The sequence below is a fragment of the Telluria sp. LT1R51-2 genome (genome assembly GCF_059685775.1).
The window spans coordinates 57,258-113,183 of record NZ_JCASIM010000001.1; the positions used below are offsets into that span (position 1 = coordinate 57,258).

The following is a 55,926-nucleotide window of genomic DNA, read 5'->3' on the forward strand; positions in this document are numbered from 1 at the left end:
CACACGCCACCACGATCCCGCCCGCATCGGCCTGCAGCACCTGGCCCGGTGCGCCGCTGCCTTCCACTGCATCGGCGTGCCAGATCTTGACCGCCACGCCATCGACCACGCCATTCGCACCGGGGAACGGATTGAACGCACGGACCTTGCGCGCCAGGACGTCCGCTGGCAGTGCGAAATCGAGCTTGGCTTCTTCTTTCGTGATCTTGGCCGCGTAGGTCACGCCGGCCTCTGGCTGCGGTGTGGCCACCAGTTCGCCAGCGGCCATCTTGTGCAGCGCCTCGACGATCATGCGCGCGCCCAGCGCCGCCACCTTGTCGTGCAGCGTGCCGGTGGTGTCGGCGGCCTCGATCGGCAAGCCTTCCATCAGCAGCATCGGGCCGGTGTCGAGGCCTTCTTCCATTTCCATGATGGTCACGCCGGCGTCCACGTCACCCGCTTCGATCGCGCGGTGGATCGGCGCGGCGCCGCGCCAGCGTGGCAGCAGTGAGCCGTGAATATTAATGCAGGGGCGAATGTCGAGCGTGCTGCGCGGCAGGATCAGGCCATAGGCCGCCACCACCATCACGTCGTAGTCCAGTGCCAGCAGCTGCGCGTGGGCGACGCGTGCCTGTTCGGCGCGTTCGGGATCCTTGCTGTCAGTGCGCAGCGACAGCGGCTGCGCGACCGGCATGCCATGCGCCAGCGCGTATTGCTTGACGCTGGAAGCCTGCAACTGCATCCCGCGCCCGGCCGGGCGGTCAGGCTGAGTGAGCACCAGCGGCACGGTAAAACCGGCTTCGTGGATCGCACGCAGGGCGACGGCGGCAAACTCCGGCGTGCCGGCAAAAACGACCTTCATCAACGACGCGCGCCGCGCTGGGCTGCTTCACGCGCCAGGCCGCGCTCTTCCTTCTGCAGCTTGGCCTTGATGCGGTTGCGTTTCAGTGGCGACAGGTATTCGACAAACACCTTGCCCTTGAGGTGATCCATCTCGTGCTGAATACAGACGGCCAGCAGGCCATCGGCGTCGACCGTGAATTCCTTGCCCTCGAGATCGAAGGCGCGCACCTTCACGCGCGACGGCCGCTCGACGCCATCGTACACGCCCGGCACCGACAGGCAGCCTTCGTCGTACACGGCGCGCTCGTCGCTCGACCAGGTGATTTCAGGATTGATGAACACCATCAGATCGTCCTGCGCTTCGGTGACGTCGATCGTGACGACCTGCTCGTGCACGTCCACCTGGCTCGCGGCCAGGCCGACGCCAGGCGCGTCATACATGGTGTCGGCCATGTCGGCGACCAGGGTGCGCAGGCGCTCGGTGCCGAATTCGGTCACGGGCGTGGCAATCTTGTGCAGACGTGGGTCGGGATAGCGAAGGATGTCGAGTAGGGCCATGATCAGTTCGGATTTCGAGAGGTGGGTGCGGTTGACGGGGGGCTAGAGCGCGGGCAATTTCAGACAGCAAATGCGCCACACGCCCCGCAGGACAAACGCCGGTTTGTCTTGCTAGTTCAGGCAATTGTGTGCAGAATTTGATTCTATACAGCAACCCTTCCGTGGGCGGGGAGCGGTACGTCGTGATGCTTCTGGCGCCGCGGCCGGGCGCAATAGCCGCGCGGCCTGCAATCGTATTCGGATTTACGCTGTCTTAACGCCGGACTTAACGGACGTCTTCAATGAAAAATTTTAGCACAGTCATGGCCCATGCTGCAGCGGTGGCCTTGCTGGCCTGCGCCGCGAGCGTCCCCGCCGTGGCCCAGACGAATACCGCCGCCCCATCGGCGGCCTGCGCGTTCCGCCCCGACGCTCCTGACAAGCACGTCGTCGTCAAGCGCGACACCCTCTGGGACATTTCTGGCAAGTTCCTGCGCAACCCATGGTGCTGGCCGCAGGTCTGGGGCATGAACCGTGATGAAATTCGCAACCCGCACTGGATCTATCCGGGCCAGGTGATCTGGTTCGACCGCGCGCGCGGCCGCCTGTCGTTCAACCGGCCTGGCGAAGATGGCGATGGCCGCGGCCAGCCGCCGCTGACGCGCCTGTCGCCGCAGGTGCGCAGCGAAGGCACGGGCCAGGGCGCGGTGCCGTCGATCCCCGCCGGCGCCATCGAGCCGTACCTGACCCAGCCGCTGGTGGTCGAAGCCGACGAGCTGGCCGGCGCGCCGCGCATCGTCGCCTCGCAGGAAGGCCGTTTCTACCTGGGCATGGGCGACCGCGTGTACGTGCATGGCGCGCTCACGAGCGACACGGTGTACCAGGTGTTCCGCCCCGGCACCGTGCTGCGCGATCCGCAGACCGGCAAGGTGATGGCGCATGAAGCGGCCTTCCTGGGCAGCGTCAAGCTCGTTACCCCGGCCGGCCCGGGCGTCGATGCGCACACGTTCCAGGTCGTCGACACCGTGCGCGAAATGGGCGTGGGCGACCTGCTGGTGCCGCAGCCGCCCACGCCGGTGCGCAATTACGTGCCGCATGCGCCGCTGCAACCGATCGATGCGCGCGTGATGTCCATATACGCCGGCGTGACCTACGCCGGCCAGAGCCAGGTCGTCACTGTCAACCGGGGCGCGGTTGACGGACTCGATGTCGGCGCCGTGCTGCAGCTCTATCATGTCGGGAAGACTGTGGCCGACCCGGCGAGCCGGGGTTTCCTCGGCATGGGGCGTGCCCAGTTGAAAATGCCTGACGAACAAAACGGCAGCCTGTTCATCTTCCGCGTGTTCAAGAACGTCTCGTACGGCTTGATCATGACGGTGACAGCGCCCGTGCAAGTCGGCGACGTGGTCAAATCACCGGAGTAACCCCGCCGTGCAGGCCACGGACCCCCGCCCAATGCCCCATGAGCATGCCACCCCGATCGCCGACTGGCTGCGCCTGGAACAGGCCGACGGGGTAGGGCGCCGCAGCGTGCACGCGCTGCTGGCCGTGTTCGGCACCCCCGGTGCCATCCTGCGCGCTGGCCCCACAGCGCTGGGCGCCCATGTCACCCCTGCACAGGCACGCGCCATCTGCGCCCCCGTCACGCCCGCGCTGGCGGCCCTCATCGACGCCACGCTGGCCTGGCTGGCCGCGCCTGACCACCATCTCGTCACGTGCCACGATCCACACTATCCGCCGGCGCTGGCCGAGATTCCCGATCCGCCGCTGCTGTTATATGTCAGTGGCCGCGTGGAATTGCTGGCGCAGCCGCTCATTGCGGTCGTGGGCAGCCGCAATGCCAGCGTGCAGGGCAGGGTGGATGCCGAATCGTTCGCTGCGGCGCTGTCCGGCGCCGGGCTGTGCGTGGTGTCAGGGCTGGCGCTGGGGATCGATACAGCGGCGCACGAAGGCGCGCTGCGCGGCATTGGTTCGACAATCGCCGTCGTCGGCACGGGCCTGGACCGCGTCTATCCGGCGCGCAACCGCGCGCTGGCGCACCGGATCGCCGCGCAGGGCTGCATCGTCAGCGAATATCCGCTGGGCATGCCGCCGCTGGCCGCCAACTTCCCACGCCGCAACCGCATCATCAGCGGCCTGGCAGCGGGCGTGCTGGTGATCGAGGCGGCGGCGCAGTCCGGCTCGCTGATCACGGCGCAACTGGCAGCCGAGCAGGGCCGCGAGGTGTTCGCGCTGCCCGGTTCCATTCATTCGGCGCTGACCAAGGGCTGCCATCGCCTGATTCGCGAAGGCGCGCAACTGGTCGAGACGGTGGACGATGTGTTGATGGCCATGCGGCTGTCGCCGCTGGCAGGGTTGCCGCAGGTCGATGCCGCGGCGCCTGCGTCGGAGGACGACGCCATCCTGCTTGACGCTCTGGGCCACGAACCGGTCGCGCTCGACGAGCTGCTGGCCCGCCTCGTCATCGACCCCGGGGCCCTTGGCGCGCGCCTGCTCGAGCTGGAACTGGCCGGCCTCGTGACCCGGTTGCCGGGCGGCCGGATGCAGCGCATCTGGCGCTGAAAGGGCGTGTTTATGACCGACCATGACAACGGAGTCATGCTTCCCGATCTGTATTATGCGAATGGTATGTGCTTGTTTTTAATCATTATTAATAAGCTGGCTTATTGAACAAGGCTTGGATACAACGGTTTTTCCGTGGTGCGGCGTGGCTGGCGTGCTCCACTTGTGCCTCACGAAGTTTAGCTGCTACAGTAGCGTCACTATGTTCGACATCCTGGTCTATCTCTACGAGACGTACTACCGTCCCGACGCCTGCCCCGAGCCGGCAGCCCTGGCGCGCAAGCTCTCCGCCGTTGGTTTCGATGACATCGAAATCACGGAGGCGCTCGACTGGCTGGGCGGGTTGACCGACGCGCCGCTGCCCGAAACGATCGATGCGTCCACGGGCACCCGTTACTATGTCGACGAAGAATATATCGAGCTCGGCAGCGCAGCGATCGGCTTCATCGCCTTCCTCGAAAGCGCCAAGGTCCTGGGCCCGATCCAGCGCGAAATCGTCATCGAGCGTGCGCTCGCCTGCGACGAATCGCCCATTGCATTGAGCAAACTCAAGATCATCGTGCTGATGGTGCTGTGGAGTCAGGGCAAGGAGCCGGACGCGCTGATGTTCGACGATCTGTTCAGCGACGACGACGAGCAGGAGCCGCGTTTATTGCACTGAATTTGGTGCAATAATGGCAATAAACGAACGGGGCTGCGCGCCCCGTTTTGTATTTCCGGCCTGTCTGTCTGAATGCACCAGCGTGGGGCGGCCCCTTGCCGGAAGCGCGAAAACCCGCTTATCATTGGCCGCTTCATTCAGGACGTTACCAAACTGGCATGATGGCCAGAATTTCACCGGCGCCGGCCCGAGCATGTATGATGCGCAAGCCCCACACTATATAGACAGTACGACGAGAAACACTATGACCAAATCCCTCATCATCGCCGAGAAGCCGTCGGTCGCGAACGACATCGCCAAGACGCTGGGCGGCTTCACCAAGCACGATGAGTACTTCGAATCGGACGAATTCGTGCTCTCGTCGGCTGTTGGCCACCTGCTTGAAATCGCCGTGCCCGAAGAGCACGACGTCAAGCGCGGCAAGTGGAGCTTCACGCACCTGCCCATGATCCCGCCGTACTTCGCGCTCAATCCGATCGCCAAGACCGAATCGCGCCTGAAGGTGCTGAATCGATTGATCAAGCGCAAGGATGTCACGACGCTGATCAACGCATGCGATGCCGGGCGCGAGGGTGAACTGATTTTCCGCCTGATTGCGCAGAACGCGAAGGCCAAGCAACCGGTCAAGCGCCTGTGGCTGCAGTCGATGACGGCCGGCGCGATCCGCGACGGCTTCGCCAATCTGCGCAGCGACGAAGAAATGCTGCCGCTGGCCGATGCCGCGCGCTGCCGCTCCGAAGCCGATTGGTTGATCGGCATCAATGGCACGCGCGCCATGACGGCGTTCAACTCGAAAGAGGGCGGCTTCTACCTGACCACCGTCGGCCGCGTGCAGACGCCGACGCTGTCGATCGTCGTCGAGCGTGAAGAAAAGATCAAGAAATTCGTTGCCCGCGACTACTGGGAAGTGCGCGCCGAGTTCGTGTGCGCCGCCGGTATCTACGAAGGCCGCTGGCTCGACCAGAAGTTCAAGAAGGACGAGAACGACCCTGAAAAGCGCGCCGAACGCCTGTGGAGCAAGACCGCAGCCGACTCGATCGCCGCCGCCTGCCGCGGCAAGCAGGGCGCCGTCACCGAAGAATCCAAGCCGACCACGTCGATGGCGCCGGCGCTGTTCGACCTGACCAGCCTGCAGCGCGAAGCCAACGGCCGTTTCGGTTTTTCGGCCAAGAACACGCTGGGCCTGGCCCAGGCGCTGTACGAAAAGCACAAGGTGCTGACTTACCCGCGTACCGATTCGCGTCACTTGCCTGAAGACTATATTGCCACGGTCAAGGAAACGCTCGTCGCGCTGGCCGAGACCAACAACTACAATCAGTTCGCCAAGCAGGTGACCAAGGGCGGCTGGGTCAAACCGAACAAGCGCATTTTCGACAACACCAAGATTTCGGATCACTTCGCGATTATCCCGACCGGCATCGTGCCAAAAAATCTGTCCGAGCCGGAACAGAAACTGTACGACCTGGTCACGCGCCGTTTCCTGGCCGTGTTCTTCCCGGCCGCTGAATTTTTGGTCACCACGCGCTTCACCGAAGTCTCGGGCCACCAGTTCAAGACCGAAGGCAAGGTCATGACCAACCCCGGCTGGCTGGCCGTGTACGGCAAGGACCTGGGCGACGACAAGGATGGCGCCAACCTGGTGCCGGTGGCCAAGGGCGAGAAAGTCCTGACCGAGAAGATCACGGCCAACGCCCTGGTCACCAAACCGCCGGCGCGCTACAACGAAGCGACGCTGCTGTCGGCCATGGAAGGCGCTGGCAAGCTGATCGACTCGGACGAGCTGCGCGACGCGATGGCCGGCAAGGGCCTGGGCACGCCGGCAACGCGCGCCGCCATCATCGAGGGCCTGCTGACCGAGAAATACCTGCTACGCGAAGGCCGCGAGCTGATGCCGACCGCAAAAGCATCGCAGCTGATGACCTTGCTGCGCGGCCTGGGCGTGAATGAACTGACCGCGCCCGAGCTGACCGGCGAATGGGAATTCAAGCTCTCGCAAATGGAAAAGGGCAAGATCTCGCGTGAAGAATTCATGCGCGAAATTGCCCAGATGACCCAGATCATCGTCAAGCGTGCCAAGGAATACAGCAACGACACGATCCCGGGCGACTACGCGACGCTGACCACCCCGTGCCCGAACTGCGCGAGCGTGGTCAAGGAAAACTACCGCCGCTTTGCCTGCACCAAGTGCGATTTCTCGATGAGCAAGACGCCGGGCAGCCGCCAGTTCGAGATCAGCGAAGTCGAAGAGCTGCTTGAAAAACGCACGATCGGCCCGCTGCAAGGCTTCCGCTCTAAAATGGGCCGCCCGTTTGCCGCCATCCTGCGCATCGTGCGCGACGAAGAGATCAAGAACTTCAAGCTCGAGTTCGACTTTGGCCAGGACGATGAAGGCGCCGATGGCGAAGGCGTGGACTTTACCGGCCAGACGCCGGTCGGTCCGTGCCCGAAGTGCACCGGCGGCGTGTTCGAAATGCCATTGGCCTATGTGTGCGAACACAGCGTGGCCAAGCCAAAAACGTGCGACTTCCGCAGCGGCCGCATCATCCTGCAGCAGGAGATCCTGCCTGAACAGATGAGCAAACTGCTCAATGAAGGCAAAACCGACCTGCTGCCGGGCTTTGTCTCACAGCGCACACGGCGCGCGTTCAAGGCGTTTCTGGTACGTGGCAAGGACAACAAGATCAGCTTCGAATTCGAAGAGCGCAAGGCCAAGCCGGGCGCCAAGGTCAAGGCCGGCGCTGCCGATGGCGCCGTCGATGCCGATGCAGCGGTGGACGGTGCAGCCGCCCCAGTGAAGGCGGCGCGCAAGGCAGCCGCCAAGCCAGCGGCCAAGAAAGCACCTGCGGCCAAGAAGGCAGTGGCCAAGAAGCCGGCGGCCAAGAAAGCGCCTGCCAAGAAGGCAGCGGCGAAATAAACCAGCGCCTACCGGCGTAAAAAAACCGCGGCATGCCGCGGTTTTTTCTTTGTCGGACTAACCGAACGCTGTCAGTCCTGCCATTCCTTCAATGCGCGAATGGCTGCTTCGCCGTTGTGAATGGCTTGCACGCGCCGCACGACTTCGTTGCGCCACGCTTCATCGGCGTCCTGATCGGGCCCGTCGATGTCCTGCAGCAGCATGTGTAGTACTTGCTGCTTCTCTGTTGCGTTCAGCATCTGGATTTTTTCGGTAATCTCCGTGACCAGGTTTGACATGACGCTTCCTCCCCCATATTTTGATTTGATCATAGCGCGAGAACTACTGCTTGTCGACTGCCAACATATTGTCTCGCGGTTTTCGATCGATCAACTTGTTATCGGGATCGATGCCGGCACGCGCCGGGACGCCATCGACCACCAGCGTAATCTGCTGTTCGTCCTTGCTGACGAGGCGCCGTTCGCGCACTAACGGATTGCCATCGCTGTCGTCCACGCCGAATTCGATGAAGTCGTGCAGCAGCATCGGCTGCTCTTCGCCCTGGTCGGTAGCGCGCATCTTGCCGGCGCTGGCGCGGATCGTTACTTCGTACTTGCCATCCGCGCGCCGGCGCGCCGTGGCGCTGTCGGCCCGGTTCTCGTACAGCACGATCGATTCGAACAGGTCGTCGACCAGATAGGCCTTCGAAGGCGGCGTGACGGCGCGCAGGCCGTCGATCAGACTTGATGCGGTCGGGTAGGGCGGGCCCTGATAGCCGTGCCGCTCCAACAGGCCACGCAGCACGCCGTTGACCACATCCTCGCCCAGCATGTCCTGCATCAGGTACAGCGCCAGCGCACCTTTCTGGTACTGGATGTAAGGCTGCTGTTCGTTGAGCGCCAGCGGCGCTTCCTTGCGCTGCTCGTTTGCGCGGCCCCTCAGATAGCGGTCCAGGTCATAGCGCAGGAAGCGCCGCATCTTGCCCGCACCGTAGGCGCGCTGCATGACCATCAGCGCCATGTACTCGGACACGCCTTCGCTGAGCACTGTGCTGCCGCGCGTGTTGGCGCCGATGAGCTGGTGCCCCCACCACTGGTGCGCCGTCTCGTGCGCGGTGATGTAGAACGGGTAGTCGAGGTCTTTCGGCGAGCCGGGATCGATGCGCGCAATGAAGCCGGCGCTTTCCGAGAACGGGATCACGCCCGGGTAGGCGTGGGCCATATTGCTGTAACGGGGGAATTCGACGATGCGCAGTTCGCGCAGCGGGTAGCGTCCGAAGTTGCGCGCGCCGTAATCGAGACCGGCCTGGGCGCCGCGCACCATGCGCTCGACGTTCGCGTCGTGACCCGGGTGGTAATACACGTCGATCGTCACGTCCTGCCAGCGCTCGTGGCGCACTTCGTAGCGCGCCGACTGGAAGGCATAATTGTTCAGCATCGGGCGATCCATCTTGTAGCGGAAGTAGCGCCGGCCGTCCTGGCTCCATTCGCGCACCAGCGTACCTGGCGCCACCGCGATCTGGTCGGCACTTGTGCTGACGGTGGTCTCGAAGTCGATCCAGTCGGCGTCCATGCCCAGCAGGTGATTGGCGCGCGCCGCCGGATCGTCACGCGCGGCCATGCGCGCGCGCGGGGCCAGGCCGTGGCGGCGGCGATCGCGTTCGTCACGCAGTTCCACCGCCGGCTGGTAGCCGATGCGCGGCATGACGTCATCCGTGAAGAACGTGCCGTTGGCCACCACCGGCGTTTCGCTGCCCAGGCCGAGCAGGCCGCGCGGCGCGTAGTCGACGGTGAAGTCCAGCCCCATGCGCGCGCCCGGCGCCATCGGCGTGGTCAGACGGTAGCGATAGAAACCGCGCTCCGGGTCGCTCTCGGCCAGCGTTGCCGGCTGCGTGAACGTCACGTTCAGGCGTGCGCCGCGCTGCTGGTACAGCACCACGTCCGACAACGGCCGGCTGTTGCGGTTTTCGAGCTGATAGCTGCCTTTGACCAGCAGCGAACGCGCGGCGGGATGGATGGCCGTATCGAGCTTGATGGCCGAGATGCGCGGCTGCGGCAGGAACGCGGTGCGGTGGTAGCGTTGTTCGTAGTCGGCGCGCAGCTGTTCGGCCTGATGGGCGCTCAGGTAGCCGCCCTGCGCCATTTCCCAGGCCAGGAAAGCGCCGCTGCCCGCGAACACGACGGCGCCGGCGCCGATCGTGGCCAGCACCGGGAGGGTCAAGCTGCGCCGCGCCAACTGCAGGCGCTGGCGCCAGCCACTGTCGACGCCCCTTTGCCACAGCGCGCGCGCCGCGCCCAGCAGCATCAGGGCCGCGCCGCTCCAGTACAGCAGGTAGAAGCGCTCGCGCAGCAGGTAGTGGCCAAAGCCGTTCATCGCCGAATAGGTCAGGTCGGGCCAGACCGCGTACAGCACCAGCGGATGATCGAGACCTGCGCCATTGAAGGCGAGCGCCGCCAGCACCCAGCCGATCATGACGAAGTTGGCCAGGTATTTGTGGTTGACGATGACCTGCACTGCAATCGCCAGCACTGCGAGCAGCGCGAAGTGGGGCAGCATGATGGCAAACAGCGCCTGCAGATACAGGCCCGGTTCGAGCTGGAAGTACCCCTTGAACAGCTGGATCAGCATGGCCGTGACCATGGCAACGAGCAGCAGGCAGGCTTGCAGCCCGACCAGTGCCAGCGTCTTGCTGGCCAGCGGCAGCCAGCTTGGCACCGGCAGCGCATCGAGGATCTGGCTGGTGCGCATCTCACGCTCGCGCCAGACCAGTTCACCGGCATAGAAGATGGTCGTGATGATCACGAACAGGCCGGTCACATCGCGGATCAGCTCCAGCATCATGTAGGTGACGGGATACGTCGGCGTGCCATACATCGCGCCAAGGTCAAGCGCGCTGGCGATCAGTGCGAGCACGCCGGCCGTGGCCAGCGCCACGAAGTACGCGTTGCGGGTCGATTCGCGCAGCTCGCCCCAGCTTGATTTGACGAGCAGCACGGCCAGGCTGCGGGCCGCGAAATCCGGCGGCGTGCTGGTATCGCGCGCCGCCCGTGACAACGGCGGCGTCGGGCCGGACGGCGGCTCGGGCGCCAGCTTGCGGCGTGCACGTGTCTGGCTCTCCGTTTCGCCGACCGCCTGAAAACGCCAGTAGCCAAGCAGCAGCACCAGCAGCGAGAAGCCGGCCCAGATCACGCGGTTGACCAGATACACGTCGGTCAATGCAATCAGGCGCACGTTGCGCTCGGCCAGCGGCCAGTATTCGGTCAGGCGAATCAGGGCCGTGGTGCCGAACGGGTCGATCAGCGCGGCCAGCGTCTTGAAATCGAGGTCGCGCGCCAGCGACGGTGCAACCGTGTACCCGAGCGTCATGATCACGCTGGCCACGTACACCGGCAGCATGCGCCGGGTGAGGGCGGCCAGCACGAAGAAGATCGCGCCAAAGATGAACAGGTTGGGCAGGAGCGTGAACAGATAGGGCGTCAGCCAGGCCGCCAGCGGCGCGCCGCCGAGGCGATCGGGCGCGATCCCGGGCAGCATCGTGCCGAACCACAGGCCCAGCACGATGCCGGCGAAGATCACGGCCAGCGTGGCATACGCGCCCAGGAAGCGGCCGAACACGTAGTCGGCCTTGCGCAGCGGCGCGCTGAAAAAGAAGTGGTGCATCTCGTGCTCGAAATCCTGCTGCACCGCGCGGCCCATGACGGCTGCCGCGACGATGACCCCGAGGCTGCCGAGCATCGCCGTGGCCAGTGCGATCTGGCGCGGTCCGTCGATCGCGATGCGGGTGCCGAACGTGATCGACAGCTCACGAAACGCGCCGCCCGACGCCACCATCCACAGCATCCCGAGCGCCAGGAAGCCGGCGAAATACACCCAGGTCGAGAGCAACCGCAGGCGCTGCCTGGTCTCGAAACGGGCAATGACGAGCAGTGCGCGCACGGTCAGCAGTCCCCGGCGGCGGGATTATGACGGCCGGCGATGGTGGCAAAGTACACGTCGTCCAGGCTCGCGCGGGCCGGCTCGAAGCCGTCGCCCGGATCGTCTTCGGCATACACGTGGATCAGGGTGCGGCCACTGAGCAGGCGGCTCGAGATCACGCTGTGGCGCGCCTGGAACGCCGGCAGTTCGGCCTTGGTGACGAAGCGCGCCCAGATGAAGTCTTCGATGCCGTAGATGAGCTCCTGCGGCTCGCCGCACAGCAGCACCTGGCCCTTGTTGATGATCGCCATATTCGCGCACAGGTCGGCCACGTCGGACACGATGTGGGTCGAGAGCAGCACGGTGCGTTCTTCGCTAATGTCCGACAGCAGGTTATGAAAGCGCACGCGCTCCTGCGGATCCAGGCCCGCGGTGGGTTCGTCGACGATGATCAGACGCGGGTCGCCCAGCAAGGCCTGAGCGATGCCGAAGCGCTGGCGCATGCCGCCCGAGAAGGTACCAAGGCGCTGCGCGCGCACGTCCCACAGATTGGTCTGCTGCAGCAGGCCGTCGACGACTTCGCGCCGGCGTGCCCGGTGCGACAGGCCCTTGAGCTGCGCGAAATGGTCGAGCAGGTCATAGGCCGTGACCTTGGGATAAACGCCGAAATCCTGCGGCAGATAGCCGAGCATGCGGCGCACCGCGTCTTTTTCGTCCAGTACATCGATATCGTCAAGGAACACCGAGCCGGCGTCGCATTCCTGCAGCGTGGCCAGGATCCGCATCAGTGTCGATTTGCCCGCGCCGTTCGGGCCGAGCAGCCCGAACATCCCGGCCGGGATAGTCAGCGTGACACGGTCGAGCGCGACCACGCCGTTGGCGTAGGTCTTGGACAAATTGCGGATCTTTAATTGCATGACAACTCCTGGCTGCAGTGATGTATTTACATCGCAGCTACTCTTTTTTCACACTGGCATTGTATTCAATCGTCACGGCCAGGACCGGCACGGTGCGATGCACGGACCAAAGCGGGCCCCAGGCTGCATTATCCGGTGACAGGGTGCATGCTGGGTTTCTTTCTATAAATTTGTTGTCCCGCGCAACGGGTGCGGCCCGCGCCCGTCCAAATTATGGATAATGGGAATATGGATGCCGCCACCCAAGAAAAACTGCTGGTCCTGATGCGCGAAGGGCGCAGCCGGGCCGAATCGACCGACTGGTTCCGCGTCGGCCTGGGCCTCGTGTATCTGGCCGGCTTGATGACGAAAAACGAAATCGACTTCAAGACGGTCGACCGCGAATTCAACCGCTTCGTCTATCACACGCTGGGCAAGGGTCACACGATCACCAGCGTGCTGCAGTTCATGAGCGGGGAGAAGGTCATGCCCACCGTGGAGTCGGCGCGTTTTCTGGACGCGTTTTCCCGCCACTGCCCCGGCGTGCCGCTGGTGTCGGTGCCGTACCTGCTCGAACTGAACCTGGGCGTGGCCAAGAACATCTCGGGCATCGAGCCGGAAGGCCCGCTGGTCGGGTGGATCGCGCAAAGGAAGGCATATAATGAAGGCCTCAGCGACTAGATTACCGAGCCAGCCATGACCGCGAATCGTTTCATCAGCCCCCTGGACCACCTGATCGTCGGCGTCGACAAGGCCTTGCGCGTCGTCGGCGGCGTGACCGCCATGTCGCGCCCGAACCCGGCCACACACGCCATGGACAGCGAGCTGTCCGACACCGAGCGCCGTCACAGCGCAGGCCTGATGCGCGTGAACCATGTGGGCGAAGTGTGCGCCCAGGCCCTGTACGATGCGCAGGCCAGCTTTGCCCACACGCCGCAACTGCGCGCGCAGTTCGAAGAAGCCGGGCAAGAAGAGGAAGACCACCTGGCCTGGTGCGCGCAGCGGCTGGACGAACTGGGTTCGCAGCCGAGCGTGCTCAATCCGCTGTGGTATGCCGGCGCCTATGTGATGGGCGCCGTGGCGGCGCGGATCGGCGATCCGGTCAGCCTGGGCTTCGTGGTGGAGACCGAACGCCAGGTCGAGGCACACCTGAACAGCCACCTCGAACTGCTGCCGCAGCAGGACGCCAAGTCACGCGCGATCGTCGACCAGATGCGCGTCGATGAAATCGCACATGCCGACGCCGCCCAGGCGATGGGTGCAGCCCCGTTGCCGATGCCGGTCAAGATGGCGATGCGGGCGATGGCCAAGGTCATGACCACCGCCGCCTACCGCATCTGAGGCCCCGTTTAACTTTCTACAAACTAGCCTTCGACGATCTCGATCGAATGCGTCATCTCGGCGGTCTTGGCCAGCATGGCCGACGCCGAGCAGTACTTGTCATGCGATAGCTGCACCGCGCGTTCGACGGCCGCCGGTTTCAGGTTGCGGCCCGTGACCACGAAGTGGAAGTTGATCTTCGTGAAGACCTTCGGATCGGTTTCGGCGCGCTCGGCCTGCAGCGTCACGTCGCACCCGCGCACGTCTTCGCGCCCGCGTTTGAGGATCAGCACCACGTCATACGCGGCGCAGCCGCCGGTGCCGATCAACACCATCTCCATCGGGCGCGGCGCCAGGTTGTGGCCACCGCCTTCCGGTGCACCATCCATCGCCACCATGTGGCCGCTGCCCGTCTGGGCCCGGAAGCTCATGCCCGACGGGCCATTCCAGCTGACTTTTACATCCATGTTCTGCTCCGCTCTGCTGTGTTCTTGAAAAGGGGCTTCGATTGTACGGCGGGATTACACACCCAGCACGTATTTCTCGCTCTTCATGCGCCAGCTCGCGAACGCCACCACCAGCAGCGCCGGGAGCAGCGCGCATGAAAACGTCAGCACGAACGGCAGCGGGCCGATGTCGCCCGTCTTGGCCAGTTCCTTGACCAGGGTCTGGTTCGACAGCATCGGCACCAGGTACATCCAGGTCGCGGTCTTGAGTTCCATGAACGACACCAGAAAGCCCGGAATCACGGGCAGGATCGTCACGAAGCTGACCGTGGTCTGGGCTTCCTTGAAGGTCTTCGCGTTCATCGCCAGGCCGATGTACAGGGCGCTCGAGAGCAGCGACAGCGGCACCGTGACCAGGCACACGAGCATCAGCTCACCCCAGCCCAGGTTCCACGACATGCCGATTTCTTCGAGCGGCAGCCAGCGCAGGATCGCGTGGGCGACGCACAGGATCAGCGTTACGCCCAACAGCGATGGCACGCTCGCAGCCAGCCATTTGCCGACCACCAGTTCCCAGCTGCGGGCCGGCTGCGCCATCAGCACTTCGAGCGAGCGCCGTTCGCGTTCGCCCGCCGTGCTGTCGACGGCCGCCGACAGGTTCAGGAAGAACGCCGGCAAAAACAGGATGCCGATGATGCCCCCGATGACCATCGCCGAGCGCGAGGCATTGGTGCCGGTGTCATGGCGCTGCAGTTCAATGGGCGAGAGCGTGGCGGGCGAGACGCCGTGCGCGAGCAGGCGCGCGCTGGCGATATTGATGCTGTAGGCCTGCAGGATGTCCTCGACGTCGCGCCGCTGCGGGCCGCTTTCGGTGGATGAATCGAACCACAGCTCCAGGCGCGCCGGGCGCATGGCCTGGTAGTTGGCGACGTAGTCGTCCGTCACGCGCAGCACGGCGACGGTCTTTTTGGCGCGCAGCAGCTCGCCAATGGCGTCTTCACTCATCGGCGCGGCCTCGGTGACGGTCACGCTGCGCTCGCGCAGCTGGGCCATCAGGGTCGGCGCTTTCGCACCGCCGATGACGACCATCTCGATGCCTTCCCGCTCGGTGCGCGTGTTCCGTTCGATCATCTGGTTCAGCAGCAGGCCGATGATGGCCGGGTACATCAGCGAGGCGGCCAGCAAAAACATCAGCGTGCGGCGCTCGCGCAGCATCTCGCGCAGCTCTTTCAAAAACACGATCCGGATCTTGGACTTCATGCGATACCTTCTTCGGTGCCGACCAGGCTGACGAAGGCGTCCTCCAGGTTGGTGATGCCGGTGCGCCGGCACAATTCGTCGGGCGAGCCCTGGGCCACGGTATGGCCCTTGGCGATGACGATGACGTCGTCGCACAGGTGCGTCACTTCCTGCATCACGTGGGTGGCCATGATCACGCAGCTGCCGTCCTCGCGCAGCGCGTTCAGCGCCGTGCGCAGTGCACGCGTGCTCATCACGTCCAGGCCGCGGCTCGGTTCATCGAGCAGCAGGTGGCGCGGGCGGTGCAGCAGCGTGCGCGCCAGCGCGACCTTGATGCGCTGGCCCTGCGAAAAGCCCTTGGCGCGGCGATCCAGGATGTCTTCCATGCCCAGCAGCTCGGCCACTTCGCCGATGCGCGTGCGCAGTGCCGGGGCCTGCATGTCATTGAGTTCGCCGAAATAATGCAGGTATTCGCGGGTGGTCAGGCGCTCGTACAGCCCGAACTGGTCGGTAAGAAAACCGATATTGCGGCGCACCGCCATCGGGTCCTGTTCGGGGTCGACGCCGCCGATCAGGATGCTGCCATGGTCGCGCTTAAGCAGGCCGACGAGCGTGCGCAGCAGGGTGGTCTTGCCGGCGCCGTTGGGGCCGAGCAGCGCGGTGATCTGGCCATCGCGCGCAGTAAAGGAAACGCCGCCCAGCGCCTGGACGGCGCCGAAGGCCTTGCGTACATCGTGAACTTCGATCATGGCGTGTCCGGATCTCAGGGTTGCGGCCCGGCGCTGCCGAGCTGGAAGGTGGGCGCCGGGATCTCGGCCATGCAGGCTGCGTCGAGCCTGGCCTGCGGATGGTCAAGAAAAGCGCGCAGCAGGCGCGGTGCGCAGCCAAGCTGCGAGACGCCATGGCCGGCATTGGCCACCACGATCTGCTGGGCATGCGCCATCGACCTGGCGGCGCTCGCGGCGCGGTGCGGCGGCGTGACCGGATCGAGCGCGCCCGAGAGCAGCAGGGCCGGTGCGTCGATCCGGGTGGGTGTGACATACGGCACGACCGGCACCTTGATGTCGTCCTTGCACAGCTTGGGCATCATCTCGGCCAGCGGCCGCGCCAGCACGGCGGCGTCAGCCTTCATCAGCTCGGGCGTAAAGCGCGGCACGTCTTCGGCGCACACCACCGCGAAGTGCAGCAGCATCGACACGCTGGCGTCGCTGCCGAAGTCGCCGGCCAGGTTCTGGCGCGCGATGAACGGCTGCCAGCGCCCGTGACTCGCGTTATGGATCAAAAACGGCAGGCGCCGCGCATCGGCCGGCGCATACAGGATGTTGTGCACGGTGCCCAGGAAGCGGTCGGACGACATCGTGAAACTGGTCTGCTCGGCCGTGCGCGGATTGGGCAGCGACAGGCGCAGGTCACCCGCTTCGAGCCGCTTGACCAGTCCATCGAATTCGGCGCGCAGGTTCGGGTACGCCTTGTGGCAGGCAGCGTCTTTGGCGCAGGCGGCAAACACGCCGTCGAGCGCGGTCTGCGAGTCGCGACCCCCGGCCGGGATCACCTGGTCGGGCGCGGCCACGCCGTCGAGCACGAGCGCGCGCACGCTCGATGGATAAGCGCGGGCATAGGTTTGCGCCAGGCGCGTGCCGTACGAGCCGCCCCACAGGTTGACCGCGCCGTAGCCCAGCGCAACGCGCACGCGTTCGAGGTCGCGCGCAGCGGCCAGCGTGGTGTACGCGCGCAGCGGCGACGTGTTGGCCGCGATGCAGGCGCGCAGTTCGGCCATCAGTTCGGCGTCGCCCATGGTGTCGTGCTCGGGCTTGCTGGCGCAGCCGAGCTTGCCCGACAGGCCAGTGCCGCGCTGGTCGATAAAGACGATGTCGCGTGTGGCGCGCACACGGTCGAAGGCGGCCTTGAGCAGCGCCAGCACGTCACTGCCCGCCTGGCCCGGGCCACCGGCCAGCACGAACAGCGGATCGGTGCGGCTGCCCTGGCGGAATGCCGGCGCCACCGTCACGTGGAGGGCCAGCGTCGGCCCCTGTGGCTGCGCATGGTCGAGCGGCACCGTCACACTCACGCAGCGCAGCGCCTCGACCACGCCCGGCAGATGGCAGCTGCGCTCCGTCATGGCCGGTGCGGCGGCGCTGGCGCTACCCGCAGCCAGCAGCAGCGGCAGCGCCAGCAGGGCGGGCAAAATCTTGAATATCGTCACGACATCTCCTCAGGTTGCAACGATGATAAGTTCGCGCTGTTTCTATGGTCAACCGATTGTTTCAACTATGCATCAAGGCATGCGGACCGGGTCGGGATTGTGGCCGCGCTGGCCCTGGAAATCACCAGATGGCGATTGACGGCAGTGCCCGTGCAGGTTATGATCGTCGGCTTTCCGTTTGCTCAGGAAAAGATAACAAGGCCGAGTCCGCTGAAGTACAGGGCGGAACCACCATTTGAGCAATTTTTTATTTTGGAATAAACATGAAAACTTTTTCCGCTAAGGGCCATGAAGTCCAGCGCGACTGGTTTGTCATTGACGCGACGGACCTGGTCCTCGGACGTGTTGCCAGCGAAGTGGCACTCCGACTGCGCGGCAAGCACAAGCCGGAATTCACCCCGCACGTCGACACCGGTGACTTCATCGTTGTGATCAATGCAGGCAAACTGCGTGTGACCGGTACCAAGGCCACCGAAAAAACGTACTACCGTCACTCGGGCTACCCGGGCGGTATCTACGAAACGAACTTCCTGAAAATGCAACAGCGTTTCCCAGGTCGCGCACTCGAGAAAGCGGTCAAGGGCATGCTGCCTAAAGGCCCACTCGGCTACGCAATGATCAAGAAGCTGAAAGTGTACGCGGAAGGTTCGCACCCACACGCTGCTCAGCAACCACAAGCACTGACCCTCTAAGGAACTGACATGATCGGTAACTACAACTACGGCACCGGCCGTCGCAAGAGTGCAGTCGCTCGCGTGTTCATCAAAACTGGCACCGGCCTGATCATCGTGAACGGCAAGCCTGCTTCGGAATACTTCTCGCGCGAAACCGGCCTGATGGTCATTCGCCAGCCGCTGGAACTGACCGGCAACGTCGAGCGTTTTGACATCAAAGTCAACGTGCACGGCGGTGGCGAGTCGGGCCAGGCTGGCGCCGTCCGTCACGGCATCACCCGCGCTCTGATCGACTACGACGCAGCACTGAAGCCAGATCTGGCCCGTGCTGGCTTCGTCACCCGCGATGCGCGTGAAGTCGAGCGTAAAAAAGTTGGTCTGCGCAAAGCACGTCGCGCAAAGCAATTCTCGAAGCGTTAATTCGCTGTTGCCGGCGCCTCCGGGCGCTGTGCCGAAAAAGCCGTCCACCGCAAGGTTGGGCGGCTTTTTTGCTTTACAGAGCGGTACGCCCCGCATTTCCCAGGCTGTTAAAATGCACCCTTCGTCCTGCAAGCAGGGCCTTTCTACCATTCTCGAGGAACAGAACATGATCAAAGTTGGCATCGTTGGCGGCACCGGATACACGGGCGTGGAATTGCTGCGGCTGTTGGCCGTGCATCCGGATGTGCAACTGACGGCAATCACGTCGCGCAAGGAAGACGGCCTGCCGGTGGCCGACATGTTCCCGTCGCTGCGCGGCCGCGTCGACCTGGCGTTCTCGAGCCCCGATAAAGCCGACCTGAAAAGCTGCGACGTCGTGTTCTTCGCCACCCCGCACGGCGTGGCGATGGCGCAGGCGCCCGAGCTGCTGGCAGCCGGCGTGAAAGTGATCGACCTGGCGGCCGACTTCCGCCTGAAGGATCAGGCCACGTTCGAGAAGTGGTACAAGATCGACCACACGGCGCCCGAGCTGCTCGAAGAAGCCGTGTACGGCCTGGCAGAGTTGAACCGTGACGCCATCAAGGGCGCGCGCCTGATCGCCAACCCGGGCTGCTACCCGACCACGATGCAGCTTGGCTACTACCCATTGCTCAAGGCCGGCATCATCGACGCGGGCAACCTGATTGCCGACTGCAAGTCGGGCGTGTCCGGTGCTGGCCGCAAGGCCGAGATCGCTACGCTGTTCTCCGAGTCGAGCGACAACTTCAAGGCCTATGGTGTGAGCGGTCACCGCCACACGCCAGAAACGACGGCCCAGCTGGCGCGCTTTACCGACCAGAAGGTTGGCCTGATCTTCACGCCGCACCTGGTGCCGATGATCCGCGGCATGCACGCGACGCTGTACGCACGCCTGACGAAAGACATCGACGATGCGGCGCTGCAGGCCCTGTTCGAAGACGAATACAAGGACAGCGAGTTCGTCGATGTCATGCCGTTCGGCTCGCATCCTGAAACGCGCTCGACCCGCGGCTCGAATGTGCTGCGCCTGGCACTGCATCGCCCGGATGGCGGCGACACGGTCGTGATCCTGGTGGTGCAGGACAATCTGGTCAAGGGCGCCTCGGGCCAGGCCGTGCAGTGCATGAACCTGATGTTCGGGCTGGATGAAGCGACTGGCCTCAAGCAGATTGCGCTGCTGCCGTAACAGGTGTTGCTGGTGCCTGTCAGACTTGAATTGCGGCCACTTGGCCGCATATTTGAGGCTACTGCACCAGCGCTTGCAGAAGGATCATGTCCTCTTGATATCATCAAGGGACGGTACCCTGTCTGAGTGACAACTGGTGTCTCATCTGGCCGACTTTCCCTGAGGGTCGGCAGCATGAGTTCCCCCAACCGTCTATAATGGGCGGAGTTTGATTATCCAGGAGCATTCCATGACCGCAGTCGCCGAAGTAGTAGATTTCGACACGATTCCCGTACCAATCAACTTCACCGACAGTGCGGCACAGAAAGTGGCCCAGCTGATCGAAGAAGAAGGCAACCCCGACCTCAAGCTGCGCGTTTTCGTGCAGGGCGGCGGCTGCTCGGGCTTCCAGTATGGCTTCACCTTCGACGAGATCATCAACGACGATGACACGACGATGGAAAAAGCAGGCGTCCAGCTGTTGATCGACTCGATGAGCTACCAGTATCTGGTCGGCGCCGAGATCGATTACAAGGATGACCTCGAAGGCGCGCAGTTCGTGATCAAGAATCCGAACGCCACCTCGACCTGCGGTTGCGGTTCGTCGTTCTCGGCGTAAGCAGCGTAGCAGGACCCGGCAAGTGCCGGGGATCAAAAAAAGCCCGCGTCAAGCGGGCTTTTTTGCGTTCATGCCGGGTACAGCGCGCCCAGGACGCGCAGGCCGCGTGCGCCCGTGACAGCCGGCAGATTGCCCGGCTCGCGCTGCGTGAAGCGCCAGCCCAGCCAGGCGAACGCCAGCGCCTCGACCCGGTTCGGTGCCACGCCCAGTTCGGCCGTTGACGCCACCGTCACGCCATCGAGTTCGGCGCTGATGGCGCGCAGCAGCGCGCCGTTGTAGGCGCCGCCACCGCATATATATACCGCATCCGGCGCGATGCCTTCATCACGGATGGCGCGTGCGATCGTCACAGCCGTCAGGCGCGTGAGCGTGGCCTGGACATCGGCCGGTGCGACTGCGTGAAAGGCAGCCAGCCGGGCATCGAGCCAGTCTGCATGGAACAGGTCGCGTCCCGTGCTCTTGGGCGCCGGCAGCGCAAAGTACGGCTCATCGAGCAACGCTGCCAGCAGTGGTGGGTGCACGGTCCCGCTCGCGGCCCAGGCGCCATCCTCGTCGTAGGCACGGCCCTGGTGGCGCGCGATCCACAGATCCATCAATACATTGCCCGGACCGGTATCGAAGCCGGTGACGCGGCCATCGCCATGCAGCACGCTGATATTGCCGATGCCACCGATATTCACGACCACGCGCGCGGTGCCCGGCGCGCCGAACGCGGCCGCATGGAACGCCGGCACCAGTGGCGCACCCTGGCCACCGGCAGCGACATCGCGGCTGCGAAAGTCCGCGATCACGTCCAGGCCGGTCAGTTCAGCCAGCAGCGCCGGATTGTTGGTCTGGCGCGTAAAGCCCAGTTCGGGACGATGGCGGATCGTCTGTCCATGCACGGCCACGGCCGCGACCTTGCCCGGGCTGGACAGCAACAGCGAGCGCACGCAGTCGGCGTAGGCCAGCGCCAGCGCATTGGCGGCCAGCGCCTCGCGCTCGAGCTCGTTGTGACTGGCCGCCTGCAGCGCCATCAGCTCATCGCGCAAGTCGGCAGGGAAGGGCGTGAACGCGGCTGCGAGCGTGCGGATCGCGCCATCGGAAAAGTCGGCCAGCACGCCATCGACGCCGTCGAGGCTGGTGCCGGACATCAGGCCGATGAAAAGGGAAGGGGTCTCGGTCATGGTGTTATGAAAAAATCATGCCATACAAAACAAAACGCCCTCCGGCATCGAGATGCAGCGGAGGGCGTCGGGACAGAGGTGAGGCTGTCTTAGCGGGCGGCCATGGCCGAACCGCTTGGACCCAGCAGCGAGAAGCGGTGATTCATCTCGGCTGCAGCCATGCGGAAACGTGCCAGTTCGGCCTGGTTCAGCGGTTGCTGTGCCAGCGACTTGTACTGGTTTGGATCCTTGGCCACGCCTGCAACACGGAATTCGTAGTGCAGGTGCGCGCCGGTCGACCAGCCGGTCGAGCCGACGTAGCCGATGACCTGGCCCTGGTTGATCTTGGCGCCCTTGCGCAGACCCGGTGCGATACGGCTCATGTGCGCATAGGCGGTGCTGTACGCCGACCAGTGCTTGAGCACGACCATATTGCCGTAGCCATTGCCGTTGCCGGCGAAGTCGACAGTAGCGTCAGCCACGGCGCGGATCGGGGTGCCGGTCGATGCTGCGTAATCGACGCCCTTGTGCGCTTTCCATTTGCCCGACAGCGGGTGCACGCGCATCGAGAAGCCCGATGAAATACGCGAGTACTCGAGTGGCGACTTCAGGAAGGCTTTCTTGAGTGCCTTGCCGTCCAGGGTGTAGTAACCGCCCTGTTTGGTGATCGGGTCTTCGTACCAGACCGACTGGTACGCCACGCCGCGGTTGACGAACTCGCCAGCCAGAATGCGGCCGGTCTTGACCTGTTCACCGTCGAGCCAGAAGGTCTCGTAGACCACATTGAAGCGGTCACCGCGCTTGACGTCGGTGCGGAAGTCGATATCGGTCGAGAACATCTCGATGATCTGGCCGACGATCGAATCGGGCAGGCTGCCGCCGTCGACGTTGGAGTCGGTGGCTGCATACAGCGACGAGGAAATGTCACGCGAGCGCATTTCGACGCGACGCTCGAGCTTGGCCGGCGCTTCGAGGGCGACGAAAGCTTCGCCCTTGCGTTCGACGCTGATCGTGCGTGCGTTGCCATTCTTGTCATCGATGACGGTGGCGCGCATCGACAGCAGCAGGCCATTTTCATCGGTCTCGGCCTGAATACGCTTGCCGGTCTGGAGCGACAGCAGGCGACGTGCCAGCTTGTCGGAACGAACGAATTTCTGTGCCTGTGCATCTTCGATGCCAAGGCGGGTGAAGAGCGAGCCGAGCGAATCGCCGCGGCGGATGCGTTCTTCGTGGATGAATTGCTGCTCGTCTTGCTGGAGCGCGGCGATCTGGGATGCCAGATTTGGCAATTCCAGGTTCGTCGCGACCGAGGTCACGGGCAGGTCGGAAGGATCGCTGGCGATCGGGGCGACACCTACTGCGCCAAAGGCGCACATGCTCAGGAAGACGGCGCCGGCGCTCAAAACGCGGGCTTTGCGGGTCTTCGGCACCAGCTGCAGCAGTGTCTGACGGGTAATTTTCTGTATAGGGTTCATGCAATCAGTTAAAATTTGCGGCTGAACTTTCAAGGGCCATGTTCATGACGTTTAACAAAGTTTTCTTTGGGAAACGAAAACAGGATCGTGAATTATACCAAAAGATGTGGTCCTACAACCGTTTTAGCCAATTTCCTACACGAATTTATGACCTCAACAGCAGTTCCTGGCGGCAATTCCATGGTAAATGCGCCTGCGCGCCTTCCTCTGACTGATCGCGTTCTCGAGTCCCTCGCCATCGCAAAAAGGGGTGTCGACGAGTTGCTGGTCGAGGCCGATTTTGCGCAAAAACTGGCGCGGTCGGAGCAAACCGGCACACCGCTGCGCATCAAACTGGGTCTGGACCCGACGGCGCCAGACCTGCATCTGGGTCACACCGTGGTGCTGAACAAGTTGCGTCAATTGCAAGATCTGGGTCACCAGGTGATCTTTTTGATCGGTGACTTCACGTCGATGATTGGCGACCCGTCGGGGCGCAACGCCACCCGGCCGCCGCTGACGCGCGAGCAGGTCGAAGAAAACGCGATGACGTACTTCCGTCAGGCATCGCTGGTGCTGGACGCCGGCCGCACCGAGATGCGCTACAACTCGGAGTGGTGCGACCCCCTCGGCGCGCGCGGCATGATTCAGCTGGCATCACGCTATACAGTAGCGCGCATGATGGAGCGCGACGATTTCACCAAGCGCTACAAGAGTGGGACACCGATCGCCGTGCATGAGTTCCTGTATCCGCTGATGCAGGGCTACGATTCGGTCGCTTTGCACTCCGACCTTGAGCTGGGTGGAACGGATCAGAAATTCAACTTGCTCGTTGGCCGCGAACTGCAGAAGGACTACGGCCAGGAGCCGCAGTGCATCCTGACCATGCCGCTGCTCGAAGGCCTGGATGGCGTCGAGAAGATGTCCAAGTCGAAGAACAACTACATCGGCATCACCGAAGCACCGAACACCATGTTCGGCAAGCTGATGAGCATTTCGGACGACATGATGTGGAAGTACTTCAATTTGCTGTCGTTCCGCTCGCTGGATGACATTGCCCAATTGAAGGCGACGATCGACGGCGGCGCTAACCCGCGCGACGCCAAAGTGGCGCTGGGCAAGGAAATCGTGACGCGCTTCCACTCGGCCCAGGCGGCCGACGATGCGCTGGCCGACTTCGTCAACCGTTCCAAGGGCGGCATCCCCGACGACGTGCCGGAAGTGGCGCTGTCGGGCGCGCCGATGGGCGTGGCGCAGTTGCTCAAGCAAGCTGGCCTGTGTGCATCGACGTCGGAAGCCATGCGCATGGTCGACCAGGGCGGCGTGCGCATCGATGGCGCCGTCGTGGCCGATAAAGGGTTGCAGGTGGCTGCCGGCACGCTCGTCGTGCAAGTGGGCAAGCGCAAGTTTGCGCGCGTGACGCTGGCATGATCGCCCTGCTGCAACGCGTGAGCGAAGCGGCAGTGCGCGTCGACGGCGCGACCGTGGGCGCCATCGGTCCCGGCCTCCTGGTATTGCTGTGCGCCGAAAAGGGCGACACCGAGCGCGAAGCCGACCTGTTGCTGACCAAAATGCTCGGTTACCGCGTCTTTTCGGACGAGGCCGGCAAGATGAACCGCAGTTTGGCCAACGTGAATGGCGGCCTGCTCGTGGTGCCGCAATTCACGCTCGCGGCCGACACCAAATCCGGCACGCGGCCATCGTTCACGCCGGCGGCAGCGCCGGAAGACGGGCGGCGCCTGTTCGATCACCTGGTGCGCCAGGCGCGCACGCGTCACGGCCAGGTGGAGACCGGCGTGTTCGGCGCCGACATGAAGGTGTCGCTCATCAACGACGGGCCGGTGACATTCTGGCTGCGCGTTGATCCGGTCGTAGCAACGCGCTGAAACCCCGGCTGGCTGCAGGTGTCAAAACCCGTAGCCGGGAGGAGTGATGCGCATCTGGAGCAATTCATTTACCAATGGGGCCGCCATTCCCGCTGCCTGCGCGTTTGCCGTGCGTGACGCCGCCTCCCGTGTCAGGCTGTCGACCAACCGCAACCCGCACATTGCCTGGGACGACGTGCCGAACGGCACCGAATCGCTGGTACTGTTCTGCCACGATCCCGACGTCCCGCGCGATGCACGCCGCGTCAATATCGACGGCTGCACGGTGCCGCTGACGGCGCCGCGTACCGCTTTTTTCCACTGGACGCTGGCCGATATCCCGGTGTGCCTCACGGCGCTGGCCGAAGGCAGGTTCTCCCATCGCGTCACGCCGCACGGCAAGCCCGGCCCGCTGGTGCCGTTCACCATCAAGAACGGCACCGAGCACCAGCTGCGCCACGGCATCAATGACTATACCCACTGGTTTGTCAACGACCCCGCTCTGGCTGGCGAGTTTTATGGTTATGACGGCCCGTGTCCGCCCTGGAACGATGAGCGCGTGCACCACTATGTGTTCACCCTGTATGCGCTCGATATGCCGCGCCTGCCGCTCACGGGCCGTTTTACCGGGCTCGAGGCGCGCATGGCGATCTACGGGCACATTCTCGACGAGGCATGCATCTTTGGTACCTATGCACTCAATCCCCACGCCGTCGCCGATCTGCCAAAATAGCGCTTCCATCCGATTGCCCCGAGGTTCGGGCACAAGAACCTCATGACCCTGACCACGGCGCCCCAGGGCGCGACCACGATCCTGCTCATCCGCCACGGCGAAACCGCCTGGAATGCCGAACGCCGGCTGCAGGGCCATCTCGATATCCCACTCAATGCCGAAGGCGAGCGCCAGGCGGCGCTGCTTGGCGCGGCACTGCTTGGTGAAGCCATCGACCACGTGCTGTCCAGCGACCTGGGCCGCGCCCGGCAAACCGCCGAGGCGATCCTGCGCGCGCGCGGCGCGACAACGGCATTGCAGGTCGATCCGCAATTGCGCGAGCGCTGCTACGGCGGCTTCGAAGGCTTGCTCTATAGTGAGATCGCGGCCCGCTATCCGCTGGAGTTTGCCGCCTGGCAGGCACGCAATGTCGACGCGACGCTGCCACCGGGTAACAACCAGGGTGAATCGTTCCGCGCCTTTTTCGACCGCGTCACGACGGCAATCGCTGCCCATGCGGCACGCTACCCGGGGCAGACGCTGGCACTGGTGGCGCACGGCGGCGTGCTCGAGTGCGCCTACCGCGCCGCATTGGGCCTGTCGCTGGACACCCCGCGCGACTTCAAGGTCCACAACGCCAGCATCAATCGCTTTGCGGTCGAGCAGGGCAAGTTGCGCCTGCTCAGCTGGGGCGAAGTCGAGCATCTGCGGCAAGTGGCGCTGGACGACTTGCCGTAATAGCATCCGTCAAGCCGTCCTGTCCGCATCGGTTGGGATCCTGGCCGACGACACCCAGCTGCAATTGCGCTACACTCATCCCACGATCGAATTGCGTAGCGGGAGGTGCAAGATGAGCGAGGCGATGTATCGCAGCAAACGCAAGGAGCCGGTTGTGCCAGAGCCGCCGTTGACGCCTGTGGAAGCCGCCCGGCAACGCCGTCTGGCTGCGCTGAAGATGGCGGAAGGGCTGTGGAAAGACCGCACCGATACAGTGAAAGACGGTGTTCAAGCGCAAGAGCAACTAAGAAACGAATGGCGTTGATTGTATTCGACACCAATATTTTCATCGACATGCTCAATGGCGTTCACGAAGCCGCGATAGAGCTTGGGAGGTACGATTTTCCGGCCATTAGCACAATTACCTACATGGAATTGCGCGTTGGCCAAATTGCTCGCCCCCATGAGGTACCGATCCTCGACGCATTACTTGCAGAGTTCGCAGTATTACCCCTGGATCCGCAAATTACCGAGCTTGCCATCGACATCCGTGGCAATAGCCTCATCAGCGGCCCCAAAGTAAAACTTCCGGATGCAATCATTGGTGGCACAGCCGCTGCCTGTGGCATTCCGATCGTCACACGCAATCCAACGGACTTCTCGTGGTCGGGTATCGTCGTTCACATTCCATACGACTATGACTCGGCAACAGGGCGTGTCACCCACGTGCGCCCTGCATTCAGCGATTTCAAACCCCGTCCCACGCTCACACGCATTCGCTGACGCTATCTGGATTGACGATCCGCCTCTGCATTGGCATCAGCAATGATGCTGCAAAGTGCATGATCCGGCGCGATGCTGCCCAGGTGAAAGCGCATTAGCACGACTTGCCAATATCGCACACACAACAATTTGAAAAATTGTGCTGATAATTTGAGCAGCGCTTGAGGTAAAATAGCAGGTTCCCGTGTCACTTTTGAGTCTGCCAGCTGTGCAAATAGGTCCTTATCTCCTGCGTAATAACGTCTTTGTCGCGCCGATGGCTGGTGTGACGGACCGTCCGTTCCGGCAACTGTGCAAGCAGCTCGGCGCGGGCTATGCGGTGTCCGAGATGGCCGCGTCCAATCCGCGCCTGTGGGCCAGTGAAAAGACGTCGCGCCGGATCGACCACGCGGGCGAGATGGAGCCCAAGGCGGTGCAGATCGCCGGCGCCGATCCGAAAGACCTCGCCGATTGTGCGAAGTTCAACGTCGAGCGCGGCGCGCAGATCATCGACATCAATATGGGGTGCCCGGTCAAGAAGGTGTGCAACAGCTGGTGCGGGTCGGCCCTGTTGCAGCACGAAGACCTGGTCGAGCGCATCCTGCACGCGGTGGTCGAGGCCGTCGACGTGCCGGTCACGCTGAAGTTCCGTACCGGCTGGGATCGCCAAAACAAGAACGCGCTGCGCATTGCGCGTCTGGCCGAGCAGGCCGGCATCCAGATGCTGACCCTGCACGGCCGCACCCGGGCCGACGGCTACAAAGGCGACGCCGAGTACGACACCATCCGCGCCGTGAAGGCGTCGGTCGGCATCCCGGTGGTGGCCAATGGCGACATCACCACGCCTGAGAAGGCCAAGTTCGTGCTCGACTACACCGGCGCGGACGCCGTCATGATCGGCCGGGCAGCCCAGGGCCGGCCATGGATCTGCCGCGAAATTGATCATTACCTGCGCACGGGCGAGCACATGCCGGCGCCGCTGGTGGAAGAAGTGCGCGAACTGATGCACGAGCACCTGCCGGCACACTACGCCTTTTATGGCGAGTTCATCGGCGTGCGCACCGCGCGCAAGCACATCGGCTGGTATGTCCAGGATCTGCCGGATGGCGAGGAATTCCGTCAGCGCATGAATCTGCTGGAATCGACCGCCGAGCAACTTGCGGCGATGGATGACTTCCTTAAATCACAGCACCGCCATGGCGAGCGGTTACAATACCGCCCCGCGCTTCCCGCCGTGGACGCGATCGCGGCATAGACCACCAGCACAACCAGCGACAAGAAGAACAATTGGGGACGCGCTGCCCGCAGATGCAGCAAGCCAGTGCAGCAAGCTGGGCAGCAATCACACAACCAGGATGAAGCAGCAAAGACATGAGCAAAGAAAGTATCCAGGAAGTCGTCCAGAAGAGTCTTGAAGACTATTTCAACGATCTCGGCGAGCAAAAACCGACCAACATCTACGACATGATGGTGTTGACCGTCGAAAAGCCCGTCCTCGAAGTGGTCATGTCGCGCGCCGACGGCAACCAGTCGCATGCCGCGCAGATGCTGGGCATCAATCGCAATACATTGCGCAAGAAACTGCAAGAGCACGGGCTGCTCTAAGCGTTGCCGGTTGGCTGCGCTTCCTGCGCGGCCCCGGAGACCCAACGGTCTCCACGTCCGGCGCCAGGAATTCTCAACCATAGGCCTCACCATGATCAAACAAGCTCTCATTTCCGTATCCGACAAGACCGGCGTGCTCGATTTCGCGCGCGCGCTGAACCAGCTGGGCGTGAACATCCTGTCCACTGGCGGCACCGCCAAGCTGCTGCAAGAAAATGGCGTGCCGGTCACGGAAGTGGCCGATTACACCGGTTTCCCGGAAATGCTCGATGGCCGCGTCAAGACGCTGCACCCGAAAGTGCACGGCGGCATCCTGGCCCGTCGCGATTTCCCCGAGCACATCGCGAAACTGGAAGAGCACAATATTCCGCAGATCGACATGGTCGTGGTGAACCTGTACCCGTTCCAGCAAACCGTCGCCAAAGAACAGTGCTCGCTGGAAGATGCGATCGAGAACATCGACATCGGTGGCCCGACCATGCTGCGTTCGGCCGCCAAGAACCACCGCGACGTGGTCGTGGTCGTCGATCCGGCCGACTACGGCGTCGTGCTGGCTGAAATGAAGGGCTCGGGCGGCGACGCCGGTCCGGTCAGCTACGAGACCAAGTTCCGCCTGGCCAAGAAAGTCTTCGCGCACACCGCCCAGTACGACGGCGCGATCACCAATTACCTGACCAGCCTGGGCGAAGACCGCGCACACGCGACCCGCTCGAATTTCCCGGCCACGCTGAACATGGGCTTTGAAAAAGTCCAGGAAATGCGCTACGGCGAAAACCCGCACCAGGGCGCCGCCTTCTACCGCGACCTCGTCACGATCGACGGCGCACTGGCCAACTACCGTCAGCTGCAAGGTAAAGAGCTGTCGTACAACAATATCGCCGATGCCGATGCAGCCTGGGAATGCGTCAAGTCGCTCGGTGGCCTTGGCCAGGCGGCCGGTTGCGTGATCGTCAAGCACGCCAATCCGTGCGGCGTGGCCATCGGCGTCGATGCACTGGACGCGTACTCGCGCGCGCTGCAGACCGATCCGACCTCGGCGTTTGGCGGCATCATCGCCTTCAATGTCGAAGTCGATGGCAAGGCGGCCGAAGCGCTGGCCAAGCTGTTCGTCGAGGTGCTGATCGCGCCGAGCTTTACCGCCGAAGCGCGCCAGATCATGTCGGCCAAGCAGAACGTGCGTCTGCTGGAAATCGCGCTGGGCGCCGGCCAGAATGCCTACGACGTCAAGCGCGTCGGTGGTGGCCTGCTGGTGCAGTCGCCGGACGCGAAAAACGTCGGCATGGAAGACCTGCGCGTCGTCTCCAAGCTGCAGCCATCGCCGCAGCAGCTGCAAGACCTGATGTTCGCCTGGCGCGTGGCCAAGTTCGTCAAGTCGAATGCGATCGTGTTCTGCGGTAACGGCATGACGCTGGGCGTCGGCGCCGGCCAGATGAGCCGCATCGACTCGGCGCGCATCGCCTCGATCAAGGCCCAGAACGCTGGCCTCAGCTTGACCGGCTCGGCCGTGGCGTCGGATGCATTCTTCCCGTTCCGCGACGGTCTGGACGTCGTCGTCGATGCGGGCGCAACCTGCGTGATCCACCCGGGTGGCTCGATGCGCGACCAGGAAGTCATCGATGCCGCCGACGAGCGTGGCGTTGTCATGCTGTACACGGGCACGCGTCACTTCCGTCATTGATTCATTGGCAAGGCGAGGGCAGCGGGAAACCTGCCGCCCCCGCTGACGTCCAACGGGGGCGTACCGAAATGGTGCGCCCCTGTGTTTTTGCACAGTATTTTTCCCACGAACACCCCCAGCCGGGGTAACATTCCAGCATGATTATTCTCGGCATCGACCCGGGCCTGCGCACGACGGGGTTTGGCGTCATTGAAAAACACGGCACGAAGCTGCGCTACATCGCTTCGGGCACCATCAAGACCGGGCTGGAAGGCGCCTTGCCGCCACGCCTGAAAGTCATCCTGCACGGCGTCAGCGAGATCATCGCGACCTACCAGCCGGCTTGTTCCGCCATCGAAAAAGTGTTCGTCAACGTCAACCCGCAATCGACCCTGCTGCTGGGCCAGGCGCGCGGCGCGGCCATCACGGCGCTCGTGGGCGCCGATCTCGATGTGGCCGAATACACGGCGGTGCAGGTCAAGCAAGCGGTGGTGGGCACGGGCCGCGCGGCCAAGCCGCAGGTGCAGGACATGGTCGCGCGCCTGCTCAAGCTACCGGGTCTGCCGGGCAGCGACGCCGCCGATGCGCTCGGCGTGGCCATTTGCCATGCCCACACGATCGACACGCTGGCGCTCTTGGGCGCCATTGCGCCCGACATGATCGGGCTGCGCATGAAAAACAGCCGTCTCGTCTCATAACAAGGAACCACTCCCGATGATCGGTCGTCTCTCCGGAACCCTGCTCGAAAAAGCGCCGCCGCACGTGCTGGTGGATTGCAATGGCGTCGGCTATGAAGTCGATGTGCCGATGAGCACGTTCTACAACCTGCCGCACACGGGCGAAAAAGTCGTGCTGTTTACGCACCTTACCGTACGCGAAGATGCGCACCTGCTGTTCGGTTTTGGCACCGCGTCTGAACGCGCGCTGTTCCGGCAACTGATCAAGATCACCGGTGTCGGCGCGCGCATGGCGCTGTCGATCCTTTCGGGCATGACCGTGGCCGAGCTGTCGCAGGCCGTCACGCTGCAAGAGACGGGCCGCCTGGTCAAGGTGCCCGGCATCGGCAAGAAGACCGCCGAGCGCCTGCTGCTCGAGCTCAAGGGCAAGCTCGGCGCCGACATCGGCATGGTGGCCGGCGTGCCGCGCGACGACACGCAGACCGACGTGCTCAACGCGCTCGCCGCGCTGGGCTATTCCGACAAGGAAGCGCTGCTCGCGATCAAGAACATGCCAGCCGGCGCCAGCGTCTCGGATGGCATCAAATTTGCGCTCAAGGCGCTCTCCAAAGCCTGACCGGATGTAAGCAATGAGTATTCAGACCGACAACTTTACCGAACAGCGCGTGATCGACGCCGCACCGGCCTCGCCCAACGAAGAGGCGATCGAGCGCGCGCTGCGGCCCAAGCAGCTCGACGAATACGTCGGCCAGGAGAAAATCCGCGACCAACTCGAGATCTTCATCACGGCCGCTCGCAACCGCCATGAAGCGCTTGATCACACGCTGCTGTTCGGGCCACCGGGCCTGGGCAAGACGACGCTCGCGCACATCATCGCGCGCGAGATGGGCGTGAACCTGCGCCAGACCTCGGGCCCCGTACTCGAGCGCCCGGGCGACCTGGCCGCGCTCTTGACGAATCTCGAACCGAACGACGTGCTGTTCATCGATGAGATTCACCGCCTGTCGCCGGTGGTCGAAGAGATCCTGTACCCGGCGCTCGAGGACTACCAGATCGACATCATGATCGGCGAAGGCCCGGCCGCGCGCTCCGTCAAGCTCGACCTGCAGCCGTTCACGCTGGTCGGCGCGACGACCCGCGCCGGCATGCTGACCAATCCGCTGCGCGACCGTTTCGGCATCGTGGCGCGCCTGGAGTTCTACAACGTTCCCGAACTGACCAAGATCGTGCTGCGCAGCGCCGCGTTGCTGGTGGCGCCGATCGACGAAGAAGGCGCGCGCGAAGTGGCCAAGCGCGCCCGCGGCACGCCGCGCATCGCCAACCGCCTGTTGCGCCGCGTGCGCGACTTCGCGCAGGTGAAAGGCAATGGCGACATCACGCGCGACATCGCCGACCGCGCGCTCAAGATGCTCGACGTCGACAGCGTGGGCTTTGACGTGATGGACCGCAAGCTGCTCGAGGCGGTGCTGTTCAAGTTTGCCGGCGGCCCGGTCGGCATCGGCAACCTGGCAGCCGCCATCGGCGAAGCGGCCGACACGATCGAAGACGTGCTCGAACCGTTCCTGATCCAGCAGGGCTATCTGCAGCGCACCCCGCGCGGGCGCATTGCCACGCCGCTGGCGTACCAGCACTTTGGCGTGACGGCGCCGCGCATCAGCCCGACGGGCGACTTGTGGGACAGTCTGCCGCCGGCTTGACGATCGGCAGCACAGCTGCCCAGTGACTTTGTGCGCCTTTTGCAGTACGTGCAGTGCCATATACTGCCTGTCTTGCAAACTGACGGCGATCCCGCAATGACATCCAGACTCGAACACACCTGGTGGTTTGCCGCGCTGGTGAGCGCACTGGCCGTGTTGTCGACGGGGTTTCTGGCTCACAGAGCCGGGCTTGGCGTGCCACCCACCGGCCTGGCCCAATGGATCGTGGGTGCCTTGTGCTTCGTCGCGTTGCATCGCGGGTTTGCGTTCGCGGGCTGGTTGCTCGTGCTGGCGCTGGCGCCATCGAGCCGCTTGCTGCAACGCTCCGGCGCGAAATCGCCACACTGAACAGCCATGGACGACATCAACGTCTTGAAGGTCATCGCGGGCGTCTTCCTGCTCGTCTTCGGTGTCCCGAATCAGATCATCGACTACAAGCACCGCAAGAACAAAGACTATGAACCCGGCAATGCCTGGGGCTATTACGCCAGGCTTGCCAAAGAAGGCAGTTTGGAAGGGCGCTTCATGATGTGGTCGGGTTATATCGGGATCTACGCCATCCTCGGTCTCCTTGGTTACGCGTTTTACATCCTGGCGAAATGAAGCGTAACGCCGCTTGTTCGAAAACCACTGGTTTTCGGGTGCGCGCGACGAATATTCACCCTCTCGTCATGTTAGTGCTACTCTTCGCCTCTTCGTCTAGCAAACGGCCATGCGATAAAGAGTCACTCAATGAGTCGCAGCACCCTGCCGTTCCCCTACAGTATCAAGCGCCATGGCGTCTCGCTCTCCAACTGCGACGATGAGCCGGTGCAGACCCCGGGCTGCATCCAGGCGCATGGCTTGCTGCTGGCGCTCAGCCCCGATGACCTGATCGTGCGCCAGGCCAGTGAAAACTGGCCGCAGCGTACCGGCCTGGCCATGGACCAGGTACTGAACCAGCCACTGGCCGCCGTGATCGGTCCGGATGCGGTGCAGCGCATCGTGCATGCGATGCGCACCGAGGTCCTCGAACGCAATGCGCTGTATGTGCTGACGGCGCCGCTGCCCCATCCGCCTTGCCAGGATGCGCCGATGGACTTTTCGGTCCACCAGGCCGACGGCGTCCTGATCGTCGAGATCGAGCCGGCCAGCCGCCCGGGCGACACGGTCGTGACCGACAGCGACTATTATTCGATGGTGAAGACGACGCTGGTGCGCCTGAAATCGGCCAGCAGCCTGAGCGCGTTCTGCGACATCGCCGCCCATGAAGTGCGACGCACGACGGGCCTGGATCGCGTGATGATCTACCGCTTCCACCGCGACGAGACCGGCGAAGTGATCGCCGATGCGCACCGCAGCGACCTCAATTCGTGGCTGGGCCTGCGTTATCCGGCCAGCGACATTCCGGTACCGGCGCGCGCGATCTTCAAGCGCATCGGCGTGCGGCCCTTGCCGGACGTAAACGGCGCGCTGATGGAGATCGCGCCGCTGCTGAACCCCGTGACGGGGCGGCCACTGGACATGACCTATTGCGCACTGCGCGGCGCGTCCGTCATGTACACCGATTACCTGCGCAATATGGGCGTGGCCGCCACGCTGACGATGCCGATCCTGCGCGACGGCCGGCTGTGGGGGCTGATTGCCTGCCACCATTACGCGCCGATCGTGCTGCCCTACACCTTGCGCGCGGCCGCCGAATTCATCGGCCAGGTCACGTCCCTCGAAATTGCCTCGGCCGAGGGCAGGGAGCACCTGGAATACCGGTTGAAACTCGAGGCAGCGCACCATGCGGTACTGGGCCAGGCGCTCGCTGATGGCAACTACGCGGCGCTGACCCATGGCGCTCCCTCGCTGCTCGACGGGATCGACGCAGGCGGCGTGGCGGTGTCGGAAAACGGCCAGTGGAGCATGGCCGGCATGACCCCGGATGCGCAGCAACTCACGACGCTGGCAGCCTGGCTGACGCTGCACAGCGCGCGTCTGGCGGACGGCAGCACGGTCATTGCGCTGGATGATCTGGGCCGCGACGATCCTGACGGCATCGACCGGGCCGATTGCTGCAGCGGCGTGCTGGCGTTTCCGATGTCGCAGCGCAGCCACGGCGACTGGGTCATCTGGTTCCGTCCCGAGCAGTTGCAAACCTATCAGTGGGGCGGCAATCCGTACGAAGCGGGCAAGGCCACCGGGGAGCACGGCACCCGCCTGACGCCGCGCCAGAGCTTCGCCGTGTGGCAGGAAGAAGTACGGGGCCGCGCCGAACCATGGAAGCCGGTGGAGATCGAGGCGGCCAAAAACCTGCGTCTGTTGATGCTCGACGTCGTCGTGGCGCGCGCCGAGCAACTGGCGGCGCTGAACACGGACCTGGTGCGCAGCAACGACGAACTCGATGCGTTTGCCTACGTCGCCGGCCACGACCTGAAAGAGCCGCTGCGTGGCATCCACAAGTATGCGCACTTCCTGCTCGAAGAAACGAGGGCGGGCCGCCCGCTCGACGCGCAGGGCCGCGAACGCATCGACGCCATGTTGCGGCTGACGGTGCGCATGGACAGCCTGCTCGACGCGCTGCTGCACTTCTCGCGCGTCGGCCGGCTCTCGCTCGAACGCCAGCCGATCGCACTGGACGACGTGGTGGCCGAAGCGACCGACATGCTCGGCGCAAGTCTGCTGGGACGCGACATCGACGTGCAGATTCCGCGGCCACTGCCGACGATCTCGTGCGACCGCATCCGCGTGCGCGAAGTGTTTGCCAACCTGATTTCCAACGCCGCCAAGTACAACGACAAGCCGCAGCGCCGGATCGAGATCGGCTACCTCGACCCGGTCGAGGGCGCGGAGAGCGTCTCCACATTCTACGTGCGCGACAACGGCATCGGCATCGACACCAAGCACAGCGAGCGCGTCTTCATGATGTTCAAGCGACTGCACACGCGCGATGCGTACGGGGGCGGCAGTGGCGCTGGTCTCGCGATCGTCAAGAAGCTCGTCGAGCAGCACAATGGCCACAGCTGGTTCACGTCCGATGTGGGTGTCGGCACCACCTTTTATTTCACGCTGAGCGGTACCGGCATGAAGCAGTCCGGCGCATGACGCCCCTGGTGCGCAGCGACCTGCCGCCCATCCTGGTCGTCGACGACAGCGACGACGATTTCGACACCGTCTCGATTGCCGCGCGGCGCGCCGGCATCGGCAACCTCTTGGTGCATGCCACGGATGCCGACGACGCCCGGCGCCTGCTGTTCGCCGCACCCGCCGTGGCCTATGCCTTCATGCTCCTGGACTGCAATCTGCCCGGTGAAGACGGCCTGACGCTGCTGGAAGAAGTGCGCCGGCACCCGCTACGCGGCACGCTGCCGGTCATCGTGCTGACAGCCAGTATCAACCCGCGCGACCGCGATGCATTCTACGCCGCCGGCGGCAATGCCTATCACGTCAAACTGGTGAACTTCGAGGAAGGCCTGGCCAACCTCGAGAGCATCTTCCGCTACTGGCTGACGCACGTCGTGCTGCCGGGCGCGGACACCTCATCGACAGGAAAACACCAATGGCTGTAGCTCACGACACCGATCGTCCCTGGCGCATCCTGCTGGTCGACGACAATGCGCTAGACCGCGCCGAGGCGAAAGCAGCGCTGCTGGGCGGGCATGACCGGCGCTACCAGTTCGTCGAAGCGACATCGGCGAACGAGGCGATGCACCTGTGCGCAAGTTCAGCGCCGTTCGACTGCATGCTGCTCGACTTCTTTCTGCCCGATGGCGACGCGCTCGACGTGCTGGCGCGCCTGCCGTGCGACGCCGACAAGATTCCGCACCTGCCCGTCGTGATCCTCACCGGCGTGGCTGGAGCGGAAAGTCGTGCGTCGCTGCGCCACGGCGCCCAGGATTTCGTGGGCAAGGCCTGGCTGGGCCGCGAAAGCCTGACCTGGGCTGTCGAAAACGCGATCGAGCGGCGCAAGATCGCGCGCGAAGTCATGGCCGAACGCCAGGTGATGGACAGCCAGCGCCAGTACCTGTTCGAGGCCGAACGCACGGCGCGCCTGGAAAGCGAACGCGTGGCGCTGCTGAAGGACGAATTTCTCGCCACGCTCAGTCATGAACTGCGCACGCCGCTGGCCGTCATCGTCGGTTGGGCCAGTGTGCTGCAACGCGCGCAGGACAATCCTGCCACGGTCAAGCGCGGCATCGACGCCATCGCGCGCAATGCGGGCCTGCAGGCCAAGCTGATCAACGACCTGCTGGACATGAACCGCATCGTCACCGGCAAGCTGATCCTGGATCTGCAGCAGGTCGACCTGAGCGCGCTGCTCGATTCGGCCGCTGAATTCCTGCGTCCGCTCGCCATCGAGAAGGGCGTGGAAATCCGGATCGATACCCATGACGGCGCGCCGCTGGAACTCGATGGCGATCCGGTTCGTTTACAGCAGATTTTTGCCAATTTGCTGGGCAACGCGCTCAAGTTTACCCCCGGCGGTGGCGCGATCACGTTGACTGTGCAGCGCCGCAATGACGGACAGGTCGCGGTGACAGTGCGCGACAACGGCGAGGGCATCGATGCGCGGTTCCTGCCGCAGCTATTTACCCGCTTCAGCCAGGAAAACAGCAAGGCTGCGCGCGTGCATGGCGGGCTGGGGATCGGCCTGTCGATCGTCAAGCAGTTGACCGAGCTGCATGGCGGCGTCGTCAGCGGCGACAGCGCGGGCGTGGGCCAGGGCGCCACCTTCACGGTGGTGCTGCCGCTGCGCGCCATCGATGAGGCAGGCGGCGACGTGGCGCGCACGGTCACCCAGGCGGAGGCGGAAGCCGACCAGCTGATGCTGATCGACCTGCGCGGCATGAGCGTGCTGCTGGTGGACGATAACGAAGACATCCTGGAACTGAGCCGCCGCGTGCTGGAAGAACGGGGCGCCGGCGTCGTCACCGTCAATTCGGTCGAAGCGGCGCTGGCGCAGTTGGGCGCTGCGCGCCCGCAGGTGCTGGTCAGCGATATCAGCATGCCCAAGCTTAGTGGCTACGATCTGATTCGCACGGTGCGCAACGACATGCGGCTCGATGAACACATGCTGCCGGCCGTGGCAATGTCCGCGTTCGCGCGGCCCGTGGACCAGCAGCGCGCGTTGCAGGCCGGGTATCAGGCGTATTTGATCAAGCCGTTGCAGCCGCATCTGCTGATCCGGGCGGTGGCGCGGCTGGCGGGGCTAGTGTAACGACACCAGCTGCCGCGCGGCGCGCCAGCGAAGCAAGGCTTGCGTCTGCGTGCGCAGCACTGGATAGACGAACGTCAGGTACAGCGTCAGCGTGAAGCCAAGCAGCACGCCGGCGGTCCACATGAACGCAGGTGCTGCGCCGCGCCACAACAACGCGGCGCAGAACGCGAGCGGCACCGCCAGCAGCAGGGCGACCACTGCGCGCAGCAGGGCAGAGCGGCGCAGCAGGTGGCCGGCCATCCCTGTCACGAAGAAAGCGCACGCGCCGAGCACGAGGCAGGCCAGCGTTGCCGCTGCTTTGCCCGCGTCGGCCGTCATGGCGCCGGCCGGCAGCACGATTGCCGGCGCGACGAGCACCAGCATGCCGGCGGCAAAGCACAGCAGCCGCAGGATCGTCATGGCGATGCCTTGCGCAGGACGTTGACAGGGGCAGTGTTCTGGCTCATACGAGATCGATTGCAACATTCAGCCAGCACGGCGATGTGATAAAGATAGCACACAGGCAATATCCGCGGCCGTGATAACTGTCTTTGGCACGCGACAGATTTGTCCTTGTTTTGCCGTAAATATGTCTTTCAGATGTAGCGGGGGCGAGGTCGCACATGACAGTTGTCACCCCATATCGGTGGCAAGTGCGCCTGTCGGCAGACCCGCACCATTGACATACTGGTCTCACACCAACCCGTGAGGAAACCATGTCCACCATCGTCGCAAAGGCGGTATGTGCCGCCGCCGGTCTGTCCCTCTCCTGCCTGGCGCTGGGCGCCGCTACCCTGGTCCAGGACGTGCGCGTGTTCGACGGCAAGGCCGTGCACGAACGGCGTTCCGTGCTGTTCGACGATGCACGCGTCGTCGATGCGGATTTTCGCGGGCCGGCCCCGGCAGGGGCGCGCATCGTCCAGGGCGCCGGGCGCACGCTGTTGCCCGGTCTGATCGACGCCCACACCCACGCGTTCCGGCAAGTCGACCTGCCGGTGCTGTTTGGCGTAACGACCCAGATCGACATGTTTACCGCCGTACCGGTCATGCAGGACGCCAAACGCAGCATGGCTGCAGGCAGGCATGCGGGGCAGGCCGACCTGTTCTCGGCCGGCATCCTGGCCACGGCGCCGGGCGGGCACGGCACCCAGTTCGGCGTGCCGATCCCGACCCTGAGCAGCCCGGGCGAGGCGCAGGCCTTTGTCGACGCGCGCATCGCCGAAGGTTCCGACTTCATCAAGATCGTGCTGGAAGCGGGCGGGCACGGCGCCGGTGCAATGAACTCGCTCGACATCGCGACCGCCACCGCGCTGATCGAGGCGGCGCACCGCCGTGGCAAACTGGCCGTGGTCCATGTCAGCACCGAAAAAGACGCCCGCGCCGCCCTCGAGGCAGGCGCCGACGCGCTGGTGCATCTGTTCCTGGGCGCGGCGCCCGATCCAACGGCGGTCGACAGCCTGGCCAGGCTGGCCAAACGCAAGAATGCCTTCGTGATCCCGACCTTCACCGTCATGGAAAGCATGGCCGGCGTGCGCGGCGACGACTTGCTGGGCGATGCAGATCTGGCGGCGCTGGTCGAACGCGAGGGCAGGGCGACCCTCAAGGCGCGCTACGGCCAGCAGGCGCGGCCCCAATTGCTGGCCATGCCGAAGGCGGTTACCGCCGCATTGGCCAGGGCGGGCGTGCGAATCCTGGCCGGCACCGATGCCGGCAATGCCGGCACGCTGTACGGCATCAGCATGCACCGCGAACTGGCGGCGCTGGTGGAGGCCGGTTTGACGCCGAGCGCCGCGCTGGCCGCCGCCACGAGCGCGCCGGCCGCCGCCTTCCGGCTGGGCCGGCGCGGCTGCGTGGCCACGGGCTGCAAGGCCGACCTGTTGCTGGTCGAGGGCGACCCGACACGCGACATCACCGCCACGCGCCGGATCGTCGAGGTGTGGAAGGACGGGCAGAGTGCGAATGTCCTGCGCGACGCCAGGCGTGAACAGGTCGCGCAAGAGCGCGGCGCATCGACGCGCCAGGACTTGCCGGCCGATGGACGCATCAGCCAGTTCAGCGCGGCGAAGCTCGGCAGCCCGTTCGGCAGCGGCTGGATGCCATCGACCGACCAGTACGCCGGCGGCAAGTCGACCGTCAAGCTCGGCGTGCTGCCAGCACTGCCCGACGGGCAGATACCGCTGGCGGTGCAGGCCAGCGTCGCCCCCGGCCTGCCGTATGCGTGGTCGAGCGTCGCCTTCATGCCCGGTGCGCAGCCGATGCAGCCGGCCGATCTGAGTGCGGCGCGGGTGTTGCGCTTCAAGGTGCGCGGTGACGGCAAAACCTATCAGGTGATGCTCATGGGCGCGGCCAATGGCCGGCCAAGCAGTGTGCCATTCGTCGCCGGCCCGGAATGGGCGGAAATCAGCCTGCCGCTGTCGGCCTTTGCCGGCATCGATCCGGCGGCGATTGCCATGCTAGCATTCAGTGCCGGGCCACAGCCGGGCGAGTACCGCTTCGAACTCGCCGACGTGCGCCTGCTGGCACAATAACGATCACGGAGTCACGATGACGATGACCTTCAGACAGGTGCTGGCGCGACCGTGGATGCCGGCCGACTACGGCGCATTGCAATACACGTGGCTGCTGTCGCTGGGCTACCTGTTCTGGAAGTTTTATTACGTGAGGCCCGGCGTGGCCGAGGCGGTGCTGCTGGCGCTGACGATCATCCTGTTCGTGCCGCTGTACTGCGCCAGCTTCTGGCCCCGCGGCTGGCGCGTCGGCGCCTGCGTGGCAGCCACGTGCCTGATCGGCGCAGCCTGGGCGCCGTGGAATCCGGGCGCTGCCTGCTTCTTCATCTTTGCCTGCGCCATGTGCGCCCGCATCCCCGGCACGGCTCGCCCCGTGTACGCGATGCTGGCCGTGATTGCCGGCGGCGCGGTCGTTGCCTTGCTGATCCCGCAGATGCGGATGGTGTTCCTGCTGCCGATCCTGATGGCCGGCATGCCGGTTGGCCTGTCGTGCATCATGGATGCCCGGTTGCGCACGTCGCGTACGCTCCTGATGCGCAAGCAGGAAGAGGTCGAGCACATGGCGCGCATCGCCGAGCGCGAACGCATCTCGCGCGACCTGCACGACCTGCTGGGCCACTCGCTGTCGATGATTGCGCTGAAGGCCGAACTGGCGCGCAAGCTGGCGCGGCGCGATCTGGCGGCCTGCGAGCGCGAAATCGCCGACATCGAAACCAATGCGCGCGGGGCGCTGGCCGAGGTGCGCGCCGCCGTGACGGGGTTTCGCCACAGTGGCCTGGTGCAGGCGCTGGCCAGTGCGCGCGCCAGCCTGCTGGCGGCCGACGTACTCCTCGACGAGCGCATCGAGCGCATGGACCTGGCGCCGGCGGCCGAACACGTGGTGGCGCTGGCCGTGCGCGAAGCGGTGACGAATATCGTGCGCCATGCCGGGGCGTCACGCTGCACGCTCAGCCTCGTGCGAGAGCAGCAGGATGGGCAGACGCACGCGGTGCTGCGCGTGCTCGACAACGGCAAGCTGCGCAGCACGGATGGCCTGCAGCAGGGTAATGGCCTGGCCGGCATGCGTGAGCGCGTCGCAGCGCTCGGCGGGCGCTTGTCGCTGCAGGCCGGCGCCGGTCTGGCGCTCGAACTGCACGTGCCGGCGGGAGCATCGGCATGATCCGCATCCTGATCGCCGAAGACCAGACGCTGGTGCTGGGCGCGCTCAGCGCGCTGCTGCGGCTCGAACCGGATTTTGATGTCGTGGGCGGCGCCGCGGACGGGCGCGCAGCGCTGGCGCTGTGCGAGCGCCTGGTGCCGGACATCGTGCTGACCGATATCGAGATGCCGCACATGACGGGCCTCGAACTGGCGCAGGGCCTGGTCCAGCGCAAGCTGGCGTGCCGCGTCGTGGTCGTGACCACGTTCGCGCGCAGCGGCTACCTGCGGCGCGCGATGGAAGCCGGCGTGCGCGGCTATCTGCTGAAAGACGCGCCAGTCGACGCGCTGGCCGCGGCGATCCGCGTCGTGCATGGCGGCGGCCGTGCAATCGCGCCCGAACTGGCATTGGAAAGCTGGAACAGCGGCAGCGATCCGCTGACCGAGCGCGAACGGCAGGTATTGCGGCTGGCAGGGGAAGGGCGCACCAGCGGCGAGATCGCACGCCAGGTGCATCTGTCGGAAGGCACGGTGCGCAACTACCTGTCCGAGGCGATCAGCAAGCTGGGGGCCGGCAACCGCGTCGAAGCCTACCGGTTGGCGCGCGATGCCGGCTGGTTGTAGTCGTCGGTGTTGCGGCGCGGCCGGCTCAGCTGGTTCCAGGCGGGTGTTTTACTGCCGCGCCGGGGCGGTGCTGGTGGCTGCGGCACGTGCATCAGCGGATAGATGAAACTGCAATACAGCAGGACCGTGTGGATCAGGAAGAACGTGCACAGGTAGACCATCAGCATATTGCTGCCATGCCAGATGACGATGCCGCTGGCGCCGAACGGCACCATCAGCAGCAGCGCCGCAAACGAGCGCAGCATGGCGTCGCGCCCCATGCGATGGCCCGCCATCGCCACCAGGAAAAACCCGCCCGAACCCAGCGCCACGCCCACCAGCACGATGTACGGTTGGAGCCAGTTCGGGATGCCATGCGCCGTCGAGGCCAGCAGCGCAGCCGGCAGCAGGATGGCAAACACGCCGGCCGCCATGCTCAGGAGCCGCAGCACGCGCATTTCGCGCCCGCGAAAAACGGGGCGTGCGGTACGCGTGATGGGAGTGGGTGTCATGGTGCGAATGATCGGAATGGGGCCGGGTGTAACGTCCGGGCGCACGGCGCGGTTGACATGGTCAGTGTCCGACGCTTTTCGAAAACAGGTTGATGACCAGCACGCCGGCGATGATCAGCGCCAGGCCGGCAATCGCCGCCAGATCCAGACTTTGCTTGAAATACAACCAGCTGACGATCGAAATGAGCACGATGCCCACACCCGACCAGATCGCGTAGGCGATGCCGGTTGGCAGCACGCGCAGGCTGAAGGTGAGCAGGTAGAACGACAGGGCGTAGCAGCCGACGGTGATCAGGCTGGGCAGGGGACGGGTGAAGCTGTCGGAGGCTTTGAGGGCCGTGGTGCCGATCACTTCGGCCACGATGGCAAATCCGAGATAGAGGTAAGCGAGGTTCAGGGTCATGGACAATAAAAACGGCCCGTCGCCGGGCCGTGGTAATGATTACTGCTCGCGCTGCCAGGTCTGGGTGCGCCCGAACATCGGCGCGCCGATGTAGCCGCGCACTTCGAGCTTGTTGCCGTTGTCGGCCAGCGTGGCCTTGCTCTTGTAGGTCTTGCCGGCGGCCGGGTCGAGGATTTCGCCGCCAGTGTAGTCGCCGCCGTCTTTTTTCAGGCCCGACAGGATGGTCATGCCGATGATCGGCTGGTCCTTGCGCGCGTCGCTGCATTTCCCGCACAGCGGGTTCTGCTCTTCGGATGGTGCGCGGTACAGTTTTTCGATCTTGCCGGTCAGGACGCCGCCTTCTTCGGTGATCCGCACCAGCGCTTTTGGCTTGCCGGTCTTGTCATCGATGGTCTTCCAGGTGCCGACCGGCGAGGTGGCCTGCGCCCAGGCGGCGGCGGGCAGGGTGAGCATGGTGGCGGCGATCAGGCTTGCTTGGATCAGGTGGCGCATGGTGGTGTCTCCAGTGTTGTTGTAGGTACCGCGCCAGTGTAGCCTACCGCTTCGCCCGTGTGACAGGTTGACGCCCGAGGATGTCTTCCAATCGCGCAGCACGCGGTCATGGCGCGTTGCGCACGTCTTCCGGTGTGACCTGGTGGCGCCGTTCGGCCGGGCGGGTGAGCACGCGCAGGCTCACTTCGAGCGGCACGCCGAGCGTGGCCAGTTCGCGCGCCGCAGGGCGGGCCTCGATCGACACGTCGTGCAGTACGGCGTCGATGAGGAGGGAGGTCTTGTAATCGCTTCGTCGGTCCATGGTGGGATCGTATCATGTCCACCAAGCTTTAGATCGCCAGCAATTGGTGCGCCGACCGGGCGTGTCCGCACCAGCAGCGCCCATTTCCCGTCCATCCTGCGTCAGCCTGGCGCATGCCGCCACAGGGCCAAGAAAATGATGTTAATTCCCTACGGAATCATGTAACTTGTGCGACGTCACGGCGGCAAAATGTCTGCCTTCCTGAACCCTTCATCGCAGGAGTCGCACTCCCATGCTCGACCTGGTCAACGCTGTCAACGGTATCATCTGGAGCCCCATCATGATCGCCCTGTGCCTCGGGGCCGGCCTGTACTTCTCGATCCGGGGCCGCTTCCTGCAGGTGCGGCACATCGGAGAGATGTTGCGCCTGATGCGAGAAGGGAAGAGCTCGGAGCAGGGCGTGTCGTCGTTCCAGGCCCTGGCCATGACGCTGGCCGGCCGGGTCGGCACCGGCAATATCGCCGGTGTGGCCACCGCCATCACGTTCGGCGGTCCGGGCGCCGTGTTCTGGATGTGGGCCGTGGCCTTCCTGGGCGCCAGTTCGGCCTTCGTCGAGTCGACGCTGGGCCAGGTCTACAAGGAGCAGATCGGCAACCAGTACCGCGGCGGCCCGGCCTTCTATATCGAGAAAGGCCTGGGCATGAAGCGCTACGCCTGGACCTTCGCCATCGCCACGCTGTTCGCCACGGGCCTGCTGCTGCCGGGCGTGCAGGCCAACTCGATCGCCGAAGGCCTCAAGACCGCCGCCGGCATCGATCCGCTCTACACCGGCATCGGCCTGGCCGTGGTGCTGGCCGCGATCATCTTCGGTGGCGTCAAGCGCATCGCCCACTTCGCCGAGATCGTGGTGCCGTTCATGGCGGCTGCCTACATCCTCGTTGCCGTGGTGGTGGTGGCGATGAACATCGAAGCGCTGCCGGGCGTGCTGCGCCTGATCGTCAGCTCGGCCTTCGGCCTGGACGCAGGCTTCGGCGCCATGCTGGGCATGGCGATCCAGTGGGGCGTCAAGCGCGGCATCTATTCGAACGAAGCCGGCCAGGGTACCGGCCCGCACGCGTCGTCGGCCGCCGAAGTGAGCCACCCGGCCAAGCAGGGTCTGGTGCAGGGTTTTTCGGTGTACATCGACACGCTGTTCGTGTGCTCGGCCACCGCCTTCATGCTCTTGGTGACGGGGCAGTACAACGTCGAGAATGCCGACGGCACGGCGCGCTTCATCGGCGTGCAGGGCGTGGCGTCGGGCCCCGGTTACGTGCAGACGGCGCTCGAGAACGTGCTGCCGGGCTTTGGCGCGCTGTTCGTCGCGATCGCGCTGCTGTTCTTTGCCTTCACGACCATCGTCGCCTACTACTACATCGCCGAGACCAATATCGCCTACATGGACCGCCATAACCGCCACCCGTGGCTGGGCGTGCTCCTCAAGCTGTGCATCGTTTCGGCCACCATCTACGGCGCGGTCAAGACCGCCGACGTGGCCTGGGGCCTGGGCGACATCGGCGTCGGCCTGATGGCCTGGCTGAACATCGTCGCGATCTTCTTGCTGCGCAAGGACGCCTTCAAGTGCCTGCGCGACTACGAGGCGCAGAAGAAGGCCGGCAAGGAACCCGAGTTCGATCCGGTCGCGCTGGGGATCAAGAATGCGCATTACTGGGAGGGGCGTGCTGCTGCGCTCAAGCGCCAATCCGATGGTGCGCGCAACACGGCGGCCGTCAAATAGACAGGCGCTACGCCCTGGCCATGCAGGCCGGGGCGGGCACTGGATCGTCTGCCATCCGATCCAGTGCGAGAAGTCCGGATCGGCTGTCGTGCACTTTTATTGAATCGACGCGTTCATGCGCCTGCTTATCGGCTTCATCTTTCTGGGAGCTCTCGCTACCATGGCAATCTGCACCTCTGTCTCGGCAACGACGACCGCGCCAACCTCGCCCCAATTCCACGACGGTAAATACCGCAACCCTGTCGCCATGCACAAGCTGGGCGCTGGCGGCATTGCCAAGCTGTGGTGGGCTTTCCTGTTCGACAAGCCGGCCGGGACCATGCCGCAGCAGGCAGTGCCCGTGCGGCCGCTGACCCGGGCAGCCCTGCTGGCGGCGCCCGACAACACGCTGTACCGCCTCGGTCACTCGACGATGCTGATCAAGCTCGCCGGCGAGTTCTACCTGACCGACCCGGTGTTCTCGAAGCGCGCTTCGCCCGTGCAGTGGTTCGGTCCCACGCGTTTTCATGCGCCGCCGATCTCGATCGACGACCTGCCGCCCATCAAGGCGATCATCCTGTCGCATGATCACTACGATCATCTCGACTACGCGGCGATCATGGCGCTGGCGGCAAAGACGTCGGTGTTTCTCACGCCACTGGGGGTGGGCGACCGGCTTGTCGACTGGGGCATCGACCGCGCCAAAGTACGCCAGTTCGACTGGTGGCAGGGCGCCGAGATCGACGGCGTGCACTTCGTGGCGACGCCGGCCCAGCACTTTTCGGGGCGCGGTCCGCGCGACCGCAACTCGACGCTGTGGGCGTCATGGGTGATCCAGCACGACGACCTGCGCCTGTTCTTCAGCGGCGACACCGGTTATTTCAAGGGCTTCAAGGAGATCGGCGCCAAATACGGGCCGTTCGACCTGGCACTGATCGAAACCGGCGCCTACGACAAGCTCTGGCCGGACATCCACATGCAGCCGGAAGAAACGCTGCAGGCGTTTATCGACCTGAACGCAGCCTGGCTGCTGCCGATGCACAATGGGACATTCGACCTGGGGCTGCACCGCTGGCAAGAACCGCTCGACCGGATCGAGACGCTGGCCGACGAGCGCGGGATCAAGCTGACGACGCCGGAGATGGGCGAAGCTTTGAGCCTGACGCAGCCGCAGGCCGGCGGGCGCTGGTGGCATGGCCTCAAATGATCACGCGCCGCAGTGCGTCAATGTTGTATCGAACCAGCCCTGAGCCTTGCAGGTGCCCTGCACCAGCGCACGCACCCGTGCCACGCGCGTGGCATACACTGCGGGCTGCCTGACAGGATGGTACGCGTTGGGCGCCTTGATCATGGCGACCAGGCCAATGAATTCGTCTTCGCTGGTCTGTTCCAGCGACTTGCCGAGATAATTCCGGGACGCCGCTGACAAGCCCATGATCTGCGTGCCGTTGTGCGTTCCCAGATAGACACGGTTCGTGTAGAGCGCCAGTTGTCGCGTCTTGGACAGCCTGGCATCGAGCACCACGGCCATCGCATCACGGCCCAGATCGATCCGTTTGCAGCATGCGAAGACGCTGCGGTACAGCGCCTGCAACGCGCCGCCAGCCCCGCCCAGGTCCGCACCTTCGAGGTAGAGGTCGCGCGCGACCGCGCCCGAGATCGTCGCAAAGCCCTGGCCGCTGGTCAGGCTCACGCCGTGGTGGACAAAGAAGGCAGGATCTTCGACGCGCAGCAGGATCTGCGTCTGCCGCGCGGACAGGGGCGCGTCAGCGATTGCCGGCATGTGCGCAGTGACAGTGTCGAAGGATGCCCAGGCCCAGATGGCGACAAGGAGCAGATAGCCCGCCACCATCGCGGGCAGGATCGACAGCCAACGGGTTCGTCGTCGCATCACACGCCTTTGACAGGCGCCTGGCCCACGGATGGTCTGCGCTGCAAACCCAGATGCACGGCGCCGTGTTCGAGCAGGCGCGCCAGCGCGTAACAGCACAGCAGCACCGGCACATAGACGACAAAGGTCCAGGTTTGCACGTCGCCCAGAAGTGACCTGTACAGCCACTGCGTGGCAAGCACGATGAACATGTGGAACAGGTACAGCTCATAACTGAGGCTTCCCATGCGCGCCAGCCATCCTAGCCCGCGGCGCGGCGCAGGTGGCTGCGCGTGAAAGGCCAGCAGCAGCAGGCAGGCGCCAACGCACATCATGTACATGTTGGACTTGAACAGATGACGGTAGACCACGTCCGACCAGCCCAATGCCAGCACGAGGCACAACGCACCAGCCAGACCCATGATGCGGGCCCCTCGCTTGCCTGGCTGCCACCGGCGCGCCAGCAGTGCAGCGAGCACGCCCCAGGCCAGCGCCGCCATTCCGGGCAGGTATGCTTTTTCCCACCAGACCTCATCGCTCATCGGCACCAGCGAGCGCAGCGGTTGCAGTCCCAGCGCCAGCACGACGAGCATGCCGATCAGGACATGGCGCGGCAGCCACAGGCACAGCAGCGGAAAGCCCACGTAGAACACTTCTTCGATCGACAGCGACCACAGGACATCCCAGCCCGCCGGCGCCCAGCCAGTGCGGCCCTCGTACCAGTTGAAGGTGAACGTCAGCGCCGAACCGAGCAAGCCGGCCAGCGAGTGGCGGTCGGTCTCTGGCGCGAATCCCGGCACCTGGCACACGGCCAGCAGCGAGAGCAGCATCAGGGCCAGGCCGAGCAGGGGCAGGATGCGCCGCGCGCGGGCGCGGTAGAAGCGGCGCAGGTCGACCTGTCCAATGCCGCCATCGCGTTCGATGATGCGCAGCGTGATCAGAAAGCCCGACAACGTGAAGAAGATGAAGACTGCTTCGTAGCCGTTGAAGCTGATGGCGTCGAGCAGTCGCTTGGGCAGACACTCTCCCAGAAGACTCGGCCCTAGCGGCAGGCGAAACGGCAGGGCCAGATGGTGCACGATCACGAGCAGGATCGCCAGGCCACGCAGGCAATCGATGCCGACGTTGCGCCGCGCGGCATACCGGTGGGGAAGGGAAGTCGTCATGCGGTGCTTTCCAGGGTGATTGCTGCCATTGTCTACAGGGAGTGCTCCCATACCAGGCGCCAGGTTGCGCGCACCCGATACGTCGTTGCGCGCAGCAACGGCGCGTTGCCTTCGAACGTGCGCCGTTCGAGAAGGTCTTGCTGCAGCAGGTCCGAGGCCGACAGTCGCAGGCGCGATCTTGCATCAAGTTTCCACAGTGCGTAAAGGTCAAGCTGGCGTTTCATGCTGTTTGCATCGACGATCCATGCGCCGGCTCGTGCCGCCAGCCGGTCGATCGTGGCTTTGCCTTCTAATTCGATGCCACGCACGGTCGCCTTGCCTGCATTGACCGGTGTTGCGGTCCACGACTAAAAGCCAGGGTCAGGTCTGACATTCGGACACGAACTCGACAATTTAGTAGTCGGAACCAGCTGACACCGGGCCCTGCTAATGCCGGGCGGGAAGCCATTGCAAGTAGTTAGGGCTGAGGTCGTGTCCGAATGTCAGACCTGACCCCGGCTGTGCTGATTTTATGGATTAAAGTAAGCAGAGCAGAAACAAAAAACGCGGCCGAGGCCGCGTTTTCTTTGGGGGATGGCTGCTTTACGCCGCTGCCAGTTTTTCCAGCTGCTCCTGCATCTTGCTGAGCGTGGCCGAGAAGTTTGCCACGCGTTCCTGCTCTTGTGCCACGACGGCGGCCGGGGCGCGGGCAACGAAGCTCTCGTTCGACAGCTTGCCGTTGGCCCTGGCGATTTCGCCGGCCACGCGCGCGATCTCCTTCGACAGGCGCTCGCGTTCGGCGGCGACGTCGATCTCGACCTTGAGCATCAGCTTGGTGGTGCCGACGATCGACACGGCCGCTGGCGATTCCGGCAGCGCGTCGACGATCTGCACTTCGGCCAGTTTGCCCAGCAGCTGGATGTACGGTGCGAACACCGCCATGTCAGCGCGCCCGGTGTCGCTCGACGGTTCGACAATCAGCGGCACGCGCAGCGACGGCGCCAGCGACATCTCGCCGCGCAGGTTGCGGGTGGCGTCCACCAGCGCTTTCAACTGCTCCATCCAGGCTTCGGCGCCTTCGTCGATCTGCGTCGCATCGGCCTGCGGATACGGTTGCAGCATGATCGTCGGCCCGGTCTTGCCGCTAAGGGGCGCGATGCTCTGCCACAGTGCTTCGGTCACGAACGGGATGATCGGATGCGCCAGGCGCAGGATCACTTCCAGCACGCGCAGCAGCGTATGGCGTGTCGCGCGTTGCTGCGCTTCGGTGCCTTGCTGGACCTGGACTTTCGATACCTCGAGGTACCAGTCGCAGTATTCGTCCCAGACGAACTTGTAGATGCTGTTGGCGATATTGTCGAAGCGGTAGTCGGCAAAGCCCTTCGCCACATCCTGCTCGACGCGGTTCATCAGCGAGATGATCCAGCGATCGGCCTGGGATAAATCTTCAGGCAATGGCGCGCTGCAATCCTTGCCTTCCGTGTTCATCATCACGAAGCGGGTCGCGTTCCACAGCTTGTTGCAGAAGTTGCGGTAGCCTTCGGCGCGGCCCAGGTCGAAGTTGATGTTGCGGCCCAGCGACGCGTAGCTTGCCATCGTGAAGCGTACGGCGTCAGTGCCGAACGCCGGGATGCCATCCGGGAATTCGCGGCGCGTGGCCTTGCCGATTTTCTCGGCGGCGCGCGGGTCCATCAGGCCCGTGGTGCGCTTGGCCACCAGCGTCTCGACGTCGATACCGTCGATCAGGTCGATCGGGTCGAGCGTGTTGCCCTTCGACTTCGACATCTTCTGGCCCTGCGAATCGCGCACCAGGCCGTGCACGTAGACCGTCTCGAACGGCACCTTGCCGGTGAAGTGCGCGGTCATCATGACCATGCGCGCCACCCAGAAGAAGATGATGTCGAAGCCCGTGACCAGCACCGACGACGGCAGGAACATCTTCATATCGGGCGTTTCTTCGGGCCAGCCCATGGTCGAGAAGGGCACCAGCGCCGACGAGAACCACGTGTCGAGCACGTCGTCGTCGCGGCGCAGGGCGCCGGTGATGCCGGCAGCTGCGGCCTTGGCCTGCGCCTCGGCTTCATCGCGCGCGACGACGATCTGGCCGTCTTCGGCGAACCAGGCCGGAATGCGGTGGCCCCACCACAGCTGGCGCGAGATGCACCAGTCCTGGATGTTGCCCAGCCACTGGTTGTAGGTCGTGCTCCAGTTGTCGGGCACGAACTTGATCTCGCCGCTGGCGACTTTTTCGAGTGCCACGTCGGTGATCGACTTGCCCGGATTGAACGTGCCTTCCGGCGCCGGCTTGGTCATTGCGACGAACCACTGGTCGGTGAGCATTGGCTCGATCACGACGTTGGTGCGGTCGCCCCGCGGAACCATCAGCTTGTGCGGCTTGATCTGTTCCATCAGGCCGAGCGCTTCGAGGTCGGCAACGATCTGCTTGCGCGCGGCGAAGCGGTCCAGCCCCTGGTACTGGGCAGAGCCGTTTTCGTTGATCTTGGCGTCGAGCGTAAAAATGCTGATCGGCGCGAGGCCGGCGCGCTGGCCGACTGCGTAATCGTTGAAGTCGTGGGCCGGCGTGATCTTCACGCAGCCGGTGCCGAATTCCTTGTCGACGTAGCTGTCGGCGATGATCGGGATTTCGCGGCCGGTCAATGGCAGCGTCAGCGTCTTGCCGTGCAAATGCAGGTAGCGTTCATCGGTCGGGTCGACCGCGACCGCGACGTCGCCCAGCATCGTTTCAGGGCGCGTGGTGGCGACTGTCAGGTGGCCGCTGCCGTCGGTGAGCGGGTACTGGATGTACCACATGAAGCCGTCTTCTTCCTGCGAGTCGACTTCAAGGTCGGACACGGCCGTGCCCAGCACCGGGTCCCAGTTCACCAGGCGCTTGCCGCGGTAGATCAGGCCCTGCTCGTACAGGCGCACGAAGACTTCGACGACCGATTTCGAGCGCGGCTCGTCCATCGTGAAGTATTCGCGCTGCCAGTCGGGCGACGTGCCCAGGCGGCGCATCTGGCCGGTGATCGTGCTGCCCGATTTTTCTTTCCACTCCCAGACTTTTTCGAGGAACGCGTCGCGGCCCAGGTCATGGCGCGAGATCTTTTGCGCGTCCAGCTGGCGCTCGACGACGATCTGCGTGGCGATGCCGGCGTGGTCGGTGCCCGGAACCCATGCGGTGTTGTAGCCGCGCATGCGGTAGTAGCGCGTCAGGCCATCCATGATCGTCTGGTTGAACGCGTGGCCCATGTGCAGGGTGCCGGTGACGTTCGGCGGCGGCAGCTGGGTGCTGAAGGAGGGCTTGCCCTCGTCCATGGTCGCGGCAAAGTAGCCGCGCTGTTCCCACTCGGCGCGCCAGAACTGTTCAATATCGGCTGGCTCGAAAGACTTGGCTAATTCCATGATGTGGTCGTGTGTGAATTTTGCGAAAGAAACCATTATAGGTCACCTTCCAGCGCCAGCCTATCCTGGCAACGTCGCTGAATTGCCAGTCGTTGTCCAGCTCGTTTGAATCCTTCTTTGTTTGACCGGGCTCCTTGATCTACCTCCAAATGTGCAAGTGATTCCTCTGAATATCTGCAGTCTCGACGAACCATCACCCCCACTCCACTGGTCGAACGAGGGCTTTTTGACCATGAGGAGAACACCATGTCACAACTCGACCCAACCGGGATCGACAATGCAAACGAGGACGCCATCGGCGACACCGGTGTGATGACCTATGAAGAAGTATCCGGGCTGTCCAATGGCGATTTGGGGATTCCCGAGCCATACGACACCGGGCCCACCGGCGCTGCGCCCGGGATTGCTGCGGGGCCGGGCATCGCGCCTGCCCCGCAGGTGCCCTTGCCGATCCCCTCGCTTCCCATCCCGTCCATACCGGCCATCAAGAAGGCGGTCAGCGGTTGCTACGCCAGTTCGCTGGGCAGCTTCCAGCTCGACCTGCGGGTCGACGTCGACCGCAACCGGCCGATGCGCCGCGTCAGCGGCGACTTTTACCAGACCAGCGGCAAGACCAAGTCGTACTTCGGCTCGTTCGTGGTCGACAGCCCGACCGTGACGGTGTCGACCACCCGCATCGTCGTCAAGGGCATGGGCCGCTTCACGTTCTCGGCCGGGGCGCCCGTGATCCAGGTGACGATCCCGCGCGTCAACATCTTCCAGCCGCAGGCCGCGGCCACGCTGCAGTTCTTCACGGTTAACAATACGCCGGGCGCGTCCTACCATTGCCCGTTCTCGTCGCTGCATTTCCGCACCGTGCGCATCGAAACCGACAGCGTGTCCGATGTGAAGACCACGCCGTTTTCCAGCTACAACACGGGCTCACTGCCTTCGGGCGGCAGCGCCCGCACGGTCAGCGTGGTCAGTGCCTTTGGTGAAGCGGGCATTGGCATGGTGCCCACCGCCGGCAACAATGTCATCGATGTGGGCGCGGCCGGGGCCAATGCCACCTGGAGCAATGCCGAGCTGCACGCGTCGATGCAGCAGCATTTTTCCCTGTGGGGCGACCTGCAGCAGTGGTGCGTATGGCAGCTGGTGGCGCAGCAGCATGACTTCGGCACGGACCTGTACGGCATCATGTTCGACCAGCAGGGCAAGCAGCGCCAGGGCTGCGCCGTGTTTCACGCCGGGATCGGCGGTATCACGGCCGAGCAACACCGGCTGCAGCTCTACACCTACGTGCACGAACTGGGGCATTGCTTCAACCTGATGCACTCGTGGCAGAAATCGTATGCCAACCCGCCCAAGCCAAACCGTCCCGAAGCGCTGTCGTGGATGAACTACCCGTGGTACTACCCGAATGGCAACGCGCCCGGCTTCTGGAGCAGCTTCGACTTCCGCTTCGACGACGAAGAGCTGATCCACCTGCGCCACGGTTTCCGCAACGACGTCATCATGGGCGGCAACAACTTCATGAGCGGCGCCTCGCTTGGCCGTGACGTGATGGCCGATCCGATCTCGGACGAATCCGGCCTGGTGCTCGATATATCGACCCACCAGCGCAGCTTCGCGTTGGGCGAGCCGGTGGTGCTCGAACTCAAGCTGCGCGCCACCGACACGCGCGGGCGCCGCGCCCATACCTGGCTGCATCCGAACTATGGGCTGGTGAAGGTCATCATCGAACAACCAGGCGGCAAGGTCTGCGCCTACGAGCCGATGATCGATCACCTGGTCGGCGAACGCCAGACCATGCTCGGGGTGGACAACCCGGTCCAGGACAGCGCCTATATCGGCTATGGTAAGGATGGTTTCTATTTTGACCGGCCGGGCCAGTATCGGGTGCGGGCCGCGTATGCGGCGCTCGACGGATCGCAAGTGCTGTCCGATATCCTGACAGTGCGCGTGCGCTATCCGGTCAGTACCGACGACAACGTGCTGGCCGACCTGTTCATGGGTGAAGACCAGGGCGCACTGTTGTATCTGCAGGGGTCGGATAACACAACGCTGCGCTCGGGTAACGCCGCCTTCGACGAGGTCCTCGACCGCTTCGACATGCATCCGATGGCCGCCTATGTGCGCATGGTCAAGGGCGTCAATGCCGCACGTGCGTTCAAGACAGTGAATGCGGGCGAGGGCAAGCCGCTGTTCGTGCGCGCCGCGTGTCTCGACGAGAGCGTTGCATTGCTTTCGAGCGCCGCGCAGGCCAAGGTACTCGATCCGGTGTCCCAGGGCGATTTGCTCACTTGTTTGGCCACGGTGCAGGGCGGTTCTGCGGCGACCGGCGTGACCGGACCGGGCGCGCGGCCGCACCGCAAGGCATGATCCATGCTGGATCGCAGGGGATGCGCCGCGCAATCGGGCTGGTCGTGCTGGCGTTACTCTGTTCCGGACAAGCCTGCTCTTCAGGCGGCTTGTCCGGCAAACCTGTTGCAGTCAATGGAAAGGCGAGGCAAGCGATGACGTTACGCGTGAGGTTGGGCGAGGGATTTCAAGACAATACGGTCAGCGTGCGGGTCGACGGCAAGCAGGTCTATGACCGGCCGAACGTGAGTACCGACCTGACGATTTCGCGGGCGGATTCGTTCGACGTGGCGGTCGACGGGGCCAGCGTGCAGCTCGAGGTGGCGGTACAGGGCGGGCCGACGGTCCGCCGTGTGGTCGAGCCGGCGCAGACGCCGTTCGTTGAAGTGCGTTTCATCGACGGCGCCTTGCATTTGCTGCCGTTGCCGGCCGAGCCGCCGATGTTGTAACCATGATGCCCATTCAATATTTGTTCGGCTATAATCCACCCGCTGCCATCACTGGCAGCAAACGCTAGGGGTCCTGCGCGTCGTTACTGTTGAAACGATGCGTGGGTGAGAAATACCCTCCGAACCTGATCTGGATAATGCCAGCGAAGGGAAGCAGCCGAATAGTGCGGCCGTGCGCAGTCTTGCGCCCGACCTTGCCGCACCCGGTAACTCCTTTGCTGGCTCTCATGCACGCAAGGGAGCCACATGAACGCACCGCCGAAGTCTTCGCAACTGTTCGATGCCGCCACCGCCACGGTGGACCAGGCAGCCATCGCATCGCTACCAAACTCCCGCAAGGTCTATATCGAAGGCAGCCGGCCCGATATCCGCGTGCCGATGCGCGCGATCAGCCAGTCGGCCACGTCCGACAGTTTTGGCGGCGAACCCAATCCGCCGCTGTTCGTCTACGACACGTCGGGGCCGTACACCGAACCGGCCACCGCGATCGATATCCGCAGCGGCCTGGCGCCAATGCGCCAACCTTGGATCGACGGGCGCGGCGACACCGAGCAACTGGCTGGGCCATCGTCGCAGTATGGCCAGCAGCGGCTGAGCGATCCGGCCTTGAGCGCGCTGCGCTTCGATCTGCAGCGCGCGCCCCGTCGCGCCAGGAGCGGTGCCAACGTCACGCAGATGCACTACGCGCGCCAGGGCATCATCACACCCGAAATGGAATTCATCGCGCTGCGCGAAAACATGCAGCGCAAGGAATACCTCGCGTCGCTGCATGCGTCCGGCCCGATGGGCAAGCGGGTCGCCGACCTGATGGGGCGCCAGCATCCGGGCCAGTCGTTCGGCGCCAGCATCCCCGCCGAGATCACGCCGGAATTCGTGCGCTCGGAAGTCGCGCGCGGGCGCGCCGTCATCCCGCTCAATATCAACCACCCTGAAATCGAGCCGATGATCATCGGCCGCAATTTCCTGGTCAAGGTCAATGCTAATATCGGCAATTCGGCCGTGACCTCGTCGATTGGCGAGGAAGTCGAAAAGATGACCTGGGCGATCCGCTGGGGCGCCGACACGGTGATGGACCTGTCCACCGGCAAGCATATCCACGAAACGCGCGAATGGATTCTCCGTAACAGCCCGGTCCCGATCGGCACGGTGCCGATCTACCAGGCACTGGAAAAGGTCAATGGCAAGGCCGAGGACCTGACCTGGGAGATTTTCCGCGACACGCTGATCGAA

At 64.2% G+C, this 55,926-nt stretch carries 55 protein-coding genes and 1 riboswitch (2 of these 56 running past the window's edge); of the genes, 35 read left to right on the forward strand and 20 right to left on the reverse strand.

Going from position 1 to position 55,926, the window contains the following annotated elements:
- A protein-coding gene (gene fmt, locus AC56LH_RS00260; protein WP_499643031.1) for a methionyl-tRNA formyltransferase crosses the window boundary here: on the reverse strand, window positions 1–841 show its 5' portion. The gene continues 107 nt to the left of window position 1, outside the view; only the first 841 of its 948 coding nucleotides appear in the window; it begins with the start codon at window positions 839–841; its stop codon lies off the left edge, out of view.
- Entirely contained in the window at window positions 841–1,380 is a 540-nt protein-coding gene (gene def, locus AC56LH_RS00265) for a peptide deformylase (protein WP_183556720.1), read from the reverse strand. The genes fmt and def overlap by 1 nt, the downstream gene beginning before the upstream one ends.
- 281 nt (window positions 1,381–1,661) lie before the next feature.
- On the opposite strand from def, the gene AC56LH_RS00270 reads away from it, so the two are divergent.
- The 4 genes from AC56LH_RS00270 (at window position 1,662) to AC56LH_RS00285 (ending at window position 7,496) form a co-directional block, all read left to right on the forward strand.
- On the forward strand, window positions 1,662–2,783 hold the full coding sequence (locus AC56LH_RS00270) for a LysM peptidoglycan-binding domain-containing protein (protein ID WP_499643033.1): 1,122 nt from the start codon (window positions 1,662–1,664) through the stop codon (window positions 2,781–2,783).
- A gap of 31 nt (window positions 2,784–2,814) precedes the next feature.
- The gene (dprA, locus tag AC56LH_RS00275; protein ID WP_499643035.1) at window positions 2,815–3,921 is read left to right on the forward strand and encodes a DNA-processing protein DprA; all 1,107 of its coding nucleotides are present in this window, start codon (window positions 2,815–2,817) and stop codon (window positions 3,919–3,921) included.
- 202 nt (window positions 3,922–4,123) lie between these two features.
- Complete coding sequence (locus AC56LH_RS00280; RefSeq protein ID WP_183556726.1) at window positions 4,124–4,582, forward strand: Smg family protein; 459 nt, start codon at window positions 4,124–4,126, stop codon at window positions 4,580–4,582.
- A gap of 244 nt (window positions 4,583–4,826) precedes the next feature.
- Window positions 4,827–7,496 carry a DNA topoisomerase III gene (locus tag AC56LH_RS00285; protein ID WP_499643037.1) on the forward strand — a complete coding sequence of 890 codons (2,670 nt, stop codon included), beginning with the start codon at window positions 4,827–4,829 and terminating at the stop codon, window positions 7,494–7,496.
- A 71-nt stretch (window positions 7,497–7,567) separates the two neighbouring features.
- On the opposite strand, the gene AC56LH_RS00290 is transcribed toward AC56LH_RS00285, so the two are convergent.
- The 3 genes from AC56LH_RS00290 to AC56LH_RS00300 are packed head-to-tail and all read right to left on the reverse strand — an operon-like array spanning window position 7,568 to window position 12,307.
- The gene (locus AC56LH_RS00290) at window positions 7,568–7,774 is read right to left on the reverse strand and encodes an addiction module protein (protein ID WP_332532557.1); all 207 of its coding nucleotides are present in this window, start codon (window positions 7,772–7,774) and stop codon (window positions 7,568–7,570) included.
- A gap of 43 nt (window positions 7,775–7,817) precedes the next feature.
- A complete protein-coding gene (locus AC56LH_RS00295; RefSeq protein WP_499643039.1) occupies window positions 7,818–11,411 on the reverse strand; it encodes an ABC transporter permease/M1 family aminopeptidase in 3,594 nt (1,197 codons plus the stop codon).
- 2 nt (window positions 11,412–11,413) lie between these two features.
- Window positions 11,414–12,307 carry an ABC transporter ATP-binding protein gene (locus AC56LH_RS00300; protein WP_499643041.1) on the reverse strand — a complete coding sequence of 298 codons (894 nt, stop codon included), beginning with the start codon at window positions 12,305–12,307 and terminating at the stop codon, window positions 11,414–11,416.
- Window positions 12,308–12,535: 228 nt separating this feature from the next.
- On the opposite strand from AC56LH_RS00300, the gene AC56LH_RS00305 reads away from it, so the two are divergent.
- Window positions 12,536–12,967: a hypothetical protein gene (locus tag AC56LH_RS00305; protein WP_499643043.1), complete on the forward strand. Its 432-nt coding sequence runs from the start codon at window positions 12,536–12,538 to the stop codon at window positions 12,965–12,967.
- Between the two features lie 15 nt (window positions 12,968–12,982).
- Entirely contained in the window at window positions 12,983–13,627 is a 645-nt protein-coding gene (gene coq7, locus AC56LH_RS00310; RefSeq protein ID WP_499643045.1) for a 2-polyprenyl-3-methyl-6-methoxy-1,4-benzoquinone monooxygenase, read from the forward strand.
- Window positions 13,628–13,650: 23 nt separating this feature from the next.
- On the opposite strand, the gene AC56LH_RS00315 is transcribed toward coq7, so the two are convergent.
- Genes AC56LH_RS00315 through AC56LH_RS00330 form a run of 4 tightly spaced genes read right to left on the reverse strand, consistent with a single transcriptional unit; the run spans window position 13,651 to window position 17,494 of the window.
- Window positions 13,651–14,073, reverse strand: coding sequence for an OsmC family protein (locus AC56LH_RS00315; protein WP_499643047.1), 423 nt, complete (start codon window positions 14,071–14,073; stop codon window positions 13,651–13,653).
- Window positions 14,074–14,127: 54 nt separating this feature from the next.
- Window positions 14,128–15,312 carry an ABC transporter permease gene (locus tag AC56LH_RS00320; RefSeq protein WP_499643049.1) on the reverse strand — a complete coding sequence of 395 codons (1,185 nt, stop codon included), beginning with the start codon at window positions 15,310–15,312 and terminating at the stop codon, window positions 14,128–14,130.
- Window positions 15,309–16,040: an ABC transporter ATP-binding protein gene (locus AC56LH_RS00325; RefSeq protein WP_499575504.1), complete on the reverse strand. Its 732-nt coding sequence runs from the start codon at window positions 16,038–16,040 to the stop codon at window positions 15,309–15,311. Before AC56LH_RS00325 ends, AC56LH_RS00320 begins: the two co-directional genes overlap by 4 nt.
- A 14-nt stretch (window positions 16,041–16,054) precedes the next feature.
- Complete coding sequence (locus AC56LH_RS00330) at window positions 16,055–17,494, reverse strand: alpha/beta fold hydrolase (protein WP_499643051.1); 1,440 nt, start codon at window positions 17,492–17,494, stop codon at window positions 16,055–16,057.
- Between the two features lie 263 nt (window positions 17,495–17,757).
- Here AC56LH_RS00330 and rplM point away from each other — a divergent pair, with 263 nt between their 5' ends.
- The 4 genes from rplM to erpA all read left to right on the forward strand — a co-directional run bounded on the left by rplM (window position 17,758) and on the right by erpA (window position 20,390).
- Window positions 17,758–18,186, forward strand: a complete 429-nt coding sequence (gene rplM, locus AC56LH_RS00335) for a 50S ribosomal protein L13 (RefSeq protein ID WP_183556744.1) — start codon at window positions 17,758–17,760, stop codon at window positions 18,184–18,186.
- A 9-nt stretch (window positions 18,187–18,195) separates the two neighbouring features.
- Window positions 18,196–18,588, forward strand: a complete 393-nt coding sequence (rpsI, locus tag AC56LH_RS00340; protein WP_183556746.1) for a 30S ribosomal protein S9 — start codon at window positions 18,196–18,198, stop codon at window positions 18,586–18,588.
- 166 nt (window positions 18,589–18,754) lie between these two features.
- Window positions 18,755–19,792: an N-acetyl-gamma-glutamyl-phosphate reductase gene (gene argC / locus AC56LH_RS00345; protein ID WP_499643053.1), complete on the forward strand. Its 1,038-nt coding sequence runs from the start codon at window positions 18,755–18,757 to the stop codon at window positions 19,790–19,792.
- 229 nt (window positions 19,793–20,021) lie between these two features.
- On the forward strand, window positions 20,022–20,390 hold the full coding sequence (erpA, locus tag AC56LH_RS00350) for an iron-sulfur cluster insertion protein ErpA (protein WP_183556750.1): 369 nt from the start codon (window positions 20,022–20,024) through the stop codon (window positions 20,388–20,390).
- Window positions 20,391–20,458: 68 nt separating this feature from the next.
- Here erpA and AC56LH_RS00355 read toward each other — a convergent pair whose 3' ends face one another.
- Window positions 20,459–21,556 carry an anhydro-N-acetylmuramic acid kinase gene (locus AC56LH_RS00355; protein ID WP_499643055.1) on the reverse strand — a complete coding sequence of 366 codons (1,098 nt, stop codon included), beginning with the start codon at window positions 21,554–21,556 and terminating at the stop codon, window positions 20,459–20,461.
- 89 nt (window positions 21,557–21,645) lie between these two features.
- Window positions 21,646–23,010: a peptidoglycan DD-metalloendopeptidase family protein gene (locus AC56LH_RS00360; protein WP_499643057.1), complete on the reverse strand. Its 1,365-nt coding sequence runs from the start codon at window positions 23,008–23,010 to the stop codon at window positions 21,646–21,648.
- Between the two features lie 180 nt (window positions 23,011–23,190).
- Here AC56LH_RS00360 and tyrS point away from each other — a divergent pair, with 180 nt between their 5' ends.
- The 17 genes from tyrS (at window position 23,191) to AC56LH_RS00445 (ending at window position 37,863) form a co-directional block, all read left to right on the forward strand.
- Window positions 23,191–24,420, forward strand: a complete 1,230-nt coding sequence (gene tyrS, locus AC56LH_RS00365) for a tyrosine--tRNA ligase (RefSeq protein ID WP_499643059.1) — start codon at window positions 23,191–23,193, stop codon at window positions 24,418–24,420.
- Window positions 24,417–24,875, forward strand: coding sequence for a D-aminoacyl-tRNA deacylase (dtd, locus tag AC56LH_RS00370; protein ID WP_499643061.1), 459 nt, complete (start codon window positions 24,417–24,419; stop codon window positions 24,873–24,875). Before tyrS ends, dtd begins: the two co-directional genes overlap by 4 nt.
- 46 nt (window positions 24,876–24,921) lie before the next feature.
- Window positions 24,922–25,587, forward strand: coding sequence for a YbhB/YbcL family Raf kinase inhibitor-like protein (locus AC56LH_RS00375; RefSeq protein WP_499643063.1), 666 nt, complete (start codon window positions 24,922–24,924; stop codon window positions 25,585–25,587).
- A gap of 42 nt (window positions 25,588–25,629) precedes the next feature.
- Window positions 25,630–26,304, forward strand: coding sequence for a histidine phosphatase family protein (locus AC56LH_RS00380; protein WP_499643065.1), 675 nt, complete (start codon window positions 25,630–25,632; stop codon window positions 26,302–26,304).
- A 112-nt stretch (window positions 26,305–26,416) separates the two neighbouring features.
- Entirely contained in the window at window positions 26,417–26,608 is a 192-nt protein-coding gene (locus AC56LH_RS00385; RefSeq protein WP_499643067.1) for a hypothetical protein, read from the forward strand.
- Window positions 26,599–27,066, forward strand: coding sequence for a PIN domain-containing protein (locus tag AC56LH_RS00390; protein WP_499643069.1), 468 nt, complete (start codon window positions 26,599–26,601; stop codon window positions 27,064–27,066). The genes AC56LH_RS00385 and AC56LH_RS00390 overlap by 10 nt, the downstream gene beginning before the upstream one ends.
- Before the next feature lie 208 nt (window positions 27,067–27,274).
- Complete coding sequence (dusB, locus tag AC56LH_RS00395; protein WP_499560218.1) at window positions 27,275–28,300, forward strand: tRNA dihydrouridine synthase DusB; 1,026 nt, start codon at window positions 27,275–27,277, stop codon at window positions 28,298–28,300.
- 116 nt (window positions 28,301–28,416) lie between these two features.
- Window positions 28,417–28,650, forward strand: a complete 234-nt coding sequence (locus tag AC56LH_RS00400) for a helix-turn-helix domain-containing protein (RefSeq protein WP_005667930.1) — start codon at window positions 28,417–28,419, stop codon at window positions 28,648–28,650.
- A 91-nt stretch (window positions 28,651–28,741) separates the two neighbouring features.
- Entirely contained in the window at window positions 28,742–30,328 is a 1,587-nt protein-coding gene (gene purH / locus AC56LH_RS00405; protein WP_183556791.1) for a bifunctional phosphoribosylaminoimidazolecarboxamide formyltransferase/IMP cyclohydrolase, read from the forward strand.
- A 137-nt stretch (window positions 30,329–30,465) separates the two neighbouring features.
- A complete protein-coding gene (gene ruvC / locus AC56LH_RS00410; protein ID WP_183556793.1) occupies window positions 30,466–31,005 on the forward strand; it encodes a crossover junction endodeoxyribonuclease RuvC in 540 nt (179 codons plus the stop codon).
- A 16-nt stretch (window positions 31,006–31,021) separates the two neighbouring features.
- Window positions 31,022–31,600, forward strand: a complete 579-nt coding sequence (gene ruvA / locus AC56LH_RS00415; protein ID WP_332532574.1) for a Holliday junction branch migration protein RuvA — start codon at window positions 31,022–31,024, stop codon at window positions 31,598–31,600.
- A gap of 13 nt (window positions 31,601–31,613) precedes the next feature.
- Window positions 31,614–32,681: a Holliday junction branch migration DNA helicase RuvB gene (ruvB, locus tag AC56LH_RS00420; protein WP_499575541.1), complete on the forward strand. Its 1,068-nt coding sequence runs from the start codon at window positions 31,614–31,616 to the stop codon at window positions 32,679–32,681.
- A 96-nt stretch (window positions 32,682–32,777) separates the two neighbouring features.
- On the forward strand, window positions 32,778–33,029 hold the full coding sequence (locus AC56LH_RS00425; protein ID WP_499643071.1) for a hypothetical protein: 252 nt from the start codon (window positions 32,778–32,780) through the stop codon (window positions 33,027–33,029).
- 6 nt (window positions 33,030–33,035) lie between these two features.
- The gene (locus AC56LH_RS00430; protein ID WP_499643073.1) at window positions 33,036–33,284 is read left to right on the forward strand and encodes a hypothetical protein; all 249 of its coding nucleotides are present in this window, start codon (window positions 33,036–33,038) and stop codon (window positions 33,282–33,284) included.
- Between the two features lie 129 nt (window positions 33,285–33,413).
- Window positions 33,414–35,750: an ATP-binding protein gene (locus AC56LH_RS00435; RefSeq protein WP_499643075.1), complete on the forward strand. Its 2,337-nt coding sequence runs from the start codon at window positions 33,414–33,416 to the stop codon at window positions 35,748–35,750.
- Window positions 35,747–36,214 (forward strand): response regulator, encoded by a 468-nt coding sequence (locus AC56LH_RS00440; RefSeq protein WP_499643076.1) that lies wholly within the window; start codon window positions 35,747–35,749, stop codon window positions 36,212–36,214. Before AC56LH_RS00435 ends, AC56LH_RS00440 begins: the two co-directional genes overlap by 4 nt.
- Window positions 36,205–37,863, forward strand: a complete 1,659-nt coding sequence (locus AC56LH_RS00445; RefSeq protein WP_499643078.1) for a hybrid sensor histidine kinase/response regulator — start codon at window positions 36,205–36,207, stop codon at window positions 37,861–37,863. The genes AC56LH_RS00440 and AC56LH_RS00445 overlap by 10 nt, the downstream gene beginning before the upstream one ends.
- Here AC56LH_RS00445 and AC56LH_RS00450 read toward each other — a convergent pair.
- Window positions 37,855–38,262 (reverse strand): hypothetical protein, encoded by a 408-nt coding sequence (locus tag AC56LH_RS00450; protein WP_499643080.1) that lies wholly within the window; start codon window positions 38,260–38,262, stop codon window positions 37,855–37,857. The two genes, AC56LH_RS00445 and AC56LH_RS00450, sit on opposite strands and share 9 nt — an antisense overlap.
- Before the next feature lie 296 nt (window positions 38,263–38,558).
- Between AC56LH_RS00450 and AC56LH_RS00455 the strand changes: the two genes are divergently transcribed.
- From AC56LH_RS00455 to AC56LH_RS00465, 3 genes are read left to right on the forward strand one after another with little or no spacing between them, the layout of a single operon-like run.
- Window positions 38,559–40,370, forward strand: coding sequence for a CIA30 family protein (locus tag AC56LH_RS00455; RefSeq protein ID WP_499643082.1), 1,812 nt, complete (start codon window positions 38,559–38,561; stop codon window positions 40,368–40,370).
- A gap of 16 nt (window positions 40,371–40,386) precedes the next feature.
- Complete coding sequence (locus AC56LH_RS00460) at window positions 40,387–41,508, forward strand: sensor histidine kinase (RefSeq protein ID WP_499643084.1); 1,122 nt, start codon at window positions 40,387–40,389, stop codon at window positions 41,506–41,508.
- Window positions 41,505–42,110 carry a response regulator gene (locus AC56LH_RS00465; RefSeq protein ID WP_499643086.1) on the forward strand — a complete coding sequence of 202 codons (606 nt, stop codon included), beginning with the start codon at window positions 41,505–41,507 and terminating at the stop codon, window positions 42,108–42,110. Before AC56LH_RS00460 ends, AC56LH_RS00465 begins: the two co-directional genes overlap by 4 nt.
- Here AC56LH_RS00465 and AC56LH_RS00470 read toward each other — a convergent pair.
- The 4 genes from AC56LH_RS00470 to AC56LH_RS00485 all read right to left on the reverse strand — a co-directional run bounded on the left by AC56LH_RS00470 (window position 42,077) and on the right by AC56LH_RS00485 (window position 43,797).
- On the reverse strand, window positions 42,077–42,601 hold the full coding sequence (locus AC56LH_RS00470; protein WP_499643088.1) for a hypothetical protein: 525 nt from the start codon (window positions 42,599–42,601) through the stop codon (window positions 42,077–42,079). The genes AC56LH_RS00465 and AC56LH_RS00470 overlap by 34 nt on opposite strands.
- A 61-nt stretch (window positions 42,602–42,662) precedes the next feature.
- Window positions 42,663–43,004 (reverse strand): SMR family transporter, encoded by a 342-nt coding sequence (locus tag AC56LH_RS00475; protein WP_407070048.1) that lies wholly within the window; start codon window positions 43,002–43,004, stop codon window positions 42,663–42,665.
- A 39-nt stretch (window positions 43,005–43,043) separates the two neighbouring features.
- A complete protein-coding gene (locus tag AC56LH_RS00480) occupies window positions 43,044–43,496 on the reverse strand; it encodes a DUF2147 domain-containing protein (RefSeq protein ID WP_499643090.1) in 453 nt (150 codons plus the stop codon).
- A 106-nt stretch (window positions 43,497–43,602) separates the two neighbouring features.
- The gene (locus AC56LH_RS00485) at window positions 43,603–43,797 is read right to left on the reverse strand and encodes a hypothetical protein (protein WP_183556826.1); all 195 of its coding nucleotides are present in this window, start codon (window positions 43,795–43,797) and stop codon (window positions 43,603–43,605) included.
- 232 nt (window positions 43,798–44,029) lie between these two features.
- Between AC56LH_RS00485 and AC56LH_RS00490 the strand changes: the two genes are divergently transcribed.
- On the forward strand, window positions 44,030–45,511 hold the full coding sequence (locus tag AC56LH_RS00490; RefSeq protein WP_499643092.1) for an alanine/glycine:cation symporter family protein: 1,482 nt from the start codon (window positions 44,030–44,032) through the stop codon (window positions 45,509–45,511).
- Between the two features lie 115 nt (window positions 45,512–45,626).
- Window positions 45,627–46,697: an MBL fold metallo-hydrolase gene (locus tag AC56LH_RS00495; protein ID WP_499643094.1), complete on the forward strand. Its 1,071-nt coding sequence runs from the start codon at window positions 45,627–45,629 to the stop codon at window positions 46,695–46,697.
- Here AC56LH_RS00495 and AC56LH_RS00500 read toward each other — a convergent pair whose 3' ends face one another.
- The 4 genes from AC56LH_RS00500 to AC56LH_RS00515 form a co-directional block, all read right to left on the reverse strand.
- Complete coding sequence (locus AC56LH_RS00500; protein WP_499643096.1) at window positions 46,698–47,381, reverse strand: transglycosylase domain-containing protein; 684 nt, start codon at window positions 47,379–47,381, stop codon at window positions 46,698–46,700. It abuts the gene before it with no gap.
- Window positions 47,381–48,526, reverse strand: coding sequence for an acyltransferase family protein (locus AC56LH_RS00505; RefSeq protein ID WP_499643098.1), 1,146 nt, complete (start codon window positions 48,524–48,526; stop codon window positions 47,381–47,383). The genes AC56LH_RS00500 and AC56LH_RS00505 overlap by 1 nt, the downstream gene beginning before the upstream one ends.
- 32 nt (window positions 48,527–48,558) lie before the next feature.
- On the reverse strand, window positions 48,559–48,834 hold the full coding sequence (locus AC56LH_RS00510; RefSeq protein WP_499643100.1) for a hypothetical protein: 276 nt from the start codon (window positions 48,832–48,834) through the stop codon (window positions 48,559–48,561).
- A 274-nt stretch (window positions 48,835–49,108) separates the two neighbouring features.
- Complete coding sequence (locus AC56LH_RS00515; RefSeq protein ID WP_499643102.1) at window positions 49,109–51,907, reverse strand: valine--tRNA ligase; 2,799 nt, start codon at window positions 51,905–51,907, stop codon at window positions 49,109–49,111.
- Window positions 51,908–52,153: 246 nt separating this feature from the next.
- Between AC56LH_RS00515 and AC56LH_RS00520 the strand changes: the two genes are divergently transcribed.
- From AC56LH_RS00520 to thiC, 3 genes are all read left to right on the forward strand, one after another.
- Window positions 52,154–54,268, forward strand: coding sequence for a hypothetical protein (locus AC56LH_RS00520; protein WP_499643104.1), 2,115 nt, complete (start codon window positions 52,154–52,156; stop codon window positions 54,266–54,268).
- A gap of 20 nt (window positions 54,269–54,288) precedes the next feature.
- Entirely contained in the window at window positions 54,289–54,696 is a 408-nt protein-coding gene (locus tag AC56LH_RS00525) for a hypothetical protein (protein WP_499643106.1), read from the forward strand.
- Window positions 54,697–54,752: 56 nt separating this feature from the next.
- Window positions 54,753–54,865, forward strand: a riboswitch (TPP riboswitch).
- Window positions 54,866–54,942: 77 nt separating this feature from the next.
- A protein-coding gene (gene thiC, locus AC56LH_RS00530; RefSeq protein WP_499643108.1) for a phosphomethylpyrimidine synthase ThiC crosses the window boundary here: on the forward strand, window positions 54,943–55,926 show its 5' portion. It continues 942 nt past the right edge of the window; the window shows 984 of its 1,926 coding nt (coding positions 1–984); it begins with the start codon at window positions 54,943–54,945; the stop codon falls past the right edge of the window.

Excerpts from the sequence above, each read along its gene's own strand:
- ruvC (WP_183556793.1), top strand. The coding sequence starts at position 30,466 with ATGATTATTCTCGGCATCGACCCGGGCCTGCGCACGACGGGGTTTGGC.
- AC56LH_RS00270 (WP_499643033.1), top strand. The coding sequence starts at position 1,662 with ATGAAAAATTTTAGCACAGTCATGGCCCATGCTGCAGCGGTGGCCTTG.
- AC56LH_RS00525 (WP_499643106.1), top strand. The coding sequence starts at position 54,289 with ATGCGCCGCGCAATCGGGCTGGTCGTGCTGGCGTTACTCTGTTCCGGA.
- AC56LH_RS00495 (WP_499643094.1), top strand. The coding sequence starts at position 45,627 with ATGCGCCTGCTTATCGGCTTCATCTTTCTGGGAGCTCTCGCTACCATG.
- AC56LH_RS00355 (WP_499643055.1), bottom strand. The coding sequence starts at position 21,556 with ATGACCGAGACCCCTTCCCTTTTCATCGGCCTGATGTCCGGCACCAGC.
- AC56LH_RS00500 (WP_499643096.1), bottom strand. The coding sequence starts at position 47,381 with ATGCGACGACGAACCCGTTGGCTGTCGATCCTGCCCGCGATGGTGGCG.
- coq7 (WP_499643045.1), top strand. The coding sequence starts at position 12,983 with ATGACCGCGAATCGTTTCATCAGCCCCCTGGACCACCTGATCGTCGGC.
- AC56LH_RS00315 (WP_499643047.1), bottom strand. The coding sequence starts at position 14,073 with ATGGATGTAAAAGTCAGCTGGAATGGCCCGTCGGGCATGAGCTTCCGG.
- AC56LH_RS00390 (WP_499643069.1), top strand. The coding sequence starts at position 26,599 with ATGGCGTTGATTGTATTCGACACCAATATTTTCATCGACATGCTCAAT.
- AC56LH_RS00385 (WP_499643067.1), top strand. The coding sequence starts at position 26,417 with ATGAGCGAGGCGATGTATCGCAGCAAACGCAAGGAGCCGGTTGTGCCA.
- dprA (WP_499643035.1), top strand. The coding sequence starts at position 2,815 with ATGCCCCATGAGCATGCCACCCCGATCGCCGACTGGCTGCGCCTGGAA.
- AC56LH_RS00290 (WP_332532557.1), bottom strand. The coding sequence starts at position 7,774 with ATGTCAAACCTGGTCACGGAGATTACCGAAAAAATCCAGATGCTGAAC.
- AC56LH_RS00480 (WP_499643090.1), bottom strand. The coding sequence starts at position 43,496 with ATGCGCCACCTGATCCAAGCAAGCCTGATCGCCGCCACCATGCTCACC.
- AC56LH_RS00440 (WP_499643076.1), top strand. The coding sequence starts at position 35,747 with ATGACGCCCCTGGTGCGCAGCGACCTGCCGCCCATCCTGGTCGTCGAC.
- AC56LH_RS00430 (WP_499643073.1), top strand. The coding sequence starts at position 33,036 with ATGGACGACATCAACGTCTTGAAGGTCATCGCGGGCGTCTTCCTGCTC.
- AC56LH_RS00280 (WP_183556726.1), top strand. The coding sequence starts at position 4,124 with ATGTTCGACATCCTGGTCTATCTCTACGAGACGTACTACCGTCCCGAC.
- dtd (WP_499643061.1), top strand. The coding sequence starts at position 24,417 with ATGATCGCCCTGCTGCAACGCGTGAGCGAAGCGGCAGTGCGCGTCGAC.
- AC56LH_RS00285 (WP_499643037.1), top strand. The coding sequence starts at position 4,827 with ATGACCAAATCCCTCATCATCGCCGAGAAGCCGTCGGTCGCGAACGAC.
- AC56LH_RS00520 (WP_499643104.1), top strand. The coding sequence starts at position 52,154 with ATGTCACAACTCGACCCAACCGGGATCGACAATGCAAACGAGGACGCC.
- AC56LH_RS00320 (WP_499643049.1), bottom strand. The coding sequence starts at position 15,312 with ATGAAGTCCAAGATCCGGATCGTGTTTTTGAAAGAGCTGCGCGAGATG.
- AC56LH_RS00505 (WP_499643098.1), bottom strand. The coding sequence starts at position 48,526 with ATGACGACTTCCCTTCCCCACCGGTATGCCGCGCGGCGCAACGTCGGC.
- rpsI (WP_183556746.1), top strand. The coding sequence starts at position 18,196 with ATGATCGGTAACTACAACTACGGCACCGGCCGTCGCAAGAGTGCAGTC.
- AC56LH_RS00450 (WP_499643080.1), bottom strand. The coding sequence starts at position 38,262 with ATGACGATCCTGCGGCTGCTGTGCTTTGCCGCCGGCATGCTGGTGCTC.
- tyrS (WP_499643059.1), top strand. The coding sequence starts at position 23,191 with ATGGTAAATGCGCCTGCGCGCCTTCCTCTGACTGATCGCGTTCTCGAG.
- argC (WP_499643053.1), top strand. The coding sequence starts at position 18,755 with ATGATCAAAGTTGGCATCGTTGGCGGCACCGGATACACGGGCGTGGAA.
- def (WP_183556720.1), bottom strand. The coding sequence starts at position 1,380 with ATGGCCCTACTCGACATCCTTCGCTATCCCGACCCACGTCTGCACAAG.
- AC56LH_RS00460 (WP_499643084.1), top strand. The coding sequence starts at position 40,387 with ATGACGATGACCTTCAGACAGGTGCTGGCGCGACCGTGGATGCCGGCC.
- rplM (WP_183556744.1), top strand. The coding sequence starts at position 17,758 with ATGAAAACTTTTTCCGCTAAGGGCCATGAAGTCCAGCGCGACTGGTTT.
- AC56LH_RS00445 (WP_499643078.1), top strand. The coding sequence starts at position 36,205 with ATGGCTGTAGCTCACGACACCGATCGTCCCTGGCGCATCCTGCTGGTC.
- AC56LH_RS00360 (WP_499643057.1), bottom strand. The coding sequence starts at position 23,010 with ATGAACCCTATACAGAAAATTACCCGTCAGACACTGCTGCAGCTGGTG.
- AC56LH_RS00490 (WP_499643092.1), top strand. The coding sequence starts at position 44,030 with ATGCTCGACCTGGTCAACGCTGTCAACGGTATCATCTGGAGCCCCATC.
- AC56LH_RS00465 (WP_499643086.1), top strand. The coding sequence starts at position 41,505 with ATGATCCGCATCCTGATCGCCGAAGACCAGACGCTGGTGCTGGGCGCG.
- AC56LH_RS00485 (WP_183556826.1), bottom strand. The coding sequence starts at position 43,797 with ATGGACCGACGAAGCGATTACAAGACCTCCCTCCTCATCGACGCCGTA.
- AC56LH_RS00300 (WP_499643041.1), bottom strand. The coding sequence starts at position 12,307 with ATGCAATTAAAGATCCGCAATTTGTCCAAGACCTACGCCAACGGCGTG.
- AC56LH_RS00425 (WP_499643071.1), top strand. The coding sequence starts at position 32,778 with ATGACATCCAGACTCGAACACACCTGGTGGTTTGCCGCGCTGGTGAGC.
- purH (WP_183556791.1), top strand. The coding sequence starts at position 28,742 with ATGATCAAACAAGCTCTCATTTCCGTATCCGACAAGACCGGCGTGCTC.
- ruvB (WP_499575541.1), top strand. The coding sequence starts at position 31,614 with ATGAGTATTCAGACCGACAACTTTACCGAACAGCGCGTGATCGACGCC.
- ruvA (WP_332532574.1), top strand. The coding sequence starts at position 31,022 with ATGATCGGTCGTCTCTCCGGAACCCTGCTCGAAAAAGCGCCGCCGCAC.
- AC56LH_RS00475 (WP_407070048.1), bottom strand. The coding sequence starts at position 43,004 with ATGACCCTGAACCTCGCTTACCTCTATCTCGGATTTGCCATCGTGGCC.
- erpA (WP_183556750.1), top strand. The coding sequence starts at position 20,022 with ATGACCGCAGTCGCCGAAGTAGTAGATTTCGACACGATTCCCGTACCA.
- AC56LH_RS00305 (WP_499643043.1), top strand. The coding sequence starts at position 12,536 with ATGGATGCCGCCACCCAAGAAAAACTGCTGGTCCTGATGCGCGAAGGG.
- AC56LH_RS00400 (WP_005667930.1), top strand. The coding sequence starts at position 28,417 with ATGAGCAAAGAAAGTATCCAGGAAGTCGTCCAGAAGAGTCTTGAAGAC.
- AC56LH_RS00375 (WP_499643063.1), top strand. The coding sequence starts at position 24,922 with ATGCGCATCTGGAGCAATTCATTTACCAATGGGGCCGCCATTCCCGCT.
- AC56LH_RS00325 (WP_499575504.1), bottom strand. The coding sequence starts at position 16,040 with ATGATCGAAGTTCACGATGTACGCAAGGCCTTCGGCGCCGTCCAGGCG.
- AC56LH_RS00455 (WP_499643082.1), top strand. The coding sequence starts at position 38,559 with ATGTCCACCATCGTCGCAAAGGCGGTATGTGCCGCCGCCGGTCTGTCC.
- AC56LH_RS00470 (WP_499643088.1), bottom strand. The coding sequence starts at position 42,601 with ATGACACCCACTCCCATCACGCGTACCGCACGCCCCGTTTTTCGCGGG.
- AC56LH_RS00380 (WP_499643065.1), top strand. The coding sequence starts at position 25,630 with ATGACCCTGACCACGGCGCCCCAGGGCGCGACCACGATCCTGCTCATC.
- AC56LH_RS00435 (WP_499643075.1), top strand. The coding sequence starts at position 33,414 with ATGAGTCGCAGCACCCTGCCGTTCCCCTACAGTATCAAGCGCCATGGC.
- AC56LH_RS00515 (WP_499643102.1), bottom strand. The coding sequence starts at position 51,907 with ATGGAATTAGCCAAGTCTTTCGAGCCAGCCGATATTGAACAGTTCTGG.